The sequence below is a fragment of the Kitasatospora herbaricolor genome, from assembly GCF_030813695.1.
Classification (GTDB): domain Bacteria; phylum Actinomycetota; class Actinomycetes; order Streptomycetales; family Streptomycetaceae; genus Kitasatospora; species Kitasatospora herbaricolor.
This window is the reverse complement of record NZ_JAUSVA010000002.1, coordinates 5,021,899-5,078,355: the sequence shown is the minus strand read 5'-3', so window position 1 is coordinate 5,078,355 and position 56,457 is coordinate 5,021,899. Positions and strand designations below refer to the sequence as shown.

Here is a 56,457-nt window from a genome sequence, read left to right as displayed (position 1 = left end):
CCGCGCAGGTAGAGGTCGTGCCGGATCCGGCCCTCCAGCTGGAACCCGGCCTTGGTCAGCACCCGGGAGGAGGCGGTGTTGGCGGGATCGACCCGGGCGTAGAGCCGGTGCAGCCCGAGCGTGCCGAAGCCCAGGCCGCAGAGCAGCCGGGTGATCTCACTGGCGTAGCCCAGGCCCCAGGTGTCGCGGCGCAGCGCGTAGCCGACGAAGCCGGCCCGCTGGGGCTCCACCCCGAGCACGGCGTTGCCGATCGGCACGGCGTCCTCGCCGTCCTCCAGGCGGGTCACGGCCAGCCGGTAGGTGCTGCGCGGATCCTTCTCGGCCTCTTCGAGGTAGAGCTCGATCTGGTCGGCGCAGGTCTCCCGGTCGCGTGGTTCGAAGGGGAGGTATCGGGCCGTCTCGGGATCGCCGAAGACGGCGTGCAACGCGTCGATGTCGCCGGGGGTGTGGTGGAACTCGCGGATGACCAGACGCGGGCCGGTGAGCAGTACGGGGACCATGTCCGCCAACGGTACAGCGGCTACCGTACGTCACATGAACGACGATGACCTGCGGCTCGCCCCTCGTACCCGGACCGCCGAGCTGACCGCCTGGGCGCGGGCCCAGGACCGCGAGCCGGTGGCCGAGGGCCCGCTGCGGGCGGTGCTGACGCTGCTCGAACTCGGCGGCGGCCGGATCCGCGACGGCTGGCCCGAGCTGACCTCGGCCGCCGTCGAGCACCTGCTGTACGAGCGGCTCTACCTGTACGTGCAGCCGGCGCCCGGCGAGGACCCGCTGGCGTACGGCGCGGCGATGCGGCTGCTGACCGACCATCAGCGGGCGGCGAAGCGCCTGAACGCCAAGCGCCAGGAGCGGCTGCTGGCCGAGGCCGAGTGGCAGGGCGAGGTGGCGGCCGGCCTGCTGCGCCGCGCGGACCTGGTGACCTGGCCCCGGCTGTACACCCTGCTGCTGCGCGCGGACGGCGTGCCGCCGGACGACCCGGCGGCGGTCCGGGCCTGGCTGGACGCGTTCCGCGAGCTGGCGCCGGAGGAGCGGCTCGCGGCGTACGAGGGGCTGGAGGACGCCGGCGCGCTGGACCGGGTGGACGGCGACGGCGGCTGGGGCCCCACCCGGCTGATGTCGGTCGGGATGGCCACCGACGGCGCCCGGATGCTGCTGGAGAACGGGCTGATGGAGCGCAGCTACCGGAACCTGGCCGAGCTGAACGCGCTGGGCCGGCCGATGCCGCGGGAGCTCGCCGGGGACTTCGAGTCCTTCGAGGCGGCGGCGGCCGTGGAGGCGATGCGGCTGTTCGGCGAGTGGACGGTGCCGGGGCTGCCCCGGCTGCTGGTGGAGGAGTACCCCGATCTGGCGCCGGAGCCGGGACCGGAGGAGATCGAGGCCTACCTGGCGCAGCTGCCGCAGGATCCCGCGGGCGAGGACGGCGCGGACGGCCAGGACCAGTGGGCCGCGGAGGACCAGTGGGCCGCGGGGGAGGAGTGGACCGGCGAGGAGCAGTGGGCCGGCGAGGGGCCGGCCGAGGAGCCGGAGGCGGACCGCCCGGGGCAGTGACGGCCCGCCGGTCCCGGCGTCGGCCGGGACCGGGACGGTCCGTCAGGGCTCGGCGCCGCCCGGCAGGGGGCGAGGCCGGCGTCGCTGCCCGTCAGGGGGTGAGGCCGCGCTGCTCCAGCCAGCTCTCCGGGTCGACGGGGGCGCCGCCGTCCGGGCGGACCTCCAGGTGCAGGTGCGGGCCCGTCACGTTGCCGGTGGCGCCGACCTTGCCGATCTGCTGGCCGGGCACGACCTTGCCGGAGGCCTTGATGATCGAGGAGAGGTGGCAGTACCAGATCTCGGTGCCGTCGGGCAGGGTCTGGATGATCCGGTAGCCGTACGAGCCGGACCAGCCGGCCGAGGTGATGGTTCCGGAGCCGACCGAGTACACCGGGGTGCCGGTGGAGGCGGCAAAGTCGAGGCCGGTGTGCAGGTGCGACCAGTACGAGGCGCTCTGCCCGTAGTGGGCGGAGAGGAAGTAGTCGCGCACCGGCAGCTGGATCGCGGCGAGCTTGGCCTTCTCGGCGGCCTCGGCGGCCTTGCGGGCCTCCTCCTGCTGGGCGGCGCGCTTGACCTCGGCCTCCTTGGCGGCCTGCAGGCGGGCGCCCTCCTCGGCGGCGGTGCGCTGGCTGTCGGCCTGCTGCTGGATGCGGGCGGCAAGGGCCAGGCCGGGGTCGGCGGAGAGCACGGTGGTCTCGTCCGGCGAGACCACGGCGGGCGCGGCCGCGGGGGTCGCGGAGGCGAATCCGGTGGCGCCGAGGGTGGCGGCCACGGCGGTGACGCCGAGCAGGGGGCCGGTCCCGCGGGTCTGACGGGGCATCCGGTGCCGGTTGCTGTCGGCCGGCTGCGGCGGCGCGGTCTCGTCCGGGCCCTCGCCGTACGCGCCGCCGTAGGCGGGCGGCCAGGGGTGGTCGAGCAGCTGGGTGCCGGTGGAACCGGACGGGTGTGCCGGAGAGTGCGACGACGCCACGGAGGCGCGCTCCTTTCCTTCCTTCGCGCCTACCGGGTTAGCTGACGGGTTCGGAGCAGGAAGGTCTCCTACGGCCGGGCCTGGGCCTGGCCGATTCACCCCAAGGAACGGTGGTTCCCCGGCTCCCTGACCTGCTCCGGGGAGCAGGCCGTGCGGGATTAGGCGAGCGCACGGTGCCGTGGTCACGGCGTTTCCGACCGCGCTGCGTTATCAAACGTTAATCCTAGGAGCCCCTGATTCCAAGCCGTCCAGGCGGGAGAGTCAACATTTTCATGGGGCGGAATGGGCGATTTGGCATGGTTACCGTCCGGCGGCACTACGGATCGTGAACAGGCGTCAACAAACCGCACCTGAATCTGAGTACCCGTACTCATGTGCGCGACATGACGCTTGGCCATCCTGGCCGCATGAGCACCTCGATGCAGTCACGTACCACGGCGGCGTACTACGTCCAGGCCGTGCTGTCCTTCGCGATCTCCGGCGGCGCCCTGGCCGTCGGCATCGCCTACCTGCCGGTAGGCGCATGGACCAGGGCCTTCCTGGGCATCGGCCTGCTGTACACGGTGACCTCCTCGTTCACCCTGGCCAAGGTGATCCGCGACCGCCAGGAGAGCACCGAGATCGTCACCCGGGTCGACCAGGCCCGACTGGAGAAGCTGCTGGCCGAGCACGACCCCTTCAAGGTGGAGGGCATCTGACGCCCGGCCGGACCGGCGCGGGGAGCGCCGCACCCCGGCGGCGGGACGGGCCCGGCGCGGCCGGCGGCGGCCGGCCGCGGGCCGGGCGGGACGGACACCGGAAGCCTCCTTGACAGCTAAGGCTATTAGCCTTAGCTTTATGGCTATCGGCATCTCGCCGACGGCACGGCCCACAGGCCAAGGAGGCCCGCGATGTCCACCACTCCTCTCGCGACCCGTTACCTCGACGTCCCCGGCGGGCGGATCGCCTTCGACGACACCGAGCACGGCAGCGGCGCACCGGTCCTCCTGATCCCCGGCATGCTCGACTCCCGCTCCGCCTACCGCCACCTGCACCCGCTGCTGGCCGGGGCCGGCCACCGGGTGATCACCATGGACATCCGCGGCTTCGGCGAGTCCTCGATCGAGTGGGACGACTACACCCCCGCCGCCATCGCCCAGGACGCCCTGGCCCTGCTGGACCACCTCGGGATCGAGCGCGCCGTCCTGGTCGGCAGCTCCTACACCGGCGCCAGCGTGGTCAAGGTCGCCGGGGACGCCCCCGACCGGGTCGCCGGGATCGCCCTGCTGGACGCCTTCGTCGAGAACCTGCCGCCGACCGCCTTCCAGCGCGGCCTGGTCAAGGTGCTCGGCACGGCCGTGATCCAGTTCCCCGCCTTCTGGGGCATGTACCAGAAGCTGGCCTTCCCCACCGCCAAGCCGGCCGACTTCGCCGAGTACCGCGCCGAGCTGGTCGCCTCGCTGCGCACCCCGGGGCGGAAGACCGCCACCCGCGGCTACGTCCGCGGCGACTCCGCGCCGGTCGGCTGGTCGGCCGCGGTGACCTGCCCCGCGCTGGTCGTGATGGGCAGCAAGGACCCCGACTTCCCCAAGCCCGAGGTGGTCGCCGACCGCCAGGCCGCCGCGCTGAACGCCCGCAAGGTGATGATCGAGGGCGCCGGCCACTACCCGATGGCGGAGTTCCCGCAGGCCACCGCCGACGCACTGGTGCCCTTCCTGGCCTCGCTCACCGAGTCCCGGCCCAGCACCGCCGACACCCAGGGCTGAGCCGCCCCGCGCCCGGCCACCGCGCGCGGGCCGCCTTCCCCCCACCGCACCGCACCCCCGGTGCCGCACCACCCCACTGGAGGCCCCCATGCCACGCGCCGGACTGACCCCGGACGCCGTCGTCGCCCACGCGCTCGGCCTGATCGACGACCAGGGCCCGGAAGCCCTCACCCTGGCCGCCGTCGCCGCCCGGGCCGGGGTCGCCACGCCGTCCCTGTACAAGCACGTCCCCGGCGGCCTGACCGAGCTGCGCCGGCTGATCGCCGTCCGGGTGACCGAGGAACTGGCCACCCGGCTGGCCAAGTCGGCGGTCGGCCGCGGCGGGGACGACGCGGTGGAGGCGGTGCTGCGCGGCTACCACGCGTACGCCGTCGAGCACCCCAACCGCTACAACGCCCTGCCGCAGGCCCCGCAGCCCGACGACGAGCTGACCAGGGCCGCCGCCGAGCTGGTCGAGGTGCTGGTCGCCGTGCTGCGCGACTACGGGCTGCAGGGCCCCGAGGTGATCCACGCGGCCCGTACCGTGCGCTCGGTCGCGCACGGCTTCGCCTCGCTGTCGATCGCCGGCTCCTTCCAGCGCTCCGAGGACCTGGCCGTCACCCAGGACCGGCTGATCGGGGTCCTCACCAGCGGGCTGCGGGCCTGGCCGGCCGCCTGACCACCCGCGCGGACGCCCCCGGGAGCCGACCGCCACCCCCCGGGCCCCGTTCGCCGCGCCGACGGCGCCATCAGGCACCCGAACGGAAGCAAACGGACTCTGTCACCGGACCGATCACACAGGCGGTCGGTGCCGGCCGTCGGCCCCCGGGGAAGGCAGCCGTGCCGGCCGCCGGTGCCGGTGGCCGCTGGTCATGGTCCGGCGTCTTGGACCCCCTTTCGCGAGTTCAGCAAATAGGATGAAGAAATTACGTTCGCCCTAACGGCGTCACCCCCCTGCGGAACGGAAAGGCCGGGTAGCCCGATGGACCTGACCTCCCCGTGGCTCCCCCCCTCCGAGGACGAGAGCCGCAGCCCGCTCACCGGCCCCGTCGCCCGCAGCCCGATGCGCTGCGTGCGGTTATTGCTGAACTGCTCCGGCGCCGCGGAACTGCTCGGCACCATCCTGGCCGAGGGCCCCGCCTGGATCACCGGCGAGGGCAACGCGATCTACCTGCTCGACTCCGCCGGAATGCTCCGGCTGACCGCCTCGCACGGCCTGCCGGAGTGGGCCCACGAGCGCTACGGCACCGTCGACCCGGCCGGCGACCTGCCCGCCGCGATGGCGCTGCGGCTGCGCCGCCCCTACCTGCTCAGCCCCGAACGCACCAGCATCGACTACCCCAACCGCAACTCCGGCATGGGCACCGGGATGGTCGCCCTGGTCACCCTGCCGATGATCGTCGACGAACGGCCGATCGGCGTCCTCGCCCTCGCCCTGGCCCACCGCGGCACCGTCCCGCGCCGCGACCTGGACGTGCTGGAGACGATCGGCGAGGCCTGCGCCCACCGGCTCTCCCACCTGCTCGACCACGTGCACGCGAGCACCCGCGCGCCCAAGGGCGTCCGCACCCACGACCCCGCCGGCGGCGACCCCGCGCCGCTGGCCCACCCGCTGCTCTCGCTCGCCGTCCACGCGGCCGGCGCCGGCGCCTTCGAACGGGACCTGGTCACCGGCGAGACCTTCTGGGACGCCCAGGCCTACCGGGTGGTCGGCCTTCCGCCGCCGCCCGGGAACCGGTCCGCCGAGGCCCCCGACCTGTCCCGGATCGTCCACCCCGAGGACCTGCCCGACGTCCAGGCCGGCCTCGCCGACGCGCTGGCCGGCGGCGGCCCCTACCGGCTCGCCTACCGGGTGCTGCGCCGCGGCGGCGGCGTCACCCGGATCCGGGAGAGCGGCGAGGTGATGCTCGACATCCACGGCCGGCCGGTCCGGATAGCCGGACTGCTGGTCGACCGCGACCGCACCGGCGCCCCCGAGGACCGGCCGCCCGACGCCGGCCCGGAATCCCCAGCGGTCGGCGCCCGCTCCGCGCTGCTGCTCGCGCTGACCCGCACCCTCTCCCGCGCGATCACCGTCCGGGACGTCACCACCGCCGTCACCGACGTGGCCGGCCCGGCGCTCGGCGCCGCCAGCCTGGTCCTCGACCTGGTCGACGAGGGCCGGCTGCTGCCCGTCTCGCACACCGTGTACGGCGGCCCGCGGCGCACCGAGCTGAACCGGCTGGCCGACCTCTCCGAGGGCGTCATGCAGCACTCGCTGGCCCGCTCCACCCCGCTGTTCAGCGAGCCCGGCCGCGGCGGCGGCACCCGGGACGGCGCCGGCGGCCCGCTGACCCCGCCCTCCTGGGCGGTGCTGCCGCTGATCGCCTCCGGGCGACAGGTCGGCTCCTGCCTGATCACCTTCGCCACCGAACGCGCCTTCAGCCGCGACGACCGCACCCTGTACTCGGCCTTCGCCGGGATCCTCGCGCAGTCCCTGGAGCGCGCCCGGCTGTACGACACCCACCACCACCGGGCCACCGAGCTGCAGCGCGCGATGCTGCCCCGGACCCTGCCGGCCATCCCCGGCATCACCGCCGCCGCCCGCTACCTGCCCAGCACCGAGGGCATGCAGATCGGCGGCGACTGGTACGACCTGATCCGGCTGCCGGACGGCAAGGTCGGGCTGGTGATCGGGGACGTCCAGGGCCACAACGCCGAGGCCACCGCCGTGATGGGCCAGCTGCGCAGCGGCCTGCGCGCCTACGCCACCGACGGCCACGACCCGGCCGCGACCCTGGCCAGGACCAGCCGGCTGCTCGCCGAGCTGGACACCGAGCTCTTCGCGACCTGCCTCTACCTCACCCTCGACCCGGCCGACGGCACGCTGAGCGCGGCCCGCGCGGGGCACCCGGCGCCGGTCCGGATCACCGGCGCGAAGGCCGTCGAGCTGGACCTGCCCGGCGGTCCGCCGCTCGGGGTGGACCCGGGCGCGCCGTACCGGCTGACCGTGGACAACCTCGCCGTCGGCGAATCGCTGCTGGTCTACACGGACGGCCTGGTCGAGGACCGCGAGGAGGACTACGACGAGTCGGTGCACCGGATGCTCGGCGGGCTGGAGCTCTGGGCCGCCAGGACCGGACCGGTCCGGGGGGCGGTGGGCCCGGAGCTGGAGCGGCTCGCCGACCTGCTGACCCTCAACGTGACCGAGCGTCGCTCCCGCCCGGACGACGTGGCCCTGCTGCTGCTGCACCGGACGGCCTCGACCGGCGCCTGACCCACTGGGACGGGGCCCCGGCGGGGCGGCCCGGGCGGGCGGATCCGCAGGCCGGGCGGCACGTCGGCGGCCGGCCGGAGCGACCGGCCCGGCCGGTTCGCACAGTTGACCGGGGATCTGTTCACATCGTCGTATGATCGCCGCCCTAGACTTCGCCGCGTGACGATGACTCAGTGGTGCGCGACCGCGATCGGCGTGCTGGCCGCCCTCTCGCTGCTCGCCGTCGCGCGGTACCGGGCGGTGACCCGCACCCAGCGTCGCCGGCTCACCGCGCAGCAGCACGAACTCGACGAGCTGCGCCGGCAGCTGACCGACGAACGCGAGCACCGCGGCGGCGAGGCCGCCGCCGTGCAGCGCGAGCAGGAACTCAACTCCTCCACCCAGCGGGCCTTCCTCAGCGTCGCCCGGCGGATCCTGGTGATGGCCCACGACCAGCAGGCCCTGCTGGACGAGATGGAACGCACCCACCACGACCCCGAACTGCTCGACGGCCTGCTCAAGGCCGACCACGCCGCCGCCCAGCAGGCCCGGCTGGCGCAGACCCTGGCCGTACTCTGCGGGGCGCGGGCCGGCCGGCACTGGCCCGAGCCCGTGCCACTGGAGGACGTGGTGCGCGGCGCCCAGTCGCGCATCCTGCCGTTCCAGCGGGTGATCGTGCGCAGCAGGCTGGAGACCGCCGTGATCGGCGCCGCCGCCGAGGCGCTGATCCACGCCGTCGCCGAGCTGCTGGACAACGCCACCCGCTACTCACCGCCCAGCACCCAGGTGTTCGTCACCCTGATGCCGGTCCACAACGGCGCCGTGGTCGAGATCGACGACGGCGGCGTGGGGATGGCGGACCACGCCGTCGCCAAGGCCGCCGCCGTACTCTCCGGCGGCAGCACGCTGGAGGTCTCCCGGCTGGGCGAGGTACCGCAGTTGGGCCTCGCGGCGGTCGGCCGGCTGGCCGAGCAGTACGGGTTCCGGGTCACCCTCAGCTCGGCGCCGTCCCCCTACGGCGGCGTGCGGGTGGTGGTGCTGCTGCCGAACGCCCTGCTCACCGAGCCGCTGCCGCCGACCGTACCGGCCGCGGGAGCACCCGCCGACCCGGAACGGGACGGGCCGGCCGTGCCCGACCGGCTCCCCTCCGCCCGACCGGCGGAGGAGGACCGCACCCGCGGCACCACCCCGCCGCCGCTGCCGCGTCGCAGCCACCGGCGCGACCGCTCCGCCGAGGCCCCCCGGCCCGCCGAGCCCGCACCGGCGCCCGCCCGCTCGGCCCACCAGGCACAGAGCTTCATGGCACGCTTCCAGGCCGGCACCGCCACCGGCCGCACCGCCGCCCGCCCGGACCCCCGGCCGGCCTCCCCCCACTCTCACCAGCAGGCCTCCCCCCGCCCTCCCCAGCGCTCCGGAGAATCCGATGACCACCAATCCTGACCTCGGCTGGCTGCTCGCCGACATCATCACCGTCCCCGAGGTCCAGCACGCCGTCGTGGTGTCCAACGACGGCCTGGAGATCGGCCGCACCGCCGACATCGCCCGTGAGGACGCCGAGCGCCTGGCCGCCGCCTGCTCCGGGCTGCAGTCGCTGGCCCGGGGTGTCGCGCAGGGCTTCGGCGGGCGCGACAGCTCCACCCGGCAGATCGTCGTCGAGTACGGCGGCGGCTACCTGTTCGTCGTCGCGGCCGGCGCGGGCGCCCACCTGGCGGTGGTGACCGGCGAGGCCGTGGACGCCGGCCTGGTGGCCTTCCAGATGCAGGTCCTGGTCGAGCGGATCGGCACCCACCTCACCAGCCCGCCCCGGGTGGACCAGGTGGCGGGGATCCAGCGGTGAGCAACCCCGTCCGGCCGTACGTCATCACCGGCGGCCGCAGCCGGCCGAGCCGGGAGAGCCTGGCCCTGGAGAGCCTGCTGAGTGTCTCGCCGGACTGCCCGGAACTGCCCGACGGGGCCCTGAACCGCGAGCACCGGAGGATCCTGACGCTCTGCCGGCGCCTGCTCTCCGTCGCCGAGGTCGCCGCCCACCTGGCCCTGCCGCTCGCCGTGGTCAAGGTCCTGGTCGGCGACCTCTGGGACCTCGGCGCCGTCCAGGTCCTCCCGCCCGCCCCGCAGGCCGAACGCCTGCCCGCAACCCTCCTGGAAGAGGTGCTCGTTGGCCTCCGCCAACTCCGCTGAGCCGTCCGGCCCCGAGCCCGACTACCTGCCGTCCTCGGTACGGGGCGCGGTGAAGATCCTGATCACCGGACCGTTCGGGGTCGGCAAGACCACCCTGGTCGGCTCGCTCAGCGAGATCACCCCGCTGCGCACCGAGGAGACCATGACCGCCGCCGGCGTCGGCGTGGACGACCTGACCGGCCGCGCCGGCAAGCGCACCACCACGGTGGCGCTCGACTTCGGCCGGATCACCCTCAACCCCCGGCTCGCGCTCTACCTGTTCGGCACGCCGGGCCAGGAGCGCTTCCAGCCGCTCTGGGACGACCTGTCGCGCGGCGCGCTGGGCGCGGTGGCCCTGGTGGACGTCCGCCGGGTGGGCGAGAGCTTCGACGTCCTCGGCCGGCTGGAGGAACAGCGCATCCCCTTCGCCGTGGCCGTCAACACCTTCCCCGACAGCCCGAGCTACCCCGAGGACGAGCTGCGGGCCGCCCTCGACCTGCTGCCCGACGTGCCGATCCTGCACTGCGACGTCCGCGACCGCACGGCCGCCTACGACCTGCTGATCGACTTCGTCGGCCACCTGCAGTCCACCGCCGTCCTGGAGCTCCAGCCATGAGCACTCCCGAGCCGGGCGCCGTCCCGGCCGCCACCGCACCGCCGGTCCAGGCCCCGCCGCCCGGCTGCCCGATGCACGCCGGAGCGGCGCCGGGCGGGGCCGCCCCGCTGTACGGCGCGGCCGTCGCCGAGGACCCGCACGGCCTGTACGCGGCGCTGCGCGAGCGGCACGGCCCGGTCGCGCCGATCGAGCTGGAGCCGGGGGTGGAGGCGTGGCTCGTCCTCGGCTACCCCGAACTGCTCGAACTCACCCGGCAGGAAAAGCTGTTCTCCAAGGACTCGCGCCGCTGGCGGGTCCCGGCCGAGGGGCGGCTGAGCCCGGAGTCGCGGCTGCTGCCGATGACCTCCTGGCGCCCCACCCTGCTGAACCTGGACGGCGCCGAGCACCAGCGGCTGCGCGGCGCCGTCGCCGACACCCTCGCCCGGATCGACCAGCGCCGGCTGCGCGAGACCACCGAGGCAGCCGCCGAGTCGCTGATCGACGACTGGGGGCCGGACGGCACCGCCGACCTGATCGCCCAGTACGCCCGCCGGCTCCCGCTGCTGGTCTTCACCCAGCTGCTGGGTCTGCCCGCCGAGGCCGGGCCCCGGCTGATCGAGCTCATCAGCCACTTCGTGGACAGCAGCGAGGAGTCCGTCCGGGCGGGCGCCGAGTTCCAGGCCACGCTGACCGAACTGGTCCGCAGCCGACGGGCCGAGCCGGGCCCCGACCTCACGTCCTGGCTGCTGGCCCACCCGGCCGCGCTGACCGACGAGGAGGCCGTGCACCACCTGGTGGTGATCCTGGTCGCGGGGAACGAGACCACCATCAACTGGACCGGCAACACGCTGCGGCTGCTGCTCACCGACCGCCGGTTCCGGGCCACCCTGAGCGGCGGACGGCTGACCGTCGCCGACGCCCTGGAGGAGGTGCTCTGGCGGGACCCTCCGACGCAGAACTTCCCCGGGCGCTGGGCCACCGGCGACACCGTGCTCGGCGGGCAGTACATCACCGAGGGCGACATGCTCGTGCTCGGCCTGGCCGCCGCCAACGCCGACCCGGCCGCCCAGGGGGCGGCCCCGGACTCCGGCTCCACGCTGCGGGACGGCACCGGCCTGGCCGGCAACCGTGCCCACCTGGCCTGGGGCGCCGGCAAGCACGTCTGCCCGGCCCAGGAGCCCGCCCGGCTGATCGTCGAGACCGCCGTCGAGACCCTGCTGCACCGCCTCCCCGACCTCCAACTCGCGGTTCCGGTGGGCGAACTGGCCTGGCGTCCGTCACCCTGGTCGCGGGCCCTGGTCAGTCTGCCGGTGCTCTACAGCGCCTTCACCCCGCCCCGCACCACCGCCCCCGAGAGGCCCGTATGGACACCGCCGTCCGTAGCTCCGACGAGCTCAGCCCCATCCCCCTCGACCCCTTCGGACGCGACCAGCACACCGAGAACGCCCGACTCCGGGCGGCCGGGCCCGCGGTCCTGGTGGAACTCCCTGGCGGGGTGGTGGTCTGGGCGATAACCCACCACGACACCCTGCAGCAGCTGCTGGCCGACCCCCGGGTCGGCAAGAACCCCCGGCTCTGGAGCACCTTCACCGAGGGCCGGCTGCCCGAGGGCTGGCCGCTGCTCAACTTCGTGACCGTGCCGGGCATGGTCACCGCCGACGGCGAGGAGCACCGGCGGCTGCGCGGGCTGGTCACCCAGGCCTTCACCCCGCGCCGGATCGCCGAGCTGCGGCCCGCCGTGGAGGCCCGCGCCACGGCCCTGCTCGACCGGGTCGCCCTGCTGGAGGGCGACTTCGACCTGCGGACGCACTTCGCCTACCCGCTGCCGATGCAGGTGATCGGCGAGCTGCTCGGCCTGCCCGCCAGGCAGCAGGACGAGCTGCACGAGCTCTCCAACACCCTGGTCTCCAGCTCGGCCACCCCGCAGGCCGCCGTCGCCGCCCAGCAGGGCCTGTTCGCGCTGCTCGCCTCGGTGGTCGCGGCCAAGCGCGCCGAGCCCGGCGACGACCTGACCACCGACCTGATCGCGGCCCGCGCCGCCGACGACCGGCTCACCGAGCAGGAGTTGGTCGGCACCCTGCTGCTGATGCTGGTGGCCGGGCACGAGACCACGCTGAACCTGATCACCAACGCCGTCCGGGCCCTGCTCGCCCACCCCGAGCAGCTGCGGCTGGTGCTCGACGGGCAGCAGCCCTGGTCCGCGGTGGTGGAGGAGACCCTGCGGTACGACTCCCCCGTCGGCCAGTTCCCGCTGCGCTACGCGACCGAGGACATCGAGGTGGCGGGTGTGCTGATCCGGCGGGGCGAGGCGCTGCTCGCCTCGTACGGTGCGGCCGGCCGCGACGAGGAGCACTACCCGGACGCCGACCGCTTCGACATCACCCGGCACGCCCGGCACCTCTCGCTCGGCCACGGCCCGCACTTCTGCCTCGGCTCGGGCCTGGCCCGGCTGGAGGCGGAGATCGCGCTGAGCGGCCTGTTCGGACGGTTCCCCGGCCTGACCGCGGCCGACGGGCCGGCCCCGGAACCGATCGGCTCCTTGATCAGCAACAGCGTCCGCACCCTGCCCGTCCGGGTGGCCTGAACGCGCGGGCGTGACGGTCCGGCGGCCCGTCCGGGTGACCGCCGGGCCGCCGGCTCGTTTGGCCTGCCATGAAGAAGCTCACGGCACTCGCCGCCCTCACCCTGGCGGGCCTCGCGCTGGCCGCCCCCGCTCACGCCGCACCGGCCCCGGCCGGCGGCGACGCCCTCGACGGGATCGCCGACGGTCTCAGCGTCTCGCCCGGCGATCTCGTCCTGCAGCAGGCTGCCGGCCTGCCGGTGGCCGGCGGCCCGGTCAAGGGCCTGCAGGCGCTGACGCCGAGGCCGGGCACGGTCGGCTGAGCCGGCCGGCCCGCCCGAGGGCCGCGGGCGGGCCGCCGGTCGTGCTCAGTCCGACAGCAGGGCGTTCAGCTCCTGGTAGCCGAGACCCCCGGCGATGCTGTCGTACGTACCGGGCCCGTAGGCCTCCTCGGCGGCCAGCCGGAGCGCCGCGTACGCGGCGCGGGCCAGGCCCGGGCCGAGGCTGACCCGGGCCACGCCCAGCTTCGCCAGCTCGGGCACCGCCGGGGCGCCCGGCCCGGCCAGCACGTTCAGCGGAGCGGGCAGGGCCGCGGCCAGCGCCGCCACGGTGGCCGGGTCGGCCACCCCGGGGACGAAGATGCCGTCGGCGCCCGCCGCGAGGTAGGCCCGGGCCCGGGCCACGGCGTGCTCCAGGCGGTCCGCCGGGTCGCCGGCGGCCAGCAGGAAGACGTCCGTCCGGGCGTTGACGAAGAGCGCGATGCCGGCCGCGTCGGCGGCCGCGCGGGCGGCCGCGATCCTGGCGGCGGCCTCCTCGACCGGGCGCAGCGGCCCGTCGGGGCCGGGCCGGCCGTCCTCCAGGTTGACCCCGACCGCGCCGGTGGCGAGCAGCGCGGTGATGTTCGCGCCGACGCCTTCCGCGGTGTCGGCGAAACCGCTCTCCAGGTCGGCCGTGACGGGCAGGGCCCCGGCCGCCCGGACGATCCGGGCGGTCTGCGCCAGCACCTCGGCGAGGTCGGCGCGGTCGCCGTCGGGGTAGCCGAGCGTCCAGGAGACGCTGGCGCTGGCGGTGGCGAGGGCGGTCGCGCCGGCGGCGGCGACCAGCCGGGCGCCGGCCGCGTCCCAGACGTTGGCCAGCAGCACCGGGTCGCCGGGGCGGTGCAGCTCGTGAAGGGCTCGGGCCCGGTCCTGCTGATCGCTCGTCATGGGTGGCAGCCTGCCAGTCTCCGGGCCGGATCTCCGGCGGATTTCGGACGGGTACGGGTCCAGGTCGGCGGGTCCGCCGACCGGTGGGCCCGGGGGGTCAGCGGGGGGCCGGGCTCAGCCGGGAGGTGACGCCGATCCGGTTCCAGGCGTTGATGGTGACGATCACCGCGATCAGGCTGGCCAGCTCGGTCTGCTCGAAGTGACCGGCGGCCTCCTGGTAGACGGCGTCCGGCACGTGCCCCTGGGTGAGCAGCGTGACGGACTCGGTCAGCGCGAGGGCGGCCCGCTCCCGGGCGGTGAACCAGGGCGTCTCCCGCCAGGCCGGCAGGGAGCGGATCCGGTGCTCCTGCTCGCCGCCCTTGACCGCGTCGGCGGCGTGCATGTCGATGCAGAACGCGCAGCCGTTGATCATCGAGGCGTGGATCTTGACCAGCTCGGCCAGCTGCGGTTCGATCCCGGCCTTGCCGGACCGCTCCAGGGCGCTCATCGCACGGTAGAAGTCGGGGAGCAGCTCCGGCAGGGAGATCCGCTGCTCCGGGGCGGGGACAGCGGCGTGGTGGGTGTGGGCGTGGTCGGCGCCGGCCTCGGCGGCAAGGGTGTCGTGGGTCGTCATGGTGCCCAGCCTAGGAGCGGACTGGCCCGCCGGCATGGTTCATTTGGCGCATGGAATCATGGTCCACTTTCGGTGGCGACCTGCATCTGGACCTCACCGGCCGCCAGGCCCGGGGACTCGGCCTGCGGGCCGCCCTGGAGGACGCGCTGCGCGAGGCCGTGCAGGACGGCCGGCTCGCCCCCGGCACCCGGCTGCCGTCCTCCCGGGCGCTCGGCGGTGATCTCGGGATCGCCCGCAACACCGTCGTCGAGGCGTACCTCCAGCTCACCGCCGAGGGCTGGCTGACCTCCCGGCAGGGCTCGGGCACCACCGTCGCGGACCGGGCCGCGCCCCCCGCGCCGGCCACCGCCCCCGGCGCGCCGCCGCCCGGACCGGCCCTCCGGTACGACCTGCGGCCCGGCCGGCCGGACCTCTCGATGTTCCCGCGCACCGCCTGGCTGGCCGCCGCCCGGCGGGCGCTGACCGCCGCCCCGAACGAGGCCCTCGGCTACGACACCCCGCTCGGCCGGATCGAGCTGCGCCGGGCCCTCGCGGCCTACCTGGCCCGGGTCCGGGGGGTGCGCACCACGCCGGAGCGGATCCTGGTCTGCTCCGGGCACACCCAGGGCCTGAACCTGCTGTGCGCGGCCCTGCGCGAGCGCGGGGCCACCGCGCTGGCGGTGGAGGCGTACGGGCTGGCCCCGTTGCAGCAGGTGGTGACCGCCTCCGGCCTGGACCGGGTGACGCTGCCGCTGGACGGGGGAGGCGCCCGGACGGACCTGCTGGCCGGCTCCCGGGCCGGGGCGGTGCTGCTCACCCCGGCCCATCAGTTCCCCACCGGCGTACCGCTGCTGGCGTCCCGGCGGTCCGCGGCGGTGGAGTGGGCCCGGCGCACCGGCGGGCTGGTGATCGAGGACGACTACGACGGCGAGTTCCGCTACGACCGGCAGCCGCTCGGGGCGATGCAGGCGCTCGACCCCGAGCGGGTGGTCTACTCGGGCACGGCCAGCAAAAGCCTCGCGCCCGGCCTGCGGCTCGGCTGGCTGGCGCTGCCGCCGGAGCTGGTCGCCCCGGTCGCCCGGCTGAAGCGGCTGGCCGACACCCAGTCGGGGGCGCTGGACCAGCTCACCCTGGCCGAGCTGATCACCTCGGGGACGTACGACCGGCACGTCCGGCGCTGCCGGCTGCACTACCGGCGGCGCCGCGACCGGCTGGTGGCGGCGCTCGCGGAGCGGGCCCCCCGGGTCCGGGTGACGGGCGTCGCGGCCGGTCTGCACGCGGTGCTGACGCTGCCGCCGGACGGGCCCCCGGAGGCGGAGCTGATCGCGCGCGGCGCGGCGGCCGGCCTGGCGCTGGGCGGGCTGGCCGAGTGCCTGGACGACCGGGCGGACGCCGGACCGGACGACCCGGCCGGGCTGGTGATCGGCTACGGCACCCCGCCCGAGCACACCTTCACGGGGGCGCTGGACGCGCTCTGCGGGCTGCTCGGGGCGCTCTGACGCGGGCGGCCCGGCCGGCCGGGGCGACGACGGGTGCCCCGGCGGCGGTCTCAGCCCTTCCGCGAGCCGATCTCGAACAGCAGCATGATGAAGCCGGCGAAGGCGTGGGTGGCGACCATGTAGATGAGGACCCTGATGCCGACCCGGCGGTTGGCCCGCTTGCCGGCGTCGATGGTGGCGGGTGCGGGCGCCTCGACGGGCGCGGCGGGGAGGGCGACGGGCTCGGTCACAGGAGGTCTCCTTCGCTCCCGGGCGCTCCGGCGCCCGGATCATGACAGGGTGTCAGTGGTGCGGCCCGCCGCCGAGGCCCCGCGGCGGCGCGGCGGATCAGTGCGGCACCGGGCCGCCGCCGAGGCAGAGTTCGCCTCCGGGGCTCTGCAACAGGGTGTGCAGGAAGAGCAGTTCGACCCCGTCGGCGGAGTCCGCCGCGATGCAGTGCGGGGTGAGCGAGTCGAAGTGCGCGGAGTCGCCCTCCGCCAGCAGGTGGACGCGTTCGCCGAGGGTCAGCCGGAGGCGGCCGCGGACGACGTACAGCCACTCCTCCCCCGGGTGCACCCGGACGACCTCGTCCTGGACGCTCGGCGGCACCTGGACCCGGAGCGCCTGCATGGCCCGGCCGGGTGCGCCGGCCCGGCGGTAGCCCCAGCCGCCGGCCCGGCCCGGTTCGATCGCGCCGCCGCGGACCACGGGGTCGAGATCGTCCGGCGTCTCGCCGAGCAGGCCGGAGACCGAACTGCCGTAGGCCCGGGCGAGGCCGAGCAGCACGGGCAGCGAGGGCTGCCGGCGCCCGGTCTCCAGTCGGGAGAGATACGCTGGGGAGAGCCCGACCCGGGCGGCCGCGGCCTCCAGGGTGAGCCGGCTGCCGAGTCGGTGCTCGCGCAGGCGGGCGGCGAGGCCGACGACCTCCTGGTCGTCCGGCGGGCTGGTGGTCATGGACCCAGTGGACACCCGCCGTGCCTCCCGGGCAAGAAATTTGCCTCAGAGGCAAACCCCCTGGAGTCCCCGCCCTACGGCCGGGGGATGTTGCGCAGGTTGCTGCGCGCCAGGTCGATCATCTTGCCGACGCCGCCGGACAGCACCGTCCGCCCGGCCGCGAGGGCGAAGCCCTTCAGCTGCGCGGCGGTGATGTGCGGCGGGACGGCGAGCGCGTTCGGGTCGGTGACCACGTCCACCAGCGCGGGGCCGGGCCGCTCCAGCGCCTCCGCCAGCACCTCGCGGACGGCTCCCGGGTCGGTGACCCGCTTGGCCGGGATGCCCGCCGCCCGGGCGATCGCCGCGTAGTCCACGTCGCCGTTGTCGATCGCGTACTCGGGGTAGCCGGAGACCAGCATCTCCAGTTTGATCATGCCCAGGGCGCCGTTGTTGAAGACCACCGTCTTCACCGGCAGCCGGTGCCGGGCCACCGTCAGCAGCTCGCCCAGCAGCATCGCCAGCCCGCCGTCGCCGGACATCGAGACCACCTGCCGCCCGGGGCAGGCCAGCTGGGCCCCGATCGCGTGCGGCAGCGCGTTGGCCATCGAGCCGTGCAGGAAGGACCCGATCACCCGGCGGCGCCCGTTGGGGGTGAGGTAGCGGGCGGCCCAGACGTTGTTCATTCCGGTGTCGACGGTGAACACCGCGTCGTCGGCTGCGACCTCGTCCAGCACGGCGGCCACGTACTCGGGGTGGATCGGCAGGTGCCGCTCGATGTCCTTGGTGTACGCGCCGATCACACCGTCCAGCGCCCGGTAGTGCTTCTCCAGCATGCCGAACAGGAAGGCCCGGTCGGTCTTCTGCTCCAGCAGCGGCAGCACCGCCCGCAGGGTCGCCGGGACGTCGCCGTGCACGGCCAGCTCCAGCGGGGTCCGACGGCCGAGCCTGGTCGCGTCGTGGTCGACCTGGATCGTCCTGGCCTGCGGCAGGAAGGAGTCGTACGGGAAGTCGGTGCCGAGCAGCAGCACCAGCTCGGCCTCCTGCAGCGCCTCGTGGCAGGCGCCGTAGCCGAGGAGACCGCTCATCCCGACGTCGTACGGGTTGTCGTACTGGATCCACTCCTTGCCGCGCAGCGAATGCCCCACCGGGGACTGCAGGGCGGCCGCCACGTCCATCACCTCGGCGTGCGCGCCGCGCACCCCGGCCCCGCAGAACAACGCCACCTTGCGGACCGAGTTGAGTGCCTTGGCCAGCTCCTGCACCTGGGACCAGGGCGGCGCCGCGACCGCCTGCTCGGTCAGGAACCGGCTCGTCCCGGTCGGGCCGGCGGCCGGCAGCGCGGCCACGTCGCCGGGGAACACCAGCACCGAGACGCCGTGCGCCCCGAGCGCGTGCTGCACCGCCACCCGCAGCAGCCGCGGCAGCTGGGCCGGGGTGGAGACCAGCTCGCACCAGCTGCTGCAGTCGGTGAACACCCGGTCGGGGTGGGTCTCCTGGAAGAAGCCGGTACCGATCTGGCCGGACGGGATGTGCGAGGCGAGGGCGAGCACCGGCAGCCCGCTGCGCTGGGCGTCGTACAGGCCCTGGATCAGGTGGGTGTTGCCCGGGCCGCAGGAGCCGGCGCAGACCGCCAGCCGGCCGCTGAGCTCCGCCTCGGCCGCCGCCGCGAAGGCGCCCGCCTCCTCGTTGCGCACGTGCACCCAGCTGATGCCCTCGGTGCGGCGGATCGCGTCCACCACCGGGTTGAGGCTGTCGCCGACCACGCCGTAGACCCGCTCCACCCCGGCCTGCCGGAGCACCTCCACCATCTGCTCGGCCACACTCACCACGGGGCACTCCCTCATCGGCCGCCGTCACGGGTCATCAGCACCCTGCGACGGCGGCGGCCCGCCCGCACCCCGGGCGAGCCGCCCGGGTGACCTCCGGGAGGAGCGGGCTACTCGGCCGCCAGGTGGTCCGGCGTGGAGCCGACCTTGCCGCCGCCGGCCACGCCCGCGTGCGGCTGGCGGCGGGCCGGCTCGCGCCCGGGCGGCTGGCCGCAGCGCTCCTGCGCCGGCGGCTTCACCATCGGCCGGGTCACCGGGGTGCCGGCCCTGACCACCAGGTCCTCGCCCTCGTGGGTGAGCGGCAGGGCCTCGCCCCGGCGCAGCGTGTACGTCGTCCCGGAGTGGGTGATCCGGACCTCCAGCAGGCACTTGCGGATCTGCATCGCGAAGGTGAGCCGGCGCAGCCCGGCCGGCAGCCGCGGCCGGAAGGCCAGCGTCCCGTTGTGGTCGCGCAGCCCACCGAACCCGGACACCAGCGCGATGCAGGCCCCGGCCAGGGAGGCCATGTGCAGGCCGTCCCGGGTGTTGCCGCCGAGGTCGTGCAGGTCCATCATCGCGGCCTCGGCGGTGTAGTCGTAGGCGAGGTCCAGCTGGCCGACCTCGGCCGCGATCACCGCCTGGGTGCAGGCCGAGAGGGAGGAGTCGCGGACGGTGAGGCGCTCGTAGTAGGCGAAGTTGCGGGCCTTCTGCTCGTCGGTGAAGGCGTCGCCGCGCAGTTGCATGGCGAGCACCAGGTCGGCCTGCTTGACCACCTGCTTGCGGTACAGGTCGAAGTAGGGGAAGTGCAGCAGCAGCGGGTACTTCTCCGGCGGGGTGCCCTCGAAGTCCCAGAACTGGTGGTCGGTGAAGCCGTCGGCCTGCGGGTGCACGCCGAGCTTCTCGTCGTAGGGGATGAACATGGCACCCGCGGCGTCCCGCCAGGCGGCCATCTCCTCGGTGTCGACCCCGAGGGCGGCGGCCTCGGGCTGGTGCCGGGTGGCGGCCTCGGCGGCGTTGCGCAGGTTGCTCTGCGCCATCAGGTTGGTGAAGACGTTGTTGTCCGCGACGGCGCTGTACTCGTCGGGGCCGGTGACGCCCTCGATCCGGAACTGTCCCTCGGCGTCGTGGTGGCCGAGCGAGCGCCACATCCGGGCGGTCTCCACCAGGAGTTCCAGCCCGTACTCCTTCTCGAAGGCGACGTCCCCGGTGGCCCGGACGTAGCGGACCACCGCCGAGGCGATGTCGGCGCCGATGTGGAAGGCCGCGGTGCCGGCCGGCCAGTAGCCGGAGCACTCCTCGCCGCGGATCGTCCGCCAGGGGAACACCGCTCCGGCCAGGCCGAGTTGGCCGGCCCGCTCGCGGGCCAGCGGCAGCGTGGTGTGCCGCCAGCGCAGGGCCTGGTTCACGGCTCCGGGCAGGCAGTACGTGAGCACCGGCAGGACGAAGGTCTCGGTGTCCCAGAAGCTGTGGCCGTCGTAGCCGGGGCCGGTCAGCCCCTTGGCGGGGATGGCCCGCTCCTCGCTGCGGGCGCCGGCCTGCAGCACGTGGAAGATCGCGAACCGGACGGCCTGCTGGAGTTCGACGTCCCCCTCGATCTCGATGTCGCTGGAGTCCCAGAAGTCCTTGAGGTAGGTGCTCTGTTCGGCCACCAGGCCGTCCCAGCCGGTGTACCTGGCGGCGGTCAGCGCGGCCTCGACCTGGTCCCGGACGGCGGGCAGCGACCGGGTCGCCGACCAGCCGTACGCGATGAACTTGACCACCTTGAGCCGCTCACCGGGGCGCAGCACCGTGGTGACGCTGACCCGGCCCTGGTCCTCGTGGCTCTCGACGGTGCTCTCGAACCCCTCCGGGCCCTCGATGATGTGGTCCATCCCGGCGGCCACCCGGATCCCGCTGAAGCGCGTGCGGTGCACCAGCACGGCCTTGCTGTTCAGCGCGTGGTGCGCCTCGGCGATCAGCGGGGCCTCCAGCACGGCGGCCGCCCGCGGGTCGCCGCCGGCACCGCCGGGCAGTTGCTCGTTGGCGACCAGCTCGGACTGGAGGACGATCCGGACCGGCCCGTCCACCGCCTCCACCTGGTACTCGACGGCCGCCACCGCCCGCTGGGTGAGCGAGACCAGCCGGGTGGAGTTGATCTTGACCGTCCGGCCGGCCGGCGAGGTCCACTCGGCCTCGCGGCGCAGCAGGCCGTCGCGGAAGTCCAGGCTGCGGCGGTGGCTGCGCAGTTCGCCGTAGCGCAGGTCGAAGGGCTCGTCGTCGACCAGCAATCGGATGATCTTGCCGTTGGTCACGTTGATGACGCTCTGACTGGACTCCGGGTAGCCGTAGCCGCCCTCGCCGTAGGGCAGCGGCCGCAGCTCGAAGACCCCGTTGAGGTACGTGCCCGGCAGGCCGTGCGGCTCGCCCTCGTCCAGGTTGGCGCGCAGGCCGACATGGCCGTTGGAGAGGGCGAAGACGGACTCGGCCCGGGCCATCGCGGACGGGTCCAGCCCGAACTCGGCGACCTGCCAGGGGTCGACGGTGAAGGTGTCCTCGCCGGTCATCGCGATTCCCCCTCGATCAGGTCGGCCAGGTCGGCCACCACCACCGTGGCGCCGTTGCGGCGCAACTCCTCGGCCTGGCCCGTCCGGTTCACGCCGACCACGGCCCCGAAGCCGCCGGCCCGTCCGGAGGCGACCCCGGCGAGCGCGTCCTCGAAAACGGCGGCGTGGGCCGGCTCGACCTTCAGCGCCTTGGCGGCCGCCAGGTAGGTGTCGGGCGCGGGCTTGCCCGGCAGGCCGTCCCGGGCGGCGACCAGGCCGTCCACCACGACGTCGAAGAGCTCCTCGATACCGGCCGCGCGCAGCACGTCGCGGCAGTTGGCGCTGGAGGAGACCACGGCGCACGGCAGGTCCAGCGCGCGCAGCCGGTGCACGTAGTCCACCGATCCCCGGTAGGGCTGCACGCCCTGCTCGCGGATCATGCGCAGCACGGTGTCGTTCTTGGCGCTGCTCACCCCGTGCACGCTGCGGGTGCCCGGCGGGTCCGCGGGGGTGCCCTCGGGCAGCTCGACGCCCCGGCTGCCCAGGAAGGCCCGGGTGCCGTCCAGCCGCGGTCTGCCGTCCACGTACGTGTCGTAGTCGGTGACCGCGTCGAAGGGGACGAAGTCCCCGCCGGTGCGGTCCGCCTCGGCGCGCAGGAAGGCGTCGAAGGTGTCCTTCCAGGCCGCGGCGTGCACCTTGGCGGTCTGGGTGAGCACCCCGTCGAGGTCGAAGAGGAATGCGCGGATGTCGTCCGGAAGACCCAACATGAGGGCAGTCTTACCCCGGATTCCCAATGGAACCGCCCATTCGCGGCGCGTTGGCGCGTCGTGAACGGGCGGTCACCCGGCGTAGTGCCGGGACGGGTGAACGGTGCAGCCGGAGTGCGTGCCGGGCCCGGGGGCCCGGCGCGTCGGGCTCAGAAGGAGTGGGGCTCAGCGCACGTCGGGTTCAGCGCGCGTCGGGCTCAGCACACGTCGGGCTCAGAGGGAGTCGGGTGAGGCGATGACCGCGAAGACGGCGCCCTGCGGGTCGGCCACCACGGACATCCGGCCGGCCTGCATGTCGAAGGGCGGCTGGATCACCGAACCGCCCGCCTTGACCAGCGCGTCCACCACGGAGTCGCAGTCGTCCACCGAGAAGTACGTCATCCAGTGCGAGGGCGTGCCGGCCGGCAGGTAGTCCGCGACCGGCTGCATGCCGCCGACCGTCCGCTCGCCGACGTTCAGCGAGTAGTAGCCCGGCAGGCCCTGGACGGTGGCCGGGCGCAGCCCGAAGGCCTGCTCGTAGAACCGGCCGGCCGCCTCGGGGTCGGTGGTGTTGAGCTCGTTCCAGGTCAGCGCGCCGGGCTCGTTGACCACCTGGGCACCGAAGAAGTCGAGCGGCTGCCAGACACCGAAGACCGCGCCGGACGGGTCGGTGGCGACCATCATCCGGCCGGTGGTGCCGACGTCGGAGACCGGGAACATCACCGAGCCGCCGTTGTCGGTGATCGCCCTGGAGGTGGCGTCGGCGTCCGCCGAGGCGAGGTAGGTGCTCCAGACGCTGGGCGGCTCCGGCTGTCCCTCCTGGGCCGTCGCGGCCATGATCCCGGCCACCGGCCGGCCGTTCAGGGTGCAGACCGCGTAGCCGCCGAACTCGGCCGGGCCGACCTCGCCCTGCCAGCCGAACAGGTCGCGGTAGAAGTCGAGCGCGGCCTGCTGGTCCTTGACCATCAGGTCGACCCAACAGGGGGTGCCGGGCTTGTAGGCGTGGGTGACTTCGGGCATCGCTGACCTCCAGACGGCGGTCCACCGCCGGTCCGGGCCGGGCGGCGGGCTTCATCGCCCACCATGGTCGGGCCGCGGCCGTCCCGCCACCCGACGGGCCGGGCGGCCCGGCGGCGCGGGCGGCCCGGCGGCGCGGGCGGCCCGGGCGCCGGCCGGGGGACGCCGCCGCGGCCCGCACGCCTACCACGGATCCGCGGGCCGGCGGGGGGCTTTCCGGGGGAGTCCCCCCTCATGGGCGAACCAGGACCTGACACCGGTACGACAAGCCCGCCGCGGGGCAAACCTGGTGCCAGCACCACCCCGGCCGGCGGGGCGAGAAGGCCTCGCCGGGCGGTTCCGGCCGGTCTGCGAAATACGTCAGATTTACGGCAGGATGGAACGAAATCGGCTGTAGCGCAGACTTGTTGAGCTTTCGTCAGGTATCTCCCGAAAACCGGCTATGCTACTTCCGGCCCGTCCCGCACCACCCCCTCGTACCAGCTCGGCGAAGGCCGCCGCGGGTGCCGGTCCACCACGAGACACAGCCCCCACAGAGCCGGAGCCGGCCACCGCCCCTTCCGTAAACTTCCGATCGTTTGAGGATGCTGATGCTTCGTGCTGGATCGTCTCCCGGAGGCCGGCGCTCCGCTCCCGTTCTGGTGTGGCTCCTGCCCACCGCCGTGACGGCGGCGGCCGCCGCGGTCGCCGCGGCGGTCGCCTCCACCGGGGCCCGCGCGGGCGTGGTCTGGTGCGGCGTGGTCGGCACGGCGGCGGTGGCCGTGGTGGCGGCCGAGGCGGCCCGCCGGGGACGGGCGCTGGTGACCCTGCGCGACCGGTACGCCCAGCAGGAGGGCGAGTTGCGCCGCCGGCTGGCCCGGCAGGAGGCGGAGACCGTCCAACTCGCCAAGGTCGCCCTGCCGGAGGCGGTGGCCAGGCTCCAGCGCGGCGAGCCCACCGAGGACCTGCTGCTCGCGTACGAGTCCCCCGACGGCGTGGTCGGCCCGGAGTTCCAGGCCGCCCGACAGGCCGTGCTGCGCGCCGTCCTGGAGGCCGTCGACAACGAGGAGGGCATGCGCGAGTCCGCCCAGCGGGCCTTCGTGAACATCGCCCGCCGCGTGCAGGCGATCGTCCACCGGCAGGCCCAGGACCTGCGCGAGATGGAGGACCGGCACGGCAGCGACCCGGCCGTCTTCGACGACCTGCTGCTGCTGGACCACGGAAACGCCCTGGTCGGCCGCCTCGCCGACAGCATCGCCGTCCTCGGCGGCGCCCGCCCCGGCCGGCAGTGGAGCCGCTCGGTGCCGCTCTACAGCGTGCTGCGCGGCGGCATCTCGCGGATCCTGGACTACCAGCGGGTGGAACTGCACCCGGTGTCCGAGGTCGCCGTGGTGGGCCCCGCCGTCGAACCGCTGATCCACGCGCTCGCCGAACTCCTCGACAACGCCACCCGCTACTCCCCGCCGCACACCAGCGTCCACCTGACCGCCGTCGAGGTGCAGACCGGCATAGCGATCGAGATCGAGGACGGCGGCCTCAGCCTGAGCGAGGAGGGCCGGGCCCGCGCCGAGCGGATGCTCCAGGAGGCGCAGGCCGGCATCGACCTCAACGACCTCGGCGAGACCCCCCGGCTCGGCCTGGCCGTGGTCGGCCGGCTCGCCCAGGCGTACGGGTTCCAGGTCTCGCTGCGCCCCTCCGCCTACGGCGGCGTGCGCGCGGTGCTGATCGTCCCGCAGGAGCTCATCACCACCGCGCCGGCCACCGGCCGGGCCCACGGCATCGGCATCGCCTCCGGCCCCCGGCCCGTCCCGGCCGCCGTTCCGCGGCCCGCCTCCGGCACCCGGCCGTGGGGGTCGCGGGCCGTTCCCGCCGCCGCCTCCTCCGACCACTCCTTCGGCTCCTACCGGGGGGCCCTGCCGGGTCCGGCCGCCGACGGCGTCCCGGTGGTGGGCGAACGGACGGCGAACGGGCTGCCGCAGCGCCGCCGGCACGCGGCACCCTCCCGGACGGGCGCCGCCAAGACCCCCAGGGTCACCGAGCCGGCCCAGGCGCCGGTGCAACCCGGTATGTGGCTCGCCGCGTTCCACGAGGGTGTGAACGGCCACGGGCCCTCCACCGGTGCGGCCGGCCGGACCAACGACGAGTCGGCAGGGAAGGGCGAGCAGTGATTCAGCAGCGGACCAACATGGACTGGATGCTCAAGGAGCTGGCGGACGGCGTCCCGCACGCCCGTCACGTCGTCGTACTCTCCGCCGACGGCCTGCGGATGGCCCAGTACGGCACCGACACCGACACCGCCGACCGGCTCGCCGCCGCCTGCGCGGGACTGCAGAGCCTGGCCGCCGCGGTGGGCAACGAGTTCCCGCACGGCGACGGCCGGATGCGGCTGGTGGTGATCGAGATGGGCGGCGGCTTCTTCTACCTGATGGCGGCCGGCGCCCGCGCCTACCTCGCGGTGCTGGCCGACGAGGGCGTCGACGCCGGACTGATGGGCCAGCGGATGCGCGACCTGGTCGCCCGGATCGGCGAACACCTCAGCACTCCGCCGCGCAACGGCGAGCAGGTCGCATGAGCGCAGCCGACCAGGACTGGGACGAAGGCCACCCCGAACGTCTCTACGTGATCACGCGCGGCCGCAGCGGTCTGGCCGAGCAGACCACGTTCGACCTGGTCACCCTGATCGTCGCCCGCTCGGAGCCGACGCCGACGATGCAGCCGGAGCACGCGGCGATCCTGCGGATCTGCGGTGCGCCGCTCTCCGTGGCCGAGATCTCCGCCTACCTGCGACTGCCGATCAGCGTGGTCACCGTCCTGCTGGCCGACCTCCTCGCCGAGGAGCGGATCGAGGCCCGGTCCTCCGTCCCGCAGGCGATCCTTCCCGACCGTGCCCTGATCGAGGCGGTGATGCATGGACTTCAGAAGCTCTGACACGGTGGTGGGGCCGCTCAGCACGGACCTGCTGCCGGCCTCGGCCGCCATGGCGGTCAAGGTGGTGATCGTGGGCGGCTTCGGCGTCGGCAAGACCACACTGGTCGGCTCGGTGAGCGAGATCCGCCCGCTGACCACCGAGGAGACGATGACGCAGGCCGGCGCCGGCGTCGACGACGTCGCCGGGGTCGAGCGCAAGACCTCCACCACGGTCGCGATGGACTTCGGCCGGATCAGCATCAGCGACGAACTGGTGCTGTACGTCTTCGGCACCCCCGGCCAGGAGCGGTTCTGGTTCCTCTGGAACGGCCTGTTCGAGGGTGCCCTCGGCGCGGTCGTGCTGGTCGACACCCGCCGGCTGGAGGTCAGCTTCGACGTGATCGGGCGGCTGGAGGAGCGCGGCGTGCCCTTCGTGGTCGCGGCCAACACCTTCCCCGAGTCGCCGACCTACCCGACCGAGGAACTGCGCACCGCCCTCGACCTGCCGCCCGAGGTGCCGATCGTCGCCTGCGACGCCCGGACCAGGGAGTCCAGCCGGGACGTCCTGCTGGCCCTGATGCGGTACCTGTACAACCTCTCGGCGCCACCGCCGCGATGACCGGCCGGCACCCGGCCGCAACCGGTTGTTCCCCCGGCCGCCGCACCGACCACGCCCCACCGACTCCTTCCCGACCGCCGACCGCCGCACCATGGCCCCTTCGCACCGACCGCACCCGACGACCGCTCACGAGGACCGTCCACGGCGGCCGCCCGCTCGCCGACCGCCCCGCGCCGACCCCGGAGATACCGTGACCACCCCGTTCGCTGACGACGCCTCGCCCACCCCTCCGCCCGGCTGCCCCGCCCACGGCCTCCAGGCCGAGGGCCTGCGCCGGCTCTACGGCCCCGAGGCCGAGGCCGACCCGGCGGGCCTGTACGAGAAACTGCGCGCCGAACACGGCGAGGTGGCGCCCGTCCTGCTGCACGGCGACCTCCCCGCCTGGCTGATCCTCGGCCACTCCGCCAACCTCACCGCGATGCGCACCCCCTCCCGGTTCTCCCGGGACTCCCGGCGCTGGACGGCCTTCCAGCAGGGCCTGGTCGCCCCGGACTCCCCGCTGATGCCGGTGATCGCCTGGCAGCCGCTCTGCGTGTTCGCGGACGGCGAGGAGCACAAGCGCCTGCGCGGTGCGGTCACCGACAGCCTGAACCGCTTCGACCGGCGCGGGATCCGCCGCTACGTCACCCGCTTCACCGACCAGCTGATCCAGGACTTCGGGCCGGCCGGGCAGGCCGAACTGGTGGCGCAGTTCGCCGAGCACCTGCCGATGCTGGTGATGACCCAGGTGGTCGGCATGCCCGAGGAGTACGGGCCCCGGCTGGTGGAGGCCGCCCGGGACCTGATGAAGGGCACCGAGACGGCCATCGCGAGCAACGACTACGTGGTGGCGACCCTGCGCCGGATGATGGAGCGCAAGCGGGTCGCCCCCGGCGCCGACCTGGTGTCCTGGCTGATGCAGCACGACGCCGGGCTCACCGACGACGAGGTGCTGGAGCACCTGCGGGTGGTGCTGCTCGCCGCCAACGAGACTACCGTCAACCTGATCGCCGACACCCTCAAGCTGGTCCTCACCGACCGGCGGTTCCGCGCCCACCTGTCCGGCGGCCACATGACCCTGCCGGACGCGCTGGACCAGGTGCTCTGGGACACCGCGCCGATGTCCGTGGTCGCCGGCCGCTGGGCCACCGGCGACACCGAGCTCGGTGGCCGGCAGATCAAGACCGGCGACATGCTCCTGCTCGGCCTCGCCGCGGGCAACGTGGACCCGGTCGTCCGCCCCGACCTGTCGACCCCGCTCTACGGCAACCGCTCCCACCTCGCCTTCGGCGGCGGGCCGCACGAGTGCCCGGGCCAGGACATCGGCCGGGCCATCGCCGAGACCGGCATCGACATCCTGCTGACCCGGCTGCCGGACCTCCAGCTCGCCGTTCCCGAGGAGGAACTGACCTGGACCTCGGCGTGGCTCTCCCGGCATCTCGCCGGGCTGCCGGTGCGCTTCACCCCCCGGCCGCGCGGCGACGGGGAGACCGGGACGGTCGGCGGGGCCGTCCCCGGCACGGCGCCGGCCACCCCGGCCACCCCGGCCACCGCCGTGCCGGCGCAGTCCGTTGCGCCGCTCGCGGCCCAGGCTCAGGCTCAGGCTCAGGCTCAGGCCGTGACCATCCCCCGGCAGCGGCGCAGCTGGTGGAGCACCCTGACCGGACGCTTCCGGCGCTGACCGGAAGCGTGGCACGCCGAACGGCCCGACCCCTCAGGGGCGGGCCGTTCGGCTTTTTGCCCGGGGCGGACGCCTCCCCCGTACCCCTCCGCCCCGCGCACGGCCGCCGGCCAGGTCCGCACCGACCACGTCCGCACCCGCACCGCGTGCACCGGCACCGCGCCCCCGCACCACGCGCCCTGCCGCACGCGCGCCGTACCGCCCGCACGGGCCGGTCCGCGCTTTCCGGCTGACGCTTCGTCGGTTCCCTCGCGAGGCGACCGGGGCGGCCTCCGGCGCCCCTGCTTCCTCATGGGTTCACATCGCCAATCCCATGACGATGAACGAAACTTGCGTTGTTAGTGTCAGATTTTTGCTCTTTCATATGGACTTCATGCGACGCCGCCCATAGTCTCTCCTCGCTCGGCGGAAACCACCGCGCCACGCACTCGAAGCCTCTGCGCAACACCGAACCTGCGCAGCGCCGCAGAGTCCCACCGGTGCCGACTGCCCAGCCGCCTGGTCCCCACCCCTGGTCCACCCCCACGACCGGCAAGGATGTGCAAACACCATGCAGTCACCACCCGTTCGCAGACTACGGAGCAGCGTCGCCGCGCTGACCGCGGTCGCCCTCGGCAGCGCCGGCCTGTTCACGGCCGCCGTCGTCGGCTCCGCCACCCCGGCCAGCGCCGCCGGAGTCCCCACGCTGTCCCCGCTGAGCGTCTCCGGGCGGGGCGCCACCGTCCCGTTCAAGGAGCAGGAGGCCGAGTACGCGGCCACCAACGGGTCGGTGATCGGCCCCGACCGGCTCTACGGGCACCTGCCCTCGGAGGCCTCCGGCCGGCAGGCCGTGACCCTCAGCTCGGTCGGCCAGTACGTGGAGTTCACCCTCTCCGCGCCGGCCAACTCGATCGACTTCCGCTACAGCCTGCCGGACACCGCGGACGGCAAGGGCCGGGACGCCTCGATGGACCTGCTGGTCAACGGCAGCAAGCTGAAGAGCGTGGACGTCACCTCGAAGTACAGCTGGTACTACGGCGGTTACCCGTTCAACAACAACCCGGGTGACACCAACCCGCACCACTTCTACGACGAGACCCGCACCATGTTCGGGTCCACCTACCCGGCCGGGACCAAGATCCGCCTCCAGGTCTCCTCGACCGTGCAGTCCCCCAGCTTCACCATCGACCTGGCCGACTTCGAGCAGGTCGGCGCACCGATCGCCAAGCCGGCCGGGGCCCTCGACGTGGTCGCCGACTTCGGCGCCGACCCCACCGGCGCGACCGACTCGACCGCCAAGTTCCAGGCCGCGGTCAACGCCGGCCAGGCGCAGGGCAGGACCGTCTTCATCCCGCAGGGCACGTTCACCCTCTACGACCACGTCGTGGTCGACGGGGTCACCCTGGCCGGAGCCGGCCCCTGGTACAGCGTGCTCGGCGGACGCGACCCGAACAACCGCCAGAAGGCGGCCGGGATCTACGGCAAGTACGTCGGCCAGGGCGGCCCGAGCCAGAACGTCAACCTCAAGGACTTCGCCATCATCGGCGACATCCGCGAGCGGGTCGACGAGGACCAGGTCAACGCCGTCGGCGGCGCCATGTCCAACTCCACGCTGGACAACCTGTGGCTGCAGCACACCAAGGTCGGCGCCTGGATGGACGGTCCGATGGACCGCTTCACCATCAAGAACAGCCGCATCCTGGACCAGACGGCCGACGGCGTGAACTTCCACACCGGCGTGACCAACTCGACCGTCACCAACACCTTCGTCCGCAACACCGGCGACGACGGCCTGGCCTCCTGGCCCGAGCGGGTGCCGAACGTCAACGACAGCTTCACCCACAACACCGTGGTGCTGCCGATCCTGGCGAACAACATCGTCACCTACGGCGGCAAGGACTTCACCATCTCCGACAACGTCATGTCGGACACCATCAGCAACGGCGGCGGCCTGCACATCGCCAACCGCTACCCCGGGGTCAACTCCGGTAGCGGTACCGCCGTCGCGGGCACCATCACAGCCGCCCGCAACACCCTGATCCGCACCGGCAACAGTGACTTCAACTGGCAGTTCGGCGTCGGCGCGATCTGGTTCGACGGCCTGAACGAGCCGATCGCCGGTGCCACCATCAACATCACCGACACCGACATCCTGGACAGCTCCTACGAGGCCGTCCAGACCATCGACGGCTCCTCCAGCGGCATCAACTTCACCAACGTGAACATCGACGGCGCCGGCACCTACGCCATCCAGGCCCAGGCCAACGCCAACATGAAGTTCACCAACGTGAAGGCGAAGAACATCGCCCAGGCGGCCACCCCGATCCACAACTGCGTCGGCAGCGGCTTCGTGATCGTCGACGGCGGCGGCAACTCCGGCTGGAACAACGGCACCACCTGCAGCGGCACCTGGCCCACCCCGCAGTGGACCTACGGCGGCCAGCCGTCCACCGGCGGCGGCACCTCCTCGCCGAGCCCGTCCCCGTCGCCCAGCACGCCGACCACCCCGCCGGCCAGCCCCTCCCCGTCGCCCACCACCCCGACCACGCCGCCGGCCTGCAACCCGGGCACCGGCAACCTGGCCCAGGGCAAGTCGGCCACCGCCACCAGCACCAACCAGACCTACACCGCCGCCAACGCGGTGGACGGCAACGCCGCCAGCTACTGGGAGAGCGCCAACAACGCCTTCCCGCAGTCGATCACCGTCGACCTGTGCGCCGTCACCGCCGTCAGCAGTGTCACCGCCAAGCTCCCGGCCGGCTGGGAGACCCGCACCGAGACCCTGGCCGTCCAGGGCTCCACCGACGGCGTCTCGTTCGGCAACCTGTCCGGCGCGGCCGGCTACACCTTCAACCCGGCCACCGGCAACAGCGTGACCATCGGGTTCGCCCAGGCCGACACCCGCTACGTCCGGGTCACGGTCACCGGGAACACCGGCTGGCCCGCCGCCCAGCTCTCCGAGCTGGAGGTCCGCGCCACCGGCGGCCCGACCGGCACCCCCACCACCACCCCGCCCACCACCACCCCGCCGACCACGCCCCCGGCCGGCACCAACCTGCTCGCGGGCAAGTCCCTGACGGCGACCAGCACGGTGGACGTCTACGGCGCGAACAAGGCGAACGACGGTGACGCGAACAGCTACTGGGAGAGCGCCGCGAACGCCTTCCCGCAGTCGCTGACCGCCGACCTCGGCGCCTCGACCGCCGTGGGCCGCCTCGTCCTGAAACTGCCCCCGGCCACCGCCTGGGCCACCCGCACCGAGACCCTGAGCGTGCTCGCCAGCACCGACGGCACCAACTGGACCACGGTGAAGGCCTCGGCCGGCTACACCTTCAACCCGGCCACCGGCAACACGGTGACCATCACCGTGCCCGGCACCACCGCCCGGTACCTGAAGCTCTCGTTCACCGGGAACACCGGGTGGGCCGCCGCGCAGCTCTCCGAGTTCGAGGCCTACACCTCCTGACCCGGACCGCCCCACGAACCTCCGGGGCCCGCCTTCCCAAGGCCCCGGAGCCCCCACCGATGCCCCTCCGACCCGCCCCTCGCGGGCCGGAGGGGCTTCGGCCCGTTCCCGGTGCGGGCGGTGCGCCGACGGCGGCCCGGGCGCTGCCCGGCGAGCCGCTCCCCGACCCGAGCGCTGCCCGGCGAGCCGCTCCCCGACCCGGTCACGGCGCCGCCGCCGGCCCGGTGTGCAGGGCGGCGATCGCGCGGGCCGCGCCGGCCATCCTGGCCCGCAGCTCCGCCGGTGCCAGGACTTCGACCTCGGGGCCCAGGGCGAGGTACTCGCGGCAGGCGTGGTCCGGCGACTCGATCGGGAGGACCGCGCGGGTCCAGCCGTCCGGCTGGAGCTCGCCGGTGTCCCGCAGGGCCCGGGCGGCCGGGCCGCTCAGGCGGGCCGCGCCGGCGGGCGACAGCCGGACGACGGCGTCCGCGGTGTGCAGCCGGGCGTGGAACTCCGTCTGGTGGGCCTGCCAGTAGGCGGCCAGGTCGAAGCCCTCGGGCACCGGGAAGCCGCCCTCCAGCCGCTGGAGTCCGAGGATCTGGTCGACCCGGTAGACCCGCGGGCCGGGCGCCGCGACCAGATACCAGCGGCCGGCCTTGAGCACCAGCCCGTACGGCTCCAGCCGCCGGTCCACCTCGGTGGGCTCCTTCCAGCGGCGGTAGCGCAGGCGCAGCACGTGACCGTGCCAGACCGCCTCGGCGACCGCCGGCAGGAACGGGACCGGCTCGGCCCGCGCGTACCAGCCGGGCGCGTCGAGGTGGAACCGCGCCTGGATCCGTCCGGCCTGCTCGCGCAGCGCGGGCGGCAGCGCGGCGCGGACCTTCAGCTGGGCCGCGGCCAGGACGGCGCCGAGGCCGAGTTCGGCCGCCGGGCCGGGTACGCCGGAGAGGAAGAGCGCCTCCGCCTCCGCCGGGTTGAGGCCGGTGAGGCGGGTGCGGTAGCCGTCGAGCAGCTGGTAGCCGCCGCGGTGCCCGGCGTCGCCGTACAGCGGGACGCCGGCCGCGTGCAGGGCCTCGGTGTCCCGGTAGACCGTCCGGACCGAGACCTCCAGCTCGGCGGCGAGCTCGGCGGCGGTCATCCGGCCACGGGTCTGGAGCAGCAGCAGGATCGAGAGCAGTCGGCTGGCGCGCATGGAGGGGATTCTCCGGCACTTCCCTGACAGAAGGTGTCAGTGGAGCGCCCCTAGCGTGCCGTCATGGCTTTCGAGGAGAAGTTCCTGTGGACCCCGCCCCCGATCGAGGTGGGCGGGCGCCGCTTCAAGCGCTACCACGTCAGCGCCGATCCGGCGGGCATCGCGCCCGAGGTCGAGCGGGCGGCCTACGCCGTGCTGCCCGAGTTGCTGCCCGAGCCGGACGGCACGCCGCCGGCCGGCTTCCTGGTGCTGCACCGCGGGGGCGACACCGGCGCCTACCTGAACGCCTACACCTGGGTGTGGGACAACGTGCTGCACTTCGGCGGGGCGGCGGCGGGCCAGCCGGTGCTGGACTGCCCCGACCTGGACCCGACGCACTTCCGGGTGCAGACCCGGCCGTGGATCGGCTGCGTGTGGGAGCTGCCGCCGATCAGCCACGAGCGGGAGGCATGGGTGCGGCACGTGCTCGCCCCGGCCCGGCCGGACCTGGACGCCTACCTGGCCGACTCGCCGGCCGAGGGCAGCACGGGAGGGCGGGCGTGAGCGGCTTCGACTTCCTGGTCGGGGAGTGGGACGTGGCCAACCGCCGGCTGCGGGACTTCCTGGACCCGGGGAGCGGGTGGCAGCGGTTCGGGGCGACCAGCCGCTGCTGGAGCCTGTTCGACGGGGCGGCGAACGTCGACGAGATGGACTGTCCGGACCAGGGCTTCAAGGGCCTGACCCTGCGACTCCTCGACCGGCGGTCCGAGGAGTGGGCCCTGCACTGGTCCACCGGCGGGTCGGGTCGGCTGGACGAGCCGGTGCGGGGGCGCTTCGGGGCGCACGGCACCGGCGAGTTCCACGGCGCGGACACGTACGCGGGCACGGGGGTGCGCGTGCGGTACCGCTGGTCGGGGATCGGCGACCGGACCGCCCGGTGGGAGCAGGCCTTCGCGGTGGACGGCGGCGAGGGCTGGCTGACCAACTGGGTCATGGAGTTCAGCCGCCGGGGCCGAGGACCGGCGGGCGGTGCCCGGCACGGCGGTGCCGCCGGGAGGCTGTGGCCTCCCGGCGGCACCGGGTCTGCTGACTACCCTGCGAACACTACGGGTTGACGTTGATCGTGAACGTCGAGGTGGTGTTCTTGATGTTCTGGAAGTTGTTGCTCATCCGGAGGTTGTTGAAGGTCACCGAGCCGACCGCCGGGCCCTGGCCCGCCTCGGCCGCCTCGTTCGCCCAGACCCCGATGCCGGACTTGGCGTCGAAGGCGTCGCCGCTCTTCTGGGCCCCGGTGATCGAGATGTTGGTGAAGACGGTGTCGGTGATCGGGTTCTGCGGCTGGCCGCCGGAGTAGTTCGTCTGGAACATGATGCCGTGGTAGGTCGGGTCGACGATGTCGACGTCACTCACCCGGATGCCCTGGAACACCTTGGAGGCCGAGAAGACCCAGATGCCGCCGAAGGTCTGCGACCCCCAGAAGTGGCCGCCGGCCCGGACGATGGAGATGTTCTGCAGGTTGGTCGGGATGGTGCCGAAGCCGTTCATGGCGTACCCGAAGTCCAGCGAGCTGATGGTGATGCCCGAGTAGACCAGGGAGTCCGCGATGTAGATGTTGCGGAAGGTGTTGTCGTACCCGCCGTAGACCGCGACACCGGCCGCGCGCCAGGTGAGGATGGTGCTGAGGTTCTCGAAGATGTTGTTCTTCTCGTCCGCGCCGCCGGCGTCGATGGCGGAGAACAGCGCGAAGCTGTCGTCACCGGTCGAGCGGGCCTCGTTGTTGCTGACGAGGTTGTCGGTGCTGCCGTTGGTCATGTTGATGCCGTCGGCGAAGGTGTCACGGATCCGCGAGTTCTTGATCACCATGGAGTCGGTGTTGGCACCCCAGTACATGCAGATCATGTGCTCGATCCAGATGTTGTCGATCGTGATGCCCGAGACGTTCGCGAAGTCGAACACCTTCCCGGGGCCGTCGATCCGGGAGGTGTAGTTCCCGAAGTAGCCGAACCCGGAGAAGGTGGAGCCGTTGGCCGTCGACTGGGCGCGGAAGCCCACGTCCGTGTTGGACTGGTCGGTCGGCGCGTAGAAGCGGGTGAACCAGGGGCCCGCCCCGACGACCTTCACGGCCTTGCCGTAGACCTGGAACTTGTTCGCGGTCTGGTAGTCACCGGCCGGCAGGTAGACGCCCACCAGGGTGCCGGTGGTGTCCATCCGGACCTTGTCCAGGGCGGCCTGCACGTCGCCCTGCGCGAAGCCGGTCGGCACCACGTACTTGGCCGGGTCCGGGTTGGGGATCGCGGTGGCCTGCTCCAGGCTCACGAAGTCGATCGCGTAGTTGGTGGTGTTGGCGGTGTCCTTCTGCAGCTTGATCTTGCTGCCGGCCGGGACGGTCGTCCCGAGCAGGATGTTCGCCTCGTCGTAGATGTGGCGCGGGCCGCCCGCACCCGGCGAGTTGCCGGGGCCGGTCTCGTTGCCGTACAGCCACGCGTACTTGGAGGTCAGGTCGATGGCCTTGAGGAAGCTGCCGTTGACGTAGACGTTCAGCGTGGAGTTGATGCCGTCGCCGCCGGCCGCGTCCGGGATGGAGAACCGGGTGACCAGCGTGTTGGTGCTGGCCTTGGTGGTGAACTCCACCGAGCTGCCGGTGGAGTTGAGGGTGACGGCCTTGCGGCCGGACGCCTCGCCGGCCAGGTCGCCGACCGTGCGGTTCGGGCCGACCACGGCCGCGCCGCCGCCGAGGACGCCGTCCTCCGCCTCGTACGTGTCGTACGGCATGTTGGCGCCGCGGCCGACGTACAGGGGCTGGCTGCTGGTGTTGTTGGCCTGCTTGACCGGCAGCTCGTTGGCGTCGGTGGCGATGACCGTCTTCACGGTGTACTTGCCGTTGCCGGCGGTCCAACTGCCCAGGTTCACCGGGGTGCTGGTGGCGCCGGGGGTGATGGCACCGGTGTAGGAGCCGGTCAGGGTCTTCACCACGCTGCCGGTGGTGGCGTCCGCGACGGTCAGGGTGACGCTGTGCGCACCGCCAGCCGAGGCGACCGTGCCCTGGTTCTTGATCGCCGCCGTGAAGGTGACGTTGTTGCCGGCCGCCGGGTTGCCCGGGGTCCAGCTGACCGGCGCGGCGACCAGGTCCGAGCTGGCGACCTGGGCGATCACCAGCGCGGCCGGGTTGGTGTAGGTGTTGTTGGTCTCGTCCTGCTCGATGACGGCGTTGGCCTCGTCGACCTTGGCGATCACCTGGTAGCTGCCGGCGTTCTGCAGGCCTGCGGAGACCGAGACGGTGCTGGACGCGCCCGCGGCCAGCACGCCGACCTGGGCGGTGCCGACCTTGGTGGCGCCGAGGTACAGGTTGACGCTGGTCGCGCCGGAGGCCGCGGTGCCGTTGTTCTTCACGGTGGCGGACAGCGTGACCGGGTCGGTCTCGACCGGCGAGGCGGGCGAGGCCGAGGTGGCGGTGACCAGGAGGTCCGGGTTCGGCGCCGGGGTGCCGATCACCTGGAACTCGGCGACCTGGCCGGCCGAGGAGCCCGAGTTGGCGGTGATCTTCAGCTGGACGTCGGCCACCGTGGCGGACACCGGGATGGTCACCGTGTTGCCGGAGGCCGGGTCGAAGGTGTACGACTTCGCCGCCGAGATGCTGGTGAAGCCGCTCGCGCTCTGCTCGCGGCCGAGCACCTCGATGGTCTGGGTCCGGGTGGCCCAGGCGGCCGCCGGGTTGAGCTTGACCACGACCGAGTTCACGACCGCGTTCGAACCCAGCTGGGTGGTCAGGGTGTTGGGGTAGCTGCCGCCCGCACCCTCCCAGTAGGTCGCGGTGTCGTTGTCGTTGGCGTTCGCCGCGACGAAGGTGAAGACGCTGGAGTTGGCCGAGATCGGCTTGCCGCCGGCCAGGTTGGTGCCGCCGCCACCGCCGCTGCCGGCCCGCACCACCGTGTTGCTGCTGGCGGACTGGTTGCCGGCCGCGTCCTTCGCCTTGACGAAGTACGAGACGGTCGCGGTGTCGGGCTGGCTGTCCGTGTAGGTCAGCACGTTGCCCGCCAGGCTGCCGCGCAGGGCGCCGTTGGCGTACACGTCGTAGCCGGTCACGCCCACGTTGTCGGCGGACGCGCCCCAGGTCAGCTTGACCTGGCCGGAGGCCGGCTGGGTGAACGCCAGGGTGGCGGGCGCGGACGGCGCCTGGGTGTCGCCGGAGGCGCCCGTGCGGGTGACGGTGTTGCTGCTGGCGGACTGGTTGCCGGCCGCGTCCTTCGCCTTCACGAAGTACGAGACGGTGGCGCTGTCCGGGCGGCTGTCCGTGTAGGTCAGGACGTTGCCCGCGACACTGCTGACCAGCGTGTTGTCGGCGTAGATGTCGTAGCCGGTGACACCGGTGTTGTCGCTCGCGGCGTTCCAGGTCAGCTTGATCTGGCCGGAGGCCGGCTGGGTGTACGCCAGGCCCGAGGGCGCGGTCGGCGCCTGGGTGTCGCCGGTGGCCGGGCCGTAGACCTCGAACTCGGAGAGCTGGGCGGCCGGCCAGGCGGTGTTCGCGGTGACCTTCAGCCGGACGAACCGGGTCGTGGTGGTGTTCAGGTTGAGCGTCACCGTGTTGCCGGACGCCGGGTTGAACACGTAGGCGGCGGAGGCCACCAGGTCCGAGAAGGTGGTGCCGTCGGTGCTGGTCTGCACGGTCAGCGTCTGGGTGCGGGTCTCCCAGCCGGTGGGCAGCTTCAGCACCAGCTTGTTGACCGGCACGGCCGAGCCGAGGTCGGCCTGGATCCACTGCGGGAGCACGTTGTTCGCGCTCTCCCAGTAACTGCCCTGGTTGCCGTCGTTGGCGTTGGCCGCGGTGTAGCTCTGCGAGGTGCTGCTGGACGAGAGGGTCCGGCCCAGCGCCAGGTTGCCGCTGGTGCTGGTGGTGCCGTGCACCTCCAGCTCGGAGATCTGGGCGGCCGGCCAGCCGGTGTTGGCCGAGATGGCCAGCCGGACGAAGCGGGTGTTGGTCGCCGGGAAGGAGATCTTCACGGTGTTGCTGTTGCCCGGGCTGAAGGAGTACGTCGCCGAGCTCGTGATGGTGGTGAAGCTGGTGCCGTCGGCGCTGCCCTGGACGGCGAGCGTCTCGGTGCGCGTCTCCCAGCCGCCTGGGAGCTTCAGCACGAGCTCGTCGATGCTGGTGCTGCTGCCGAGGTCGACCTGGACCCACTGCGGAAGCGCGTTGTTGCTGCTCTCCCAGTAGGAGTTCTGGTCACCGTCGTTGATGTAGCCGGCGGCCCGGCCGTCGGTCGCGCTGCTGGCGGAGGCGGCCTTGCCGGCCGCCAGGTTGGGGCCGCCCGCGGCGTGCGCGGGCAGGAGCGGGCCGGCGACGATCAGCAGGCTGGCCGAGGCCAGCGCGGCCATCAGCCGGGGAATGGGAGCTGTCGATCTCACTGGGGGACCTCTGGATCTCGTCAGGATGACAGGGTGGGGGGCGAGTGGGCCCGTGGTGGCGGGCCCGCTCGGGTGCCGATCCGTGAGTGCCGTCCGGTGCGGTCCGGGCACGGGGAGGCCCGGGCGTCCGGCGGCGTGAGGGACGTCCTGGAGGTGGTGCGCGAGCCGAGATCATCTGGAGCCTCCGGGGAGGGGCCGACGTACTCATGGCGGGGCGGCGGCACGCCGACGGGGGAGACGGCGCGGTGATGCGGCAGCGCGGCGAAGCGGCCGGTGCGGCGCCCGGGGAGGGGCGGCGGCACGGCGGTGCGTCGGTGCGGCGGGTGCGGTGCGGCGGTGCGGGCGGTACGGCGGAGCGGCGGTACGGCGAGCAGCAGGGCGGCAGGGCGGTGGCGCAGCAGGGCGGCCGGACGACGGTACGGATGCGGAGGGGGTGGGCGTGCGGGCGGGGAGGAGCCGCGCCGTCCCCCCTCAAGGACGACGCGGCCTACGGCGGGCGGCGGCGCTGTCAGGCGGCGCTGCACCCACCGCGTACGCGGTGCCGGCCGGGCCTGCCCCGCGCAGGCCGGCCGTTCACGCCCCGCGCAGCCAGACGGCGGTGTCCGCCGGGAGCAGGCCGTCCGGGAGCGGGCCGCTGGCCAGCAGGACGGTGGCGCCGGCGGGCAGCGGTGCCGGGTCCGGGGAGAGGTTGACCACGCAACTGAAGCCGGTGCCCCGGCGGAAGGCCAGCACGCCGGCGTCGCCCGCGAGCCACTCGAACTTGTCGCCGCGCAGGCCGGCCTCGGCCTGCCGGACGGCCAGCGCCGTGCGGTACAGCGCGAGCATCGAGCCCGGGTCGGCGGCCTGCGCCTCGACGGTGAGCGCCGCCCAGTCGGCGGGCTGCGGCAGCCAGGGCTCGACGCCGGCCGGCGAGAAGCCGTACGGCGCCTCGGTGCCCGCCCACGGCAGCGGGACGCGGCAGCCGTCGCGGCCGGGATCGGTGCCGCCGGAGCGCAGGTGCATCGGGTCCTGGAGCCGCTCGACCGGCAGGTCCTCGACCTCGGGCAGGCCGAGCTCCTCACCCTGGTAGAGGTAGACCGCGCCGGGCAGCGCCAGCGAGAGCAGCGCCGCCGCCCGGGCCCGGCGCAGGCCCAGCTCCAGGTCGGTGGGGGTGCCGAAGGCCTTGGTGGCGAAGTCGAAGCGGGTGTCGCGGCGGCCGTAGCGGGTGACCGTCCGGGTGACGTCGTGGTTGCAGAGTACCCAGGTGGCCGGCGCGCCGACCGGGGCGTGCAGGGCCAGCGTGGAGTCGATGGAGGCGCGCAGGCCCTCGGCGTCCCAGGGCCGGGCCAGGAAGTCGAAGTTGAAGGCGGTGTGCAGCTCGTCCGGGCGCAGGTAGCGGGCGAACCGCTCGGCGTCGGGCAGCCAGACCTCGCCGATCAGGATCCGGGTGCCGGAGTAGGAGTCGGCGATCGCCCGCCAGCTGCGGTAGATCTCGTGCAGCTCCTCAAGATCGGCGTACGGGTGCGGGTCGACGTCCTTGACGAAGTCGGGCAGTGCCGGGTCCTTGGCGAGCAGCGCCGCGGAGTCGATCCGCACCCCCGCCGCGCCGCGGTCGAACCAGAACCGCAGGATCGACTCGTGCTCGTGGCGGACCTGCGGGTGCGCCCAGTTGAGGTCGGGCTGCTGGACGGCGAACAGGTGCAGGTACCAGTCGCCGGGCGTGCCGTCGGGGTTGGTGGTGCGGGTCCACGGGCAGCCGCCGAACTCGGACACCCAGTCGTTGGGCGGCAGTTCGCCGGCGGGGCCGCGACCGGGGCGGAAGTGGAACAGTTCACGCTCCGGGCTGCCCGGCTCCGCCGCCAGCGCCTCCTTGAACCAGGGGTGTTCGGAGGAGACGTGGTTGGGGACGATGTCGACGATGGTGCGGATGCCGAGACCGAGCGCCTCGTCGATCAGCTTCTCGGCCTCGTCCAGGGTGCCGAACAGCGGGTCGACGTCGCGGTAGTCGGCCACGTCGTAGCCGCCGTCGGCCATCGGGGACGGGTACCACGGGTTGAACCAGATGGCGTCGACGCCGAGTTCGGCGAGGTACGGGAGGCGGGAGCGGACCCCGGCCAGGTCTCCGGTGCCGTCGCCGTTCCCGTCGGCGAAGCTGCGCGGGTAGACCTGGTAGATCGCCGCGTCGCGCCACCAGTCCGACTGCTCGGACGGGTGCCTGGAGTTCTGTCCCACGGTGGGGGGTCCTTTCGACCGGAAGCGGAGACGAGCGTGAAGCAGGGACGAGCGAGGTGGCACGGGCCGCCGGCCCGCTCGCGGGGATGGCCGGCGGGGCCGGCGGCCGGGCCGGCGGGGCACTGCTCCCGGCCGGTCAGCCCTTGAGGCCGCCGGAGGTCAGGCCGGACATGATGCTGCGCTGGAAGACCAGGAAGAAGAGGATGGTCGGCGCCGAGGCGATGGCCAGCGCGGCGATGATGACGTTCTGCGGGACACCGGTGGCGAGCGACCTGATGCCGATGTTGAGCGTCTGGTCGGCCGGGTTCGGCTGGACCAGCATCGGCCAGAGGAAGTCCTTCCAGACGTTCACCACGGCGAAGATGGACACCACGCCGAGGATCGGCTTGGACATCGGCAGCACGATCGAGCGCAGGGTGCGCAGCGGGGAGGCGCCGTCGATGGCGGCGGCTGCCAGCAGGTCCTGCGGGATCGAGTCGAAGAAGCGCTTCAGCAGGAAGATGTTGAAGGCGTTGGCGACGGTCGGCAGCCAGATCGCCCAGGGGGTGCTGATCAGGTTCAGGTGCAGCAGCGGCAGGTCCAGCACGGTCAGGTACTGCGGCACGATCAGCACCGCCGACGGGATCATCAGGGTGGCGAGCATCATGCCGAGGATGACGTTTCCGAGCACCGGCCGCAGCTTGGAGAGCGAGTAGGCGGCGGCGACGTCGAAGACCAGCTGGAAGGCGAGCGCCCCGAAGGCGTAGTAGACGGTGTTGAAGAGCAGCCGGCCGATCTTGAGCTCGCGCCAGGCGGTGGCGTAGGTGCCCCAGTGGATCTCCGACGGGAAGAGCGTCGGCGGGCTCTGGATCACCTCCTGGGTGGACTTCAGGCCACCGGTCACCAGCCAGTACAGCGGGCCGATGAAGACCAGGGTGAAGACGACCACCACGACGGTCAGGACCGTCCAGTAGACGGCCTTCCCGAGCGGCCGGTTGAGCTGGGTCTGCGGGACGATCGTCCGCATCTGCGGTTCTTTGGCTGCCACGGTCGGCTCCCTTCCTAGTCGTTGTCGCTGTTGCGGCTCAGCCGCGAGTACAGGGCGGAGAATCCGGCGAGCACCACCAGCATCACCAGGCCGAGGGCCGAGGCGACGCCGTAGTTGTTGCCGCCGAGGTCGAAGGCGTACTCGTAGACCAGGTAGACGACCGTCATGGTCGAGTTCTGCGGTCCGTTGCCGCCGGTCAGCAGGAACGGCTCGACGAAGACCTGCATGGTCGCGACGATCTGCAGCAGCAGGAGCAGCGACAGGATCAGCCTGGTCTGCGGGATGGTCACGTGCCAGAGCTTGCGCAGCAGGCCGGCGCCGTCCAGGTCGGCCGCCTCGTAGAGCTCGCCGGGGATGCCCTGCAGGGCCGCGAGGTAGATCAGCGTGGCGCCGCCCATGTTCATCCAGGTGGCCGCGATCACCACCGAGACCATCGCGGTGTCGGGGGAGTTGAGCCAGGCCGAGGTGGGCAGGTGCAGCGTCCTCAGGATGTCGTTGAAGAGGCCGTAGTCCGGGTTGTAGAAGTACTTGAAGAGCAGCACCGCCGCGACCGGCGGCATCATCACCGGCAGGTACACCAGGATCCGCAGGTAGGCCTTGGCGTGCCGCAGTTCGTTGAGCAGCACCGCGACGAAGAACGGCAGGGCGAAGCCGAGCACCAGCGCGAGCAGCGTGAACAGGAAGGTGTTCCGCCAGGCGTGCCAGAAGTCCGGGTCGTCGAAGATCCGCCGCAGGTTGTCGAAGCCCACCCAGGTCGTCCTGCCCCGCTTGGTCTTCTGGAAGCTCATGACGACTTCGCGGACCATCGGGTACCAGGTGAAGAAGCCGAAGCACACCAGGGCCCCGAACAGGAAGCCGTGCGCCGACAGGTTGCGGCGGACCTTCTGGCCGAGTCCCGAACGCTCCCGGCCACCGGCGCCGCGCCCGGCGGAGCCGCTGCCCGCCGGCGCGGACCGGCGGTTGGTCTTGTAGGGGGAGATGGTCCCGGCCATCGGTTCTCCTGGTGTGCTTGCTGTACAGGCTGGTCGGACGGTTGCCAGGGGTACGGGGGCCGGCCGGTCGGCCGGCCCCCGTCCGCTGCTACTGGAGGCTGGAGAGGACCTGGTTGGCCTGGCTCTCGGCGTCGGTGAGCAGCTTGGCGATGTCCGCGTTCTTGTCGGTCAGCACGGCGGAGACGGCGGCGTCCAGCACCTTGTACAGCTGCTGGGCGTTGGCCGGCTCGGTCTTGCCGGGCACCGGGGTCGAGACGTACGGCGCGTAGTTCTGCACCGGGACGGTCGCGCTGGCGGCCTTGGCGGTGTTGTCGGCCGCGAGCGAGGCGCCGCCGAAGAAGCTGGGCTGCGGGATGCCGACCGGCAGGCCGTCGGTCTTGTTGCGGGAGTAGTCGAACTGACCCTTGCCCATGGTGAGGTACTTGAAGTTGACCCAGGCGACGCCGGCCTTGATCTGGTCCGGGGTGGAGCCCTTCTTGAAGAAGCGGCCGTCACCGCCGAGCAGCGCGGACTTGCCGCCCGGCATCGGGCCCATGCCGTAGTCCTCGTAGTTGCCCTTGAGGGTCTGCACCATGTACGTGATGTCGTCCGGCGCGCCGACGTACATGCCGAGCTTGTCGGTGGAGGTCTGCGTCATCAGGTCCGGCCACTTCAGGCCCTGGGTGGCGCCCATGGTGTTGTCGGTCCAGCGCATGTCGTACAGGTTCTGCAGGACCTGCTTGCCCTCGGCGCTGTTGAAGGCGACCTTCTTGCCGTCGTCGGAGAGCATCTTCCCGCCGAGGCCGTACAGCTCGGCGGTGAAGTGCCAGCCGCCCTGGTTGGTGGCGCTGTAGTCGCCGTAGCCGTTGACGCCGTTGCCGAGCGCGGCGATCTTCTTCGCGTCCTCGCGGATCTCGGCCCAGGTGGTCGGCGGCTTGTCCGGGTCCAGACCGGCCTGCTTGAAGAGCTTGCGGTTGTAGATCAGGCCCATCTTGTAGTTGGTGACCGGCAGACCGTAGAGCTTGCCGTCGGCGTCCTTGAGGGTGCTGAGCACCGACGGGTCGATGTCCTTGAGCGCGGGGACGGTCTTCTCGTTGACGTACGCCGAGATGTCCTGCGCGCCGCCCGCGTCGAGGATCTGGTTGGTGTCGGTGAAGTACGCGTAGAAGAGGTCGGGCTGGGTCTTGCCGGCGAGCTGCGCGGTGAACTTCGCGGGCTCCTCGCACGGCGAGCCGTCGGTGGCCTTGATCGTGACGTTCGGGTAGATCTTGTTGAACGCCGCGATGTCGTCGTCCCACTGCTTGCGCTCGGCGGGCTTGGTGGTCGGCGGCTGGCAGTCGGCGGTGATGGTGACCTTGGTGGCCGGGTCCAGCGGGGCCGCGGCGTCGCTCGCCTTGCCGTTGTCGCCGGACGACGAACCGCCGCCGGAGCTGCTGCACGCGGCGGCCGAGAACGCCAGGCCGGCGACGACGACCGCGACGGCCGATCTGTGGAGAAGCCCGTTTGTCTTCATGTTCGGGTGGACCCTTCTACAAGCACGGTGGGCACGGTCGGCGCTCGGGGCGCAGGAGAGCCCATGTGGTTCCGGTGGGGGCCGCCCCGTCCTGCGGACGGTGCGGGGACGTGCGACGTGCGGGAGGTGATGCACCAGGTTGCGCGGCTCTTGGTGCCCCCGGGGAGCGTCCGTCGCGGACCCTGTGCGGGCCCTCCGACGGGTGACCCCTGGCGGCGCCGCTCACTTAACCACCCCTCGACAGATGACCACAAGATGTCTACAGGATTTCGCAAAAACACGATGCTTAGTCGTGACTTTGCGAACCGCCGGACCGTAACTGGGTGATCCTGGACATGACAGGAGGGTGCGTGCCGCAGCACGCACCCTCCTGAAAACCCCGCCGCAAGCGCCCGGCCGGCCCCCTCACGGACCGCCGGCGACGCCGTTCACACCGCCGGGAACGGCCCCGCCGCCGCCACCTCCGGGAGCGCGCCGCGGCCCGCGACGGCGCCGCCGCGGCCGGGCGCCGGACCACTGGACGCCCGGACCACCAGATCCGGCTCGAAGGACACCTCGTCGTGGTCCACCCGGGCCCCCGCCATCTCGCTGACCAGCAGGTCCACCGCCGCCTTCGCCATCGCCTCGATCGGCTGCCGCACGGTGGTCAGCGGCGGATCGGTGCAGGTCATGAACGAGGAGTCGTCGTACCCGATCACCGAGAGGTCCTCCGGGACGGCCAGCCGGTGGCGGCGCGCGGCCCGGATCGCGCCCAGCGCCAGCGGATCACTGGCGCAGACGATCCCGGTCACCCCGTGCCGCAGCAGCCGGCCCGCCGCCGCCTGGCCGCCCTCGATCGAGAACAGCGCCCGCTCCACCATCGTCGCGGGCAGCTCCAGCCCCGACCGGGCCGCCGTCGCGCGCGCCGCCGCGAGCTTCCGGTTCGACGGGACGTGGTCCTGCGGCCCCAGGATCAGCCCGATCCGGTCGTGCCCGAGCTGCCGCAGGTGGCCGAAGGCCTGCTCCACCGCCACCGCGTCGTCGCAGGACACCCGCGGGAAGTCGAGCGTGCCGTTGCCGGCGTTCAGCAGCACGGTCGGCACCCCGCGCTCGAACAGCTGGGCGTAGTGCCCGTGCGGAGCGTCGTCCTGGGCGTACAGCCCACCGAAGAACACCACCCCCGACACCTGCTGCTGCAGGAGCAGGTTCACGTACTCCGGCTCGGACACGCCACCGGCCGTCTGGGTACAGAGCACCGGCGTGAAACCGTTCTGGGCGAGCGCCGCCCCGACACTCTCGGCGAAGGCCGGGAAGATCGGGTTCTGCAGCTCCGGCAGGACCAGGCCCACCAGTCGCGACCGCTGGCCGCGCAACTGCGTGGGCCGCTCGTAGCCGAGCACGTCCAGCGCCGTCAGCACCGCCACCCGGGTGCTCTCCGACACGCCGGGCCTGTCGTTGAGCACGCGACTGACCGTCGCCTCACTCATCCCGACCTTCTTCGCCACTGCCGCAAGTCGTCGAGTCATGGTTGCGATCCTAGAGCAGAATGATCGCAATTATTTTCACCAGTATGCTCAGATTTTCCGACACCTTGCCAGCAGATCCTTGACTTCCTGTCGTCCGCCCACCGGGGAGGGCGCCGCGGTCGTCCGTGTGCCCACCGGCTCCGGAGGGCGCCTGGCGGGCACACGGACGACCGCGACGGGACCAGGTCCGGGCCGGGAGATGTCCACATGATGGGAAGGGCGGCACCTCCAGCCCTCGCCCGCAGGAGCCCCGAACATGATCCGCTGGGCCGGCCGCGTGGTGTGCACGGCCAACGCCGCCCCCGCCCTGCACGCCAAGGCCGTGGCGCCACCCTGACCGCACCTTCCGACGCCGAGGACGGGGAGGCCGTCGCTCTGGAGGACCTGCCGCGGTCACCGCGGCCGACGCCAAGCGAGGTGGCCCGACAGAGGTCCAGCGCATCCCTCCCAGCGAGGATGTCCCTCCCACCGAGGATGCCGCCGACCTGCTCGACCTGGCCCGGCGCCTCACCGAGGGCGAACTCGTCCCACGGGTGGCCGAGTTCGAAGCCACCCACGAATTCGCGCGGGAGGCCGTGCGCACCTTCGGCAAGGCCGACCTGCCGAGCCTGCTTCGGTACCGCCGCCTACGACACCCGACCCAGCCCGAGGAGGTGCGCGGCGGCACCGGCCTACGCTGCCGACCACCCGGTGGAGCGCTGGATGCGGCCAACCGGATCCAGTGGCGGGTCATTTCGCGGAGCCTGACCGGGGGGACGTGACGGGGCCGACGTGACGGCACGGGCCTCGGAGCGGGGCTCGGAGCGGGGGGTGACCGTCCGCCCGGGTCCGGCGGTCGGGGCCGGCGCCCCCAGGGCCGGCACCGGCCGGACCCGACGCCCGTCAACGGCCCGGAACCGAACGGCGCGCCTCCCGGACTCCGGGGGCGCGCCGTTCGAACACCTGCTGATCCTGTGGGCCGCCAGGGGCTCGAACCCTGAACCTACGGATTAAAAGTCCGCAGCTCTGCCAATTGAGCTAGCGGCCCGCCGGCCTGCGCCCGCCGCTCGTCGCGGTACGGCACCTGCCGGGGTGATCCTACCTGCTGACACCCCGGCATCCGCCAGCGGATTGCCGGGGGCGCGTCGGGCGTTGTGCACGGCGCCGGCACCCGGCGCGGAGGGCGCCCCGACCGCGGGCGCGGCTCAGCAGCCGGCCGGCGGGGTGTAGTGGGCGGCCCGGACCCGGCGCAACCAGGCCTCGGCGGGTGCGGCGTCCGGGGCGGAGGGCAGGACTCCCGGGCGGGCGAACCGGTGCTCGGCGGCGGCCAGCAGGTCGACCGCGAGGTCGGGGCGGTCGGCGATCCGGACCCCGAGCTCGCGGACCCGCTCCGGCTCGTCGACCCGCAGGACCACCGCGCCCGTCTCGTGCAGCCGGACGCCCTGCTCGACCAGCCGGACGAGGTGCCGGGCGTGCTTGGCGGCCCGCGCGCGGGTGGCCGGGACGGTGGTGTCCCGGGTGAGGAGCTTGCGGAACTGCTGCTGGGCGTAGCCGAGATAGGAACCGCGCACCGCCTTGGCGCTCAGGAAGGACGTGCGGATCCCGATCAGCTCGTCACCGAGCGGCGTACGGGTCTCGTAGAGCTCGTCCGGCAGCCAGACCAGCTCGGAGGCGGTCGGGTTGCAGCCGAGGGCGAGCCGGCACCACTTGGCGGCCTCGTGCAGGGTGATGTCCGGCTCGGTGGTGACACGGGACTCGGCCGGACGGTCGAGGCCGTGCAGCGCCTCGGTGGGGACGGCGAAGAGCCCGAGGCGGTCCAGGTCGGAGCCGGCGTGCGCGAGCCCGTACGCCGTCGAGCCCACGATGCCGGAGAGCAGGACGTCCCCGGGCGCCGGCGCAGGTGCGGACGCGGGGGGCTCAGCGGTGAGCTCAGCGGGGGGCTCAGCGGTGAGCTCAGGGGTGGGCTCCGGGGTGAGCTCAGGGGTGGGCTCTGGGGTGGTGGGTGCGGTCATGGCGGCTCCTCGGTCGGGCCCTGGTCGCGGGCGACCGTACGAAGGGGTACGGCCGAGTCTGCCGTGGGCGGGGCGGGCGGAGCGAGCCAATTCCGGAGGCCGTCACCACCGCCGGACCAGCTCCCGTCCGCGCCCCGTCCACCGGTCGGTCGCCGGCCCCCCGGCGGCCCGCGTCCTGGGCTACGGTCGGAGCATGTCCGAGACCATCCTCATCACCGGTGGGGGCCGAGGCATCGGCGCCGCCACCGCCCTGCTCGCCGGCCGGCGCGGCTACCGCGTCTGCGTCAACTACCGCGCCGACGAGGCGTCCGCCGCCCGCGTGGTGGACACCGTCCGCGCCGACGGCGGTACCGCGATCGCCGTCCGGGCGGACGTCAGCCGAAGCAGCGAGGTCGAGCGGCTCTTCGCCACCGTGGACGCCGAACTCGGCCCGCTCACCGCCCTGGTGAACAACGCCGGCTCGCTGGAACGCCAGGCCCGGCTGGACGAACTCGACGAGGAGCGGCTGACCCGGATCTGGGCCGCCAACATCACCGGCCCGTTCCTCTGCGCGGCCCAGGCCGTCCGCCGGATGTCCACCCGGTACGGCGGCAAGGGCGGGGCCATCGTGAACGTCTCCTCCGCGGCCGCCCGCCTCGGCTCGCCCAACGAGTACGTCGACTACGCGGCGTCCAAGGGCGCCCTCGACTCGATGACGCGCGGGCTGGCCCTGGAGGTCGCCGACGAGGGCGTCCGCGTCAACGCCGTCCGGCCGGGCCTGATCCACACCGACATCCACGCCCTGGGCGGCGAGCCGGGGCGGGTCGACCGGGTCGCCCCCGACCTGCCGATGCGACGCGGCGGCACCGCCGAGGAGGTTGCCGAGTCGATCCTCTTCCTGCTCTCGCCCGCCTCCTCGTACACCACCGGCGCCTTCCTCGACCTCGCCGGCGGCCGCTGACTTCCCCCGATCTCCCCGCTTCACCGGGCCCGCCGCCCTAGCGTGGATCCCATGACCGACCGCGAGTTCGACTCAGCACCCGCGCCCGCCCCGCCGGCCGCCGCCACCCACCGGGCCGCCGGCGCCTTCGTCACCGTCCCCGGCGTCCGCAACCTCCGCGACGCCGGGGGCGTGGACGGCACCGGCAGCCTGCGCCCGGGCCGGATCTACCGCTCCGGCTCCCTCCACACCCTCACCCCCGAGGGGGCCCAGCAGCTCAAGGCCCTCGGCCTGCGGACCGTCGTCGACCTGCGCAGTGCCGCCGAACTCGACAACTGGCCCGACCGTCGCCACGGCCTCGACCACGAGACCCTCCACCTGCCGACCTTCCCCGCCGACCGGGAGAGCGACCAGCCCTGGCCCGACAACCAGGCCGACCTGTACCTCTACCTCCCCCGGTACGCCGGCCCCTCCGTCGCCGCCACCATTCGCCGCCTGATCACCCCCGGCGCCCTCCCTGCCCTGATCCACTGCGCCGTCGGCAAGGACCGCACCGGCCTCACCATCGCCGTCCTCCAGGCCCTGCTCAGCGCCACCGACGCCGAGATCACCGCGGACTTCCTGCTCTCCAACACCGGCCTGGACCTCCTCGACGGCCCCACCCCCTACGTCGACGAGACCGGCACCGAACGCACCTCCCGCCCGGTCACCGCCGCCCTCCTGCACTCCTCCCTCACCTGGATCCGCGAGACCCACGGCTCGGTGGAGCGGTACGTCCTGGCCCAGGGCGTGACGGAGGCGGAGCTGGCGGAGCTGCGGAAGCGGCTGGCGGCCTAGAACCTCCCCCTGCCACGGCGAACGTCGCGAACGCGCGGAAACCACAGGCGGTACATGTCGGTGACGCGTCCTACCGTGGTTGCAGAGGAACAGGCGCAACGACAGAGGGATTGCACAGATGAGTCGGCCCGAGGACGAACTGGGCAACGGCGTCCGCCCCGCACGGCAGGACTCCGCACCCTCGGCCCGGACCGGGCCCGCCGCAACAGGCGATCCGGGCCCCACCGGAAGCGACACCGACAGCCGGGGACGGCTCGGGCCTCCGGCGAAGCCCGTCCTCGTTCCGTCGTCCGACGGCGTCTCCGCCCGGATGAGTCGGCAGCGGCGGAAGGACACCGAGATCGAAGTCGCCGTCCGGAAGCTGCTCCATGCCTCCGGCCTGCGCTACCGGGTCGGCCTCCCCGTACCGGGGATGCGCCGACGCACCATCGACGTGGCCTTCACCCGCGCCAAGGTGGCGGTCTTCCTGGACGGGTGCTTCTGGCACGGATGCCCGGAGCACGCGACCCGCCCCAAGGCGAACAGCGGTTGGTGGGCGGAAAAGCTGGACCGGAACGTCGCGCGCGACATCGAGACCTCCCGACATCTGGAGGAAGCGGGCTGGGTGGTCCTGCGGTTCTGGGAGCACCAACCTGCCCGGTCGGTGGCTGCAGAGATCGTTGCCGCCGTGTCGAGCAACCGCCCGCCTGCCCCGGGATCGTGAGCAGGCCGACGGGGGCAGGACCGACGTCCTCGACGGCCGTCCCGGGGCCACCGTTCCAGGTGGGACCCCGGCCCTCCCGGCCGGTGCTGCCCTACTGCCGCTCCAGCCGCCACCACTGCCCCGGGCTGTCCTCGTCCTCCCATTGGCGGACGGGGGTGCCCGGGGTGGTGGCGGGGGCGACGGCTTCGAGGGCCTTGCCGCTGACGAAGCTGGTGAGGGTGAAGGTGCCGGGGGATTCGACGTGCTGTTCGAGGAGCCATTCCTGGGCGCCGAAGGCGTTGGCGGACCACTGCTGGACGAGGGTGCCGTTCTCGGTGGAGGCGCCCGTGACGTCGAGGCGCTTGCCGCTGGCGGCGTTCTCGAAGTGGTAGAGGGCGCCGCCGGGGTGGACGGCCGTGAGTTTCCAGAGTTGGGCCGGGGTGCCGTTGTCCTGGCCGAGTTGGGCCTTGGCGCCGCTGCGGTTGCTGCCGTCGGCGATCTCCAGCAGGAGGCCGCCGGCGACGTTGCGGACCCGGTACAGGCCGTCCTTGATGATCATGCCCGGACCACTCCCCATCCACTCGGTGCCGTTGCTCGCCTCGGGCAGTCTTTCACCGGGCTCGGACAGTCCACTCCTCGTAGCCGAAGGCGGCCGCCAGGACGGCGGCCGTGGCCGCCACCTGGGCGAGGGCGGAAACGCCGGTGCCCAGGGGGACGGTGACGGTGAGGACGGCGGCGGCGACCAGGCGGGGCAGCAGCGGGGTGAGGCCGAAGGTGCGGCGGACGGCGGCGTTGGCGGCCAGGAAGAGGGCGACGCCGGCGGCGAGTGCGGCGGCCTGGGCCGAGGTGACGGGATCGCCCGGATGGGCGACCGCCGACTTGACGCCCGCGGCGAAGAGCAGGACGCCGAGCAGCAGTCCGTAGTGGCCCAGATTGTAGACGCTGACGGCGAGTTGGTTGCGCCGGGCGTCGCTGAGGCCGGCCATGTGGTGCTCGGCCCGGGTGTCGTCGTCGTGGCCGAAGTAGGCCCACCAGAGGCCGACGCAGACGGCGAGGGTGAGCAGGGCGGTGGCGATCAGCGGGGCGGACAGCGTCGCGTCGCCCGCGCCGACGCCGATGGCGATGACGGACTCGCCGAAGGCGATGATCACGATCAGGCCGTGCCGTTCCACGAAGTGGTCGGCGCGGAGCTGGAACCGCGGCAGGTCCACCAGCCGGGGGATTGCGAACTGGAGCGCGAAGGCCGCCACCCAGAAGCCCAGTTGGGCGTTGCCGGAGAGATAGCCACCGGCGACCACGAAGCCGGTGTTGACCAGGTTGAGACCGCCCATCCGGAGGACCGAGGCGACCGCCACCCCGGCAGCCGCGAACATGCCGGTGTGGACGGCGACGATCACCAGGTAGGCCCAGCCGAAGGCGACCCCGCTGCCCTCGAAGGCGTGCGGCACGGCCAGCGAGACCACCAGGAACGCGGCCATGCCGAGCAGCAGGGTGCCCCGGCGAGCGTGGGTGGACGGCGGCATGGCGTTGGTCAGCCAGATGAAGGCGTCGTACATCCACCAGATCACCGCCAGCATCACCAGCACCTGCGCCATCCCGCCGACCGTGAGGTGGTGGGCCAGGCTGCCGGTGAGCTGGGTGATGGTGAAGACGAAGACAAGGTCGAAGAAGAGCTCCAACGCGCTGACGCGCAGGGCCGGTTCGGCGGCGGCGGTCACCCCGGCGGCGGGGGTGGACGGGGGGACGGGGGTGGATGAGGGAGCAGGGGCGGCTGACGGAACAGGGACGGCTGACGGGGCAGGGACGGCTGAGGCGCCGGAGGTCAAGGCGGCTGCGGGGGGAGCGGGTTCAGGAACGAGAGCGGTCACGGCGTGAGTATCGAACCTCGGCCGCAGGGAAGTTGGCATTTTCGGCCACAGTCAGCCATCAGCGAACCGAATACGATGCTTCGTCTCGAAGCGCGGGATCCGCCCCGCCCGCCGGACGACGGACGGGGCGCCCGGGGATCGGGGGTCGGGGGTCGGGCGTCAACCGCCCGGGACGGGGCCGGGCGCGCGACCAGGCGGGTGAATCCCTCACCCCGGAGCCCGGCCATGCTCGAATGGCGACATTCAGTGTGTTTTCGACCACCAGGAGTCACTCGACGCCGGGTCGTTGACCGCCGGCCGCCGGATCACCGGTGCCGACGGCTGCCCCGGTGGACACGCGGCGGCCCGTCGGCGGTCGTAGCGCTCCCCGCGCCCCGGCGGCTCGGCCGGGAACCAGCAGCCATCGCAACACGCCTCGGGACAGGTGACCTGATGACACCGATCGACCGACCGCTCCGTACCTGGGCAGCGGCTCTCACCACGGCCGTGGTGACCTTCGCGGCCGTCGCCGCCGCCGGGCCGGCCGCGGCCGGCGGCCCGCACGACGATCTGGGCGCCGAGATCGCGGCGATCATGGCCAAGCCGGTCTACCAGCACGCCCAGTGGGGGCTGCTGGAGGTCGACGACAGCACCGGCCGGGTCGTCCACTCGCTCTACCCGGACCAGTTCTTCATCCCCGGTTCGACGGCCAAGCTGATCAGCGTGTCGGGTACCTGGCACACCCTGGGCGGCGACCACCGCTTCACCACGCCGGTCCAGGCGCTGGGGCAGCGGAGCGGCTCCACCCTGGACGGCTCGCTGGCCCTGGTCGCACAGGGCGACCTGACGATGGGCGGCCGGACGGCGCCGGACGGCTCCGTCTCGTACACCCCGATCGACCACACCTACGCCAACGACGTACCCGGCGCGACCCTCACGCCGGAGGACCCACTCGCGGGTCTGAACGAGATCGCCGGCCAGGTCCGCAGCTCGGGGATCACCCGGGTGAACGGTGACGTGGTGATCGACAACCGGCTCTTCACCTCCTTCCCGGAGCTGGACCCTAGCCCGGACCCGATCATCGTCAACGACAACGTGATCGACCTGCTGACCACCGCGACGTCCCCCGGGCAGCCCGCGCAGCTCAGCTGGCGGCCGCAGGTCGCGCCGTACCAGGTGGAGTCGACGGTGCGGACGGTCGCGGCGGGCGGTACGACGGACATCGCGGTCTCCGCCTCGCCGGACGGCACCCGGATCACGCTGTCCGGGACGATCGCGGCCGACGCGCCGCCGACCCTGCGGATCTCCGGCGTCCAGGATCCGGCGGCCTTCGGGCGCACCGCGCTGATCGAGGCGCTCGCCCGGGCCGGCGTCACGGTCACCGCCCCGCCGGTCGGCCCGAACCCGTCCGGCCTGCTGCCGGCCTCCTACGACGGCACCCCGCGGGTCGCCGCGTACGTCTCCCCGGTCTACGCCGAGTACGCGAAGCTGATCCTGAAGGTCAGCCACAACCTGGGGGCGAACCTCGGGATCTGCCTGATGGCCGTGGCAGCCGGCAACAGCCGGTGCGCGGACGGCTTCCCCGTGTTGACCGGGTTCCTGCGACAGGCCGGCATCGACCCGACCCAGGCCCAGCTGCTCGACGGCCGCGGCGGCAACCCGGTCGACCGGGTCACCCCGCGGATCGAGAGCGAACTCCTGCACTACTGGCAGGGCACCCCGGAGGCGACCAGGTTCCGGTTGGCGCTGCCGATCCTCGGAGTGGACGGCCTGCTGGCCTTCGTCTGCGAGGGCTGCCCCAGCTGTCCCGGCAAGGGCAAGGTGTGGGCGAAGACCGGGACGGTCGCCGGGTTCGACGCCCTCAACGACCGTCTGGCGGTGGGCGCCGACACCATCAGCGGTTACCTCGACGCGGGCCACGGCCGGCTGCACACCTTCTTCCTGGCGGTGAACGGCGCCTACTCGGCGGACATCGACGGGGTGATCGACATCGGGAACGACCTGGCCCGGATCGCCGGTCTCCTCCAGGAGCAGGCCGAGGCCCGGCAGGGCGGCTGACCCCGGGAGGACAGGCGTCAGGTACCGACCAGCTGCAGCATCCCCCAGACGCAGACCGTCCCCGCGACCACGGTCAGCGGGACGACGATCAGCCCGAGCCGGGTGAACACCTTCAGTTCCACCGGCTCGGGCAGCAGTCCCCGCCACAGCAGGGTCGCCAGCGAGCCGACGTAGGTGAGGTTCGGGCCGAGGTTGACGCCGACGAGGACGGCCAGCACCGGTCCGGTCCCGCCGGCCGCGGCGAGCGGGAGCAGGGCGAGGGTGGCCGGCAGGTTGTTGATCAGGTTGGCGAGGACGGCGGCGATGCCGGCGACGGCGAGCAGTTCGGGCAGGCTGTCGCCGCCGGGCAGCAGGTGGTCCAGGCCGGCGCCGAGCCCGTTGTCGACCACCGCCTTGACCACCACGCCGAGCGCGAGCACGAAGAGGCAGAAGAACACTCCGGCCGCGCCGACGAGCTCCCGGACGGTGGCGTCCCCGCGGCGCAGCGCCCGGGTACCCAGTACCAGCACTCCGCCGAGCGCCGCCCAGGCCGGGTTGACGCCGGCCAGCGAGGTGACCGCGAAGCCCAGCAGGGTGAGGCCCAGCACCACCAGGGTGAACAGCGGGACGGCCACCGGGCCGCGCGGCGGCGGCAGCGGCGCGCCGGCCGCGAGGTCGGCCCGGAAGAAGCGCCGGAACACCACGAACTCGATCCCGATCACCACCACCCAGGCGGGCGCCATCAGGACCGCGAACCGGGTGAAGGTCAGCCCGCTCGCGGTGAAGGCGAGCAGGTTGGTCAGGTTGGAGACGGGCAGCAGCAGCGAGGCCGAGTTGGCCAGGTGGGCGCAGGCGTAGGCGTGCGGGCGGGCGCGGGCGCCCAGCCGGGCCGCGGTGGCCAGCACCACCGGGGTGAGCAGGACCACCGTCGCGTCCAGGCTGAGGACCGCCGTGACCAGTGCGGCGACGCCGAAGACGCCGCCGAGCAGCCGGCCGGGCCGGCCGTGGCAGACCTTGGCGACCAGCTGTCCGGCGCTCTCGAAGAGCCCTTCGTCGGCGCAGAGCTTGGCCAGCACCAGGATGGCGGCCAGGAAGCCCACGACGGGCAGCAGTTCGCGGGTCTGCGCCCACGCTTCGGCGGGGCCGACCGCGCCGACCGCCAGCAGCAGTCCGGCGGCGGGGACGGCGGCGGCAGCCTCCGGCCAGCCGCGCGGGCGGACCACGGCGAAGGCCAGCACCACGATCAGCAGGACGACGGAGAGGACTTCGGCGGCGGCGGTGCTCATCGGCCGATCATGGCACGCTGCCGCCGGGCGTGTTCAGGGGCCGGGTTATGGTCGGAGGGACAGGTGCTGCAGGCGCAGGACCGAGGCCCGGCTCTGGAGTGGATGATGGCGAAGATCCCCACCGCGCTCGTCGCGGCGACCGGTCTGGTCGGCGGCTACGGCGTGGCCCGCTGGAGCGGCCGGCGTGAGCTGGGCGGCGCCGTCCTGGCGGTGGCCGGCGCGACCGCCGCCGTGGGGTGGCGGCGGCAGGCCGGCCCGGTGGCCGCGGCGGCGCTGACCGGTCTGTACGTGGCGGCGTTCGGCGGTTCGCACCCGCTCGCGAAGAAGATCGGTGCCTGGCCGGCCGTGCTCACCGTCACCGGTGTGGTGGCGGCGACCTCGGCGGTGGTGACGGCCCGCCAGGGCTGAGCCGCCCCCGCACGCCCGCCGGTCAGGCGCCGGGCACGACGGCGGCGCCGAACCTGACCTCGAAGGCCGCCCGGTTGGCGGAGACGCGGGTGCGGTCCCAGACCGCGAACACCACCCGGTCGAAGGCCGCGCCGTACTCGGCCAGCCCCGCCTCGAAGGCCTCGGCCACCTGGGCCGGGTCGTTGCGGAACACCCCGCAGCCCCAGGCGCCGAGCACCAGCTCCCGTACGCCGTGCCGGGCGGCCACAGCGAGCACCCGCAGGGCCCGCTCGGCCAGCACCTCACGGACGTCCACGTCGGCCGAACGCAGCTCCAGCTGGCCCGCGTTGGGTGCCGGCGAGGTCAGGAAGTCGACCTCGTACGGCTGCCCGAGCAGGGCGCCGTCGTCGCCCCGGAGCACCGGCACGGCGGGCGAGAAGATCACCCGGTGGCTGTAGCGGAGGTCGTCGGACGCGCGGTGCGCCTGGTAGTAGTCCGGGGCCTCCAGCAGGCAGGTGTAGAGCAGGGCGCTGCGGCAGACGTCCTCCTCCTGGGCCTTGGCGCCCCGCAGGTAGCCGCCGCCCGGGTTGCGCGCGGAGGCGAAGTTGAGCACCCCGACCCGGCCGCCGCCGGCCGCGACCAGTCGGCGGGCGGCCTGCATGCTGCCCTCCGCCGTCACCTCGACGGCCCCGGCGCCGCCCCCCGGCCTGCTCCGGGCCGCCAGCGCGGCCAGCGCCTCCGGGGTGTAGGAGACGGTGCCGGCCCGGGCGGCGGCCAGCCGCGCGGTCAGCTCCACCAGCTCGCCCCCGGGCGCGCGGTAGCTCCCCCGGGCGACGATCTGTTCGTTCACCGCGGCCACTTCGTGCAGTCTGCTGCTCATGCCGGGAACGGTATGCGAGCGGGCCGGTCGGGCGCCACCGGTTATTCTCACTCCAAGAACAACGGGTGGGGCGGCCGGGCCGAGCCGAGGGGGAACGCCGACGGGCCCGCCCCACCGAAGTGGAGCGGGCCCGGG

49 protein-coding genes, 1 tRNA gene and 1 riboswitch (1 of these 51 only partly in view) are annotated in these 56,457 nt (G+C 73.3%); of the genes, 27 read left to right on the top strand and 23 right to left on the bottom strand.

The genetic code is table 11. The features are described 5' to 3' along the window. Positions 1-500 carry the 5' portion of a GNAT family N-acetyltransferase gene (locus J2S46_RS22580; RefSeq protein WP_191292548.1) on the bottom strand. The gene continues 67 nt to the left of window position 1, outside the view, so 500 of the gene's 567 nt are visible here — the first part of the coding sequence; it begins with the start codon at positions 498-500; its stop codon lies off the left edge, out of view. Between the two features lie 34 nt (positions 501-534). Here J2S46_RS22580 and J2S46_RS22575 point away from each other — a divergent pair, with 34 nt between their 5' ends. Next, positions 535-1,551 carry a hypothetical protein gene (locus J2S46_RS22575; protein ID WP_191292549.1) on the top strand — a complete coding sequence of 339 codons (1,017 nt, stop codon included), beginning with the start codon at positions 535-537 and terminating at the stop codon, positions 1,549-1,551. A gap of 91 nt (positions 1,552-1,642) precedes the next feature. Here the strand turns inward: J2S46_RS22575 and J2S46_RS22570 are convergent, their stop codons facing one another. After that, positions 1,643-2,500: a M23 family metallopeptidase gene (locus tag J2S46_RS22570; RefSeq protein WP_229913118.1), complete on the bottom strand. Its 858-nt coding sequence runs from the start codon at positions 2,498-2,500 to the stop codon at positions 1,643-1,645. A gap of 12 nt (positions 2,501-2,512) precedes the next feature. Further along, positions 2,513-2,675, bottom strand: a riboswitch (cyclic di-AMP (ydaO/yuaA leader). A gap of 232 nt (positions 2,676-2,907) precedes the next feature. Here J2S46_RS22570 and J2S46_RS22565 point away from each other — a divergent pair. From J2S46_RS22565 to J2S46_RS22515, 11 genes are all read left to right on the top strand, one after another. Further along, positions 2,908-3,198 carry a YiaA/YiaB family inner membrane protein gene (locus J2S46_RS22565; RefSeq protein ID WP_073925623.1) on the top strand — a complete coding sequence of 97 codons (291 nt, stop codon included), beginning with the start codon at positions 2,908-2,910 and terminating at the stop codon, positions 3,196-3,198. A gap of 192 nt (positions 3,199-3,390) precedes the next feature. Further along, positions 3,391-4,245 (top strand): alpha/beta fold hydrolase, encoded by an 855-nt coding sequence (locus J2S46_RS22560; RefSeq protein WP_191292550.1) that lies wholly within the window; start codon positions 3,391-3,393, stop codon positions 4,243-4,245. An 88-nt stretch (positions 4,246-4,333) separates the two neighbouring features. Continuing rightward, positions 4,334-4,903 carry a TetR/AcrR family transcriptional regulator gene (locus J2S46_RS22555; RefSeq protein ID WP_191292551.1) on the top strand — a complete coding sequence of 190 codons (570 nt, stop codon included), beginning with the start codon at positions 4,334-4,336 and terminating at the stop codon, positions 4,901-4,903. A 303-nt stretch (positions 4,904-5,206) separates the two neighbouring features. Further along, positions 5,207-7,480, top strand: a complete 2,274-nt coding sequence (locus J2S46_RS22550) for a SpoIIE family protein phosphatase (protein ID WP_191292552.1) — start codon at positions 5,207-5,209, stop codon at positions 7,478-7,480. Between the two features lie 165 nt (positions 7,481-7,645). Beyond that, a complete protein-coding gene (locus J2S46_RS22545; protein ID WP_229913125.1) occupies positions 7,646-8,899 on the top strand; it encodes a sensor histidine kinase in 1,254 nt (417 codons plus the stop codon). Continuing rightward, entirely contained in the window at positions 8,883-9,296 is a 414-nt protein-coding gene (locus J2S46_RS22540; RefSeq protein ID WP_191292554.1) for a roadblock/LC7 domain-containing protein, read from the top strand. The genes J2S46_RS22545 and J2S46_RS22540 overlap by 17 nt, the downstream gene beginning before the upstream one ends. Then, positions 9,293-9,637, top strand: coding sequence for a DUF742 domain-containing protein (locus J2S46_RS22535; protein WP_191292555.1), 345 nt, complete (start codon positions 9,293-9,295; stop codon positions 9,635-9,637). Before J2S46_RS22540 ends, J2S46_RS22535 begins: the two co-directional genes overlap by 4 nt. Beyond that, positions 9,615-10,232 carry a GTP-binding protein gene (locus J2S46_RS22530; RefSeq protein ID WP_191292556.1) on the top strand — a complete coding sequence of 206 codons (618 nt, stop codon included), beginning with the start codon at positions 9,615-9,617 and terminating at the stop codon, positions 10,230-10,232. The genes J2S46_RS22535 and J2S46_RS22530 overlap by 23 nt, the downstream gene beginning before the upstream one ends. After that, the gene (locus J2S46_RS22525; RefSeq protein WP_229913119.1) at positions 10,229-11,725 is read left to right on the top strand and encodes a cytochrome P450; all 1,497 of its coding nucleotides are present in this window, start codon (positions 10,229-10,231) and stop codon (positions 11,723-11,725) included. Before J2S46_RS22530 ends, J2S46_RS22525 begins: the two co-directional genes overlap by 4 nt. Continuing rightward, a complete protein-coding gene (locus tag J2S46_RS22520) occupies positions 11,689-12,795 on the top strand; it encodes a cytochrome P450 family protein (protein WP_229913120.1) in 1,107 nt (368 codons plus the stop codon). The genes J2S46_RS22525 and J2S46_RS22520 overlap by 37 nt, the downstream gene beginning before the upstream one ends. Before the next feature lie 68 nt (positions 12,796-12,863). After that, on the top strand, positions 12,864-13,094 hold the full coding sequence (locus J2S46_RS22515) for a hypothetical protein (protein WP_073925614.1): 231 nt from the start codon (positions 12,864-12,866) through the stop codon (positions 13,092-13,094). 45 nt (positions 13,095-13,139) lie between these two features. On the opposite strand, the gene J2S46_RS22510 is transcribed toward J2S46_RS22515, so the two are convergent. Both J2S46_RS22510 and J2S46_RS22505 read right to left on the bottom strand, forming a co-directional pair. After that, positions 13,140-13,976, bottom strand: a complete 837-nt coding sequence (locus tag J2S46_RS22510) for an isocitrate lyase/PEP mutase family protein (protein WP_191292558.1) — start codon at positions 13,974-13,976, stop codon at positions 13,140-13,142. Between the two features lie 97 nt (positions 13,977-14,073). Further along, on the bottom strand, positions 14,074-14,589 hold the full coding sequence (locus J2S46_RS22505) for a carboxymuconolactone decarboxylase family protein (RefSeq protein WP_191292559.1): 516 nt from the start codon (positions 14,587-14,589) through the stop codon (positions 14,074-14,076). A 50-nt stretch (positions 14,590-14,639) separates the two neighbouring features. Between J2S46_RS22505 and pdxR the strand changes: the two genes are divergently transcribed. Beyond that, positions 14,640-16,067: a MocR-like pyridoxine biosynthesis transcription factor PdxR gene (gene pdxR, locus J2S46_RS22500; protein ID WP_191292560.1), complete on the top strand. Its 1,428-nt coding sequence runs from the start codon at positions 14,640-14,642 to the stop codon at positions 16,065-16,067. Between the two features lie 50 nt (positions 16,068-16,117). On the opposite strand, the gene J2S46_RS22495 is transcribed toward pdxR, so the two are convergent. The 6 genes from J2S46_RS22495 to J2S46_RS22470 form a co-directional block, all read right to left on the bottom strand. Next, a complete protein-coding gene (locus J2S46_RS22495) occupies positions 16,118-16,297 on the bottom strand; it encodes a DUF6126 family protein (protein ID WP_191292561.1) in 180 nt (59 codons plus the stop codon). Between the two features lie 97 nt (positions 16,298-16,394). After that, positions 16,395-17,000: a helix-turn-helix domain-containing protein gene (locus tag J2S46_RS22490; RefSeq protein ID WP_073925609.1), complete on the bottom strand. Its 606-nt coding sequence runs from the start codon at positions 16,998-17,000 to the stop codon at positions 16,395-16,397. Between the two features lie 74 nt (positions 17,001-17,074). Next, positions 17,075-18,823, bottom strand: coding sequence for a pyruvate dehydrogenase (locus J2S46_RS22485; RefSeq protein ID WP_191292562.1), 1,749 nt, complete (start codon positions 18,821-18,823; stop codon positions 17,075-17,077). Positions 18,824-18,915: 92 nt separating this feature from the next. Next, positions 18,916-21,327, bottom strand: a complete 2,412-nt coding sequence (locus tag J2S46_RS22480; RefSeq protein ID WP_191292563.1) for a glycoside hydrolase family 65 protein — start codon at positions 21,325-21,327, stop codon at positions 18,916-18,918. Next, on the bottom strand, positions 21,324-22,073 hold the full coding sequence (locus J2S46_RS22475) for an HAD family hydrolase (protein WP_191292564.1): 750 nt from the start codon (positions 22,071-22,073) through the stop codon (positions 21,324-21,326). Before J2S46_RS22475 ends, J2S46_RS22480 begins: the two co-directional genes overlap by 4 nt. A 213-nt stretch (positions 22,074-22,286) precedes the next feature. Further along, positions 22,287-23,072: a VOC family protein gene (locus J2S46_RS22470; RefSeq protein WP_191292565.1), complete on the bottom strand. Its 786-nt coding sequence runs from the start codon at positions 23,070-23,072 to the stop codon at positions 22,287-22,289. A gap of 587 nt (positions 23,073-23,659) precedes the next feature. Here J2S46_RS22470 and J2S46_RS22465 point away from each other — a divergent pair. The 6 genes from J2S46_RS22465 (at position 23,660) to J2S46_RS22440 (ending at position 31,679) form a co-directional block, all read left to right on the top strand. Further along, positions 23,660-25,216 (top strand): sensor histidine kinase, encoded by a 1,557-nt coding sequence (locus tag J2S46_RS22465; RefSeq protein WP_191292605.1) that lies wholly within the window; start codon positions 23,660-23,662, stop codon positions 25,214-25,216. Beyond that, positions 25,213-25,620, top strand: coding sequence for a roadblock/LC7 domain-containing protein (locus J2S46_RS22460; protein WP_073925603.1), 408 nt, complete (start codon positions 25,213-25,215; stop codon positions 25,618-25,620). Before J2S46_RS22465 ends, J2S46_RS22460 begins: the two co-directional genes overlap by 4 nt. Continuing rightward, positions 25,617-25,976: a DUF742 domain-containing protein gene (locus J2S46_RS22455; protein ID WP_191292566.1), complete on the top strand. Its 360-nt coding sequence runs from the start codon at positions 25,617-25,619 to the stop codon at positions 25,974-25,976. The genes J2S46_RS22460 and J2S46_RS22455 overlap by 4 nt, the downstream gene beginning before the upstream one ends. After that, a complete protein-coding gene (locus J2S46_RS22450; RefSeq protein WP_191292567.1) occupies positions 25,957-26,574 on the top strand; it encodes a GTP-binding protein in 618 nt (205 codons plus the stop codon). Before J2S46_RS22455 ends, J2S46_RS22450 begins: the two co-directional genes overlap by 20 nt. A 190-nt stretch (positions 26,575-26,764) precedes the next feature. Beyond that, the gene (locus J2S46_RS22445; protein WP_191292568.1) at positions 26,765-28,234 is read left to right on the top strand and encodes a cytochrome P450; all 1,470 of its coding nucleotides are present in this window, start codon (positions 26,765-26,767) and stop codon (positions 28,232-28,234) included. Between the two features lie 550 nt (positions 28,235-28,784). Beyond that, on the top strand, positions 28,785-31,679 hold the full coding sequence (locus tag J2S46_RS22440) for a galactose-binding domain-containing protein (RefSeq protein ID WP_191292569.1): 2,895 nt from the start codon (positions 28,785-28,787) through the stop codon (positions 31,677-31,679). Positions 31,680-31,881: 202 nt separating this feature from the next. On the opposite strand, the gene J2S46_RS22435 is transcribed toward J2S46_RS22440, so the two are convergent. Beyond that, the gene (locus tag J2S46_RS22435; protein ID WP_191292570.1) at positions 31,882-32,850 is read right to left on the bottom strand and encodes a helix-turn-helix transcriptional regulator; all 969 of its coding nucleotides are present in this window, start codon (positions 32,848-32,850) and stop codon (positions 31,882-31,884) included. A 63-nt stretch (positions 32,851-32,913) separates the two neighbouring features. Between J2S46_RS22435 and J2S46_RS22430 the strand changes: the two genes are divergently transcribed. Beyond that, complete coding sequence (locus tag J2S46_RS22430) at positions 32,914-33,393, top strand: hypothetical protein (RefSeq protein ID WP_191292571.1); 480 nt, start codon at positions 32,914-32,916, stop codon at positions 33,391-33,393. Next, positions 33,390-33,944, top strand: a complete 555-nt coding sequence (locus J2S46_RS22425) for a hypothetical protein (RefSeq protein WP_229913121.1) — start codon at positions 33,390-33,392, stop codon at positions 33,942-33,944. Before J2S46_RS22430 ends, J2S46_RS22425 begins: the two co-directional genes overlap by 4 nt. Here the strand turns inward: J2S46_RS22425 and J2S46_RS22420 are convergent. The 6 genes from J2S46_RS22420 to J2S46_RS22395 all read right to left on the bottom strand — a co-directional run bounded on the left by J2S46_RS22420 (position 33,934) and on the right by J2S46_RS22395 (position 45,456). Then, positions 33,934-38,199 (bottom strand): discoidin domain-containing protein, encoded by a 4,266-nt coding sequence (locus J2S46_RS22420; RefSeq protein WP_191292607.1) that lies wholly within the window; start codon positions 38,197-38,199, stop codon positions 33,934-33,936. The genes J2S46_RS22425 and J2S46_RS22420 overlap by 11 nt on opposite strands. A 603-nt stretch (positions 38,200-38,802) precedes the next feature. Beyond that, positions 38,803-40,440, bottom strand: coding sequence for a glycoside hydrolase family 13 protein (locus J2S46_RS22415; RefSeq protein WP_191292572.1), 1,638 nt, complete (start codon positions 40,438-40,440; stop codon positions 38,803-38,805). Between the two features lie 136 nt (positions 40,441-40,576). Beyond that, complete coding sequence (locus tag J2S46_RS22410; RefSeq protein ID WP_073925594.1) at positions 40,577-41,446, bottom strand: carbohydrate ABC transporter permease; 870 nt, start codon at positions 41,444-41,446, stop codon at positions 40,577-40,579. 35 nt (positions 41,447-41,481) lie between these two features. Then, positions 41,482-42,459, bottom strand: a complete 978-nt coding sequence (locus J2S46_RS22405) for a carbohydrate ABC transporter permease (protein ID WP_191292573.1) — start codon at positions 42,457-42,459, stop codon at positions 41,482-41,484. Positions 42,460-42,547: 88 nt separating this feature from the next. Then, positions 42,548-43,951 carry an extracellular solute-binding protein gene (locus tag J2S46_RS22400; protein ID WP_191292574.1) on the bottom strand — a complete coding sequence of 468 codons (1,404 nt, stop codon included), beginning with the start codon at positions 43,949-43,951 and terminating at the stop codon, positions 42,548-42,550. A 428-nt stretch (positions 43,952-44,379) separates the two neighbouring features. Beyond that, on the bottom strand, positions 44,380-45,456 hold the full coding sequence (locus J2S46_RS22395) for a LacI family DNA-binding transcriptional regulator (protein WP_191292575.1): 1,077 nt from the start codon (positions 45,454-45,456) through the stop codon (positions 44,380-44,382). 533 nt (positions 45,457-45,989) lie between these two features. Here J2S46_RS22395 and J2S46_RS22390 point away from each other — a divergent pair. Next, a complete protein-coding gene (locus J2S46_RS22390) occupies positions 45,990-46,217 on the top strand; it encodes a hypothetical protein (protein ID WP_191292576.1) in 228 nt (75 codons plus the stop codon). A gap of 193 nt (positions 46,218-46,410) precedes the next feature. Here J2S46_RS22390 and J2S46_RS22385 read toward each other — a convergent pair. After that, positions 46,411-46,483 (bottom strand) — tRNA-Lys (locus J2S46_RS22385). Positions 46,484-46,640: 157 nt separating this feature from the next. Beyond that, positions 46,641-47,447 (bottom strand): nucleotidyltransferase domain-containing protein, encoded by an 807-nt coding sequence (locus J2S46_RS22380; protein ID WP_191292577.1) that lies wholly within the window; start codon positions 47,445-47,447, stop codon positions 46,641-46,643. 193 nt (positions 47,448-47,640) lie between these two features. On the opposite strand from J2S46_RS22380, the gene J2S46_RS22375 reads away from it, so the two are divergent. The 3 genes from J2S46_RS22375 (at position 47,641) to J2S46_RS22365 (ending at position 49,906) form a co-directional block, all read left to right on the top strand. Further along, positions 47,641-48,387: an SDR family oxidoreductase gene (locus J2S46_RS22375; protein ID WP_191292578.1), complete on the top strand. Its 747-nt coding sequence runs from the start codon at positions 47,641-47,643 to the stop codon at positions 48,385-48,387. Positions 48,388-48,438: 51 nt separating this feature from the next. Next, positions 48,439-49,203 carry a tyrosine-protein phosphatase gene (locus tag J2S46_RS22370; RefSeq protein ID WP_191292579.1) on the top strand — a complete coding sequence of 255 codons (765 nt, stop codon included), beginning with the start codon at positions 48,439-48,441 and terminating at the stop codon, positions 49,201-49,203. A gap of 310 nt (positions 49,204-49,513) precedes the next feature. Beyond that, the gene (locus J2S46_RS22365; protein WP_191292608.1) at positions 49,514-49,906 is read left to right on the top strand and encodes a very short patch repair endonuclease; all 393 of its coding nucleotides are present in this window, start codon (positions 49,514-49,516) and stop codon (positions 49,904-49,906) included. A gap of 91 nt (positions 49,907-49,997) precedes the next feature. On the opposite strand, the gene J2S46_RS22360 is transcribed toward J2S46_RS22365, so the two are convergent. Then, complete coding sequence (locus J2S46_RS22360; protein WP_229913122.1) at positions 49,998-50,444, bottom strand: RICIN domain-containing protein; 447 nt, start codon at positions 50,442-50,444, stop codon at positions 49,998-50,000. A 52-nt stretch (positions 50,445-50,496) separates the two neighbouring features. Continuing rightward, positions 50,497-51,603, bottom strand: coding sequence for a low temperature requirement protein A (locus J2S46_RS22355; RefSeq protein ID WP_191292581.1), 1,107 nt, complete (start codon positions 51,601-51,603; stop codon positions 50,497-50,499). Between the two features lie 582 nt (positions 51,604-52,185). On the opposite strand from J2S46_RS22355, the gene dacB reads away from it, so the two are divergent. Then, the gene (gene dacB / locus J2S46_RS22350) at positions 52,186-53,790 is read left to right on the top strand and encodes a D-alanyl-D-alanine carboxypeptidase/D-alanyl-D-alanine endopeptidase (protein WP_191292582.1); all 1,605 of its coding nucleotides are present in this window, start codon (positions 52,186-52,188) and stop codon (positions 53,788-53,790) included. Positions 53,791-53,807: 17 nt separating this feature from the next. Here dacB and J2S46_RS22345 read toward each other — a convergent pair whose 3' ends face one another. Next, the gene (locus J2S46_RS22345) at positions 53,808-55,055 is read right to left on the bottom strand and encodes an SLC13 family permease (RefSeq protein WP_191292583.1); all 1,248 of its coding nucleotides are present in this window, start codon (positions 55,053-55,055) and stop codon (positions 53,808-53,810) included. A 105-nt stretch (positions 55,056-55,160) separates the two neighbouring features. Between J2S46_RS22345 and J2S46_RS22340 the strand changes: the two genes are divergently transcribed. Next, the gene (locus tag J2S46_RS22340; protein ID WP_370882323.1) at positions 55,161-55,463 is read left to right on the top strand and encodes a hypothetical protein; all 303 of its coding nucleotides are present in this window, start codon (positions 55,161-55,163) and stop codon (positions 55,461-55,463) included. Positions 55,464-55,485: 22 nt separating this feature from the next. Here the strand turns inward: J2S46_RS22340 and J2S46_RS22335 are convergent, their stop codons facing one another. Then, on the bottom strand, positions 55,486-56,322 hold the full coding sequence (locus J2S46_RS22335; protein WP_191292584.1) for a TIGR02452 family protein: 837 nt from the start codon (positions 56,320-56,322) through the stop codon (positions 55,486-55,488). Between the last annotated feature and the right edge of the window lie 135 nt (positions 56,323-56,457).

Excerpts from the sequence above, each read along its gene's own strand:
- J2S46_RS22565 (WP_073925623.1), top strand. The coding sequence starts at position 2,908 with ATGAGCACCTCGATGCAGTCACGTACCACGGCGGCGTACTACGTCCAG.
- J2S46_RS22560 (WP_191292550.1), top strand. The coding sequence starts at position 3,391 with ATGTCCACCACTCCTCTCGCGACCCGTTACCTCGACGTCCCCGGCGGG.
- J2S46_RS22540 (WP_191292554.1), top strand. The coding sequence starts at position 8,883 with ATGACCACCAATCCTGACCTCGGCTGGCTGCTCGCCGACATCATCACC.
- J2S46_RS22400 (WP_191292574.1), bottom strand. The coding sequence starts at position 43,951 with ATGAAGACAAACGGGCTTCTCCACAGATCGGCCGTCGCGGTCGTCGTC.
- J2S46_RS22435 (WP_191292570.1), bottom strand. The coding sequence starts at position 32,850 with ATGCGCGCCAGCCGACTGCTCTCGATCCTGCTGCTGCTCCAGACCCGT.
- J2S46_RS22575 (WP_191292549.1), top strand. The coding sequence starts at position 535 with ATGAACGACGATGACCTGCGGCTCGCCCCTCGTACCCGGACCGCCGAG.
- J2S46_RS22430 (WP_191292571.1), top strand. The coding sequence starts at position 32,914 with ATGGCTTTCGAGGAGAAGTTCCTGTGGACCCCGCCCCCGATCGAGGTG.
- J2S46_RS22335 (WP_191292584.1), bottom strand. The coding sequence starts at position 56,322 with ATGAGCAGCAGACTGCACGAAGTGGCCGCGGTGAACGAACAGATCGTC.
- J2S46_RS22470 (WP_191292565.1), bottom strand. The coding sequence starts at position 23,072 with ATGCCCGAAGTCACCCACGCCTACAAGCCCGGCACCCCCTGTTGGGTC.
- J2S46_RS22405 (WP_191292573.1), bottom strand. The coding sequence starts at position 42,459 with ATGGCCGGGACCATCTCCCCCTACAAGACCAACCGCCGGTCCGCGCCG.
- J2S46_RS22510 (WP_191292558.1), bottom strand. The coding sequence starts at position 13,976 with ATGACGAGCGATCAGCAGGACCGGGCCCGAGCCCTTCACGAGCTGCAC.
- J2S46_RS22550 (WP_191292552.1), top strand. The coding sequence starts at position 5,207 with ATGGACCTGACCTCCCCGTGGCTCCCCCCCTCCGAGGACGAGAGCCGC.
- J2S46_RS22340 (WP_370882323.1), top strand. The coding sequence starts at position 55,161 with ATGGCGAAGATCCCCACCGCGCTCGTCGCGGCGACCGGTCTGGTCGGC.
- J2S46_RS22465 (WP_191292605.1), top strand. The coding sequence starts at position 23,660 with ATGCTTCGTGCTGGATCGTCTCCCGGAGGCCGGCGCTCCGCTCCCGTT.
- J2S46_RS22555 (WP_191292551.1), top strand. The coding sequence starts at position 4,334 with ATGCCACGCGCCGGACTGACCCCGGACGCCGTCGTCGCCCACGCGCTC.
- J2S46_RS22420 (WP_191292607.1), bottom strand. The coding sequence starts at position 38,199 with ATGGCCGCGCTGGCCTCGGCCAGCCTGCTGATCGTCGCCGGCCCGCTC.
- J2S46_RS22380 (WP_191292577.1), bottom strand. The coding sequence starts at position 47,447 with ATGACCGCACCCACCACCCCAGAGCCCACCCCTGAGCTCACCCCGGAG.
- J2S46_RS22370 (WP_191292579.1), top strand. The coding sequence starts at position 48,439 with ATGACCGACCGCGAGTTCGACTCAGCACCCGCGCCCGCCCCGCCGGCC.
- J2S46_RS22485 (WP_191292562.1), bottom strand. The coding sequence starts at position 18,823 with ATGAGGGAGTGCCCCGTGGTGAGTGTGGCCGAGCAGATGGTGGAGGTG.
- J2S46_RS22365 (WP_191292608.1), top strand. The coding sequence starts at position 49,514 with ATGAGTCGGCAGCGGCGGAAGGACACCGAGATCGAAGTCGCCGTCCGG.
- J2S46_RS22345 (WP_191292583.1), bottom strand. The coding sequence starts at position 55,055 with ATGAGCACCGCCGCCGCCGAAGTCCTCTCCGTCGTCCTGCTGATCGTG.
- J2S46_RS22395 (WP_191292575.1), bottom strand. The coding sequence starts at position 45,456 with ATGACTCGACGACTTGCGGCAGTGGCGAAGAAGGTCGGGATGAGTGAG.
- J2S46_RS22490 (WP_073925609.1), bottom strand. The coding sequence starts at position 17,000 with ATGACCACCAGCCCGCCGGACGACCAGGAGGTCGTCGGCCTCGCCGCC.
- dacB (WP_191292582.1), top strand. The coding sequence starts at position 52,186 with ATGACACCGATCGACCGACCGCTCCGTACCTGGGCAGCGGCTCTCACC.
- J2S46_RS22455 (WP_191292566.1), top strand. The coding sequence starts at position 25,617 with ATGAGCGCAGCCGACCAGGACTGGGACGAAGGCCACCCCGAACGTCTC.
- J2S46_RS22475 (WP_191292564.1), bottom strand. The coding sequence starts at position 22,073 with ATGTTGGGTCTTCCGGACGACATCCGCGCATTCCTCTTCGACCTCGAC.
- pdxR (WP_191292560.1), top strand. The coding sequence starts at position 14,640 with ATGGAATCATGGTCCACTTTCGGTGGCGACCTGCATCTGGACCTCACC.
- J2S46_RS22505 (WP_191292559.1), bottom strand. The coding sequence starts at position 14,589 with ATGACGACCCACGACACCCTTGCCGCCGAGGCCGGCGCCGACCACGCC.
- J2S46_RS22360 (WP_229913122.1), bottom strand. The coding sequence starts at position 50,444 with ATGATCATCAAGGACGGCCTGTACCGGGTCCGCAACGTCGCCGGCGGC.
- J2S46_RS22450 (WP_191292567.1), top strand. The coding sequence starts at position 25,957 with ATGGACTTCAGAAGCTCTGACACGGTGGTGGGGCCGCTCAGCACGGAC.
- J2S46_RS22545 (WP_229913125.1), top strand. The coding sequence starts at position 7,646 with ATGACTCAGTGGTGCGCGACCGCGATCGGCGTGCTGGCCGCCCTCTCG.
- J2S46_RS22525 (WP_229913119.1), top strand. The coding sequence starts at position 10,229 with ATGAGCACTCCCGAGCCGGGCGCCGTCCCGGCCGCCACCGCACCGCCG.
- J2S46_RS22410 (WP_073925594.1), bottom strand. The coding sequence starts at position 41,446 with ATGCGGACGATCGTCCCGCAGACCCAGCTCAACCGGCCGCTCGGGAAG.
- J2S46_RS22440 (WP_191292569.1), top strand. The coding sequence starts at position 28,785 with ATGCAGTCACCACCCGTTCGCAGACTACGGAGCAGCGTCGCCGCGCTG.
- J2S46_RS22515 (WP_073925614.1), top strand. The coding sequence starts at position 12,864 with ATGAAGAAGCTCACGGCACTCGCCGCCCTCACCCTGGCGGGCCTCGCG.
- J2S46_RS22375 (WP_191292578.1), top strand. The coding sequence starts at position 47,641 with ATGTCCGAGACCATCCTCATCACCGGTGGGGGCCGAGGCATCGGCGCC.
- J2S46_RS22480 (WP_191292563.1), bottom strand. The coding sequence starts at position 21,327 with ATGACCGGCGAGGACACCTTCACCGTCGACCCCTGGCAGGTCGCCGAG.